This window comes from Microcoleus sp. Pol12B3, from assembly GCF_036701355.1.
In the GTDB taxonomy this organism is placed as follows: domain Bacteria; phylum Cyanobacteriota; class Cyanobacteriia; order Cyanobacteriales; family Microcoleaceae; genus Microcoleus.
In genome coordinates, this window is the sequence record NZ_JAUBQS010000023.1 from 1 (window position 1) to 57,671 (window position 57,671).

Annotated in this window: 31 protein-coding genes and 1 tRNA gene (1 of these 32 running past the window's edge); 14 read left to right on the forward strand and 18 right to left on the reverse strand. The window is 46.1% G+C overall.

What is annotated here, in order from left to right; all coding sequences use genetic code 11:
- The 5 genes from QUA53_RS13705 to QUA53_RS13725 form a co-directional block, all read right to left on the reverse strand.
- Positions 1–7,993 (reverse strand): FG-GAP-like repeat-containing protein (locus QUA53_RS13705; protein WP_333097728.1); only part of this gene is annotated, 7,993 nt, incomplete at its 3' end.
- A gap of 507 nt (positions 7,994–8,500) precedes the next feature.
- Complete coding sequence (locus QUA53_RS13710; RefSeq protein WP_333248909.1) at positions 8,501–16,711, reverse strand: DUF4347 domain-containing protein; 8,211 nt, start codon at positions 16,709–16,711, stop codon at positions 8,501–8,503.
- Between the two features lie 402 nt (positions 16,712–17,113).
- On the reverse strand, positions 17,114–17,992 hold the full coding sequence (locus tag QUA53_RS13715) for an inositol monophosphatase family protein (RefSeq protein WP_333097731.1): 879 nt from the start codon (positions 17,990–17,992) through the stop codon (positions 17,114–17,116).
- Between the two features lie 98 nt (positions 17,993–18,090).
- Complete coding sequence (locus QUA53_RS13720; RefSeq protein WP_333097733.1) at positions 18,091–19,215, reverse strand: cupin-like domain-containing protein; 1,125 nt, start codon at positions 19,213–19,215, stop codon at positions 18,091–18,093.
- 232 nt (positions 19,216–19,447) lie between these two features.
- Positions 19,448–20,305: a PfkB family carbohydrate kinase gene (locus QUA53_RS13725; protein ID WP_333097735.1), complete on the reverse strand. Its 858-nt coding sequence runs from the start codon at positions 20,303–20,305 to the stop codon at positions 19,448–19,450.
- A 49-nt stretch (positions 20,306–20,354) separates the two neighbouring features.
- Here QUA53_RS13725 and rsmI point away from each other — a divergent pair, with 49 nt between their 5' ends.
- Both rsmI and QUA53_RS13735 read left to right on the forward strand, forming a co-directional pair.
- Entirely contained in the window at positions 20,355–21,236 is an 882-nt protein-coding gene (gene rsmI / locus QUA53_RS13730) for a 16S rRNA (cytidine(1402)-2'-O)-methyltransferase (RefSeq protein ID WP_333097737.1), read from the forward strand.
- A gap of 74 nt (positions 21,237–21,310) precedes the next feature.
- A complete protein-coding gene (locus QUA53_RS13735) occupies positions 21,311–22,528 on the forward strand; it encodes a glycosyltransferase (RefSeq protein ID WP_333097739.1) in 1,218 nt (405 codons plus the stop codon).
- A 158-nt stretch (positions 22,529–22,686) separates the two neighbouring features.
- Here the strand turns inward: QUA53_RS13735 and QUA53_RS13740 are convergent, their stop codons facing one another.
- A complete protein-coding gene (locus tag QUA53_RS13740) occupies positions 22,687–23,697 on the reverse strand; it encodes a DNA cytosine methyltransferase (protein WP_333222635.1) in 1,011 nt (336 codons plus the stop codon).
- A 142-nt stretch (positions 23,698–23,839) separates the two neighbouring features.
- Here QUA53_RS13740 and QUA53_RS13745 point away from each other — a divergent pair, with 142 nt between their 5' ends.
- Entirely contained in the window at positions 23,840–25,102 is a 1,263-nt protein-coding gene (locus tag QUA53_RS13745; RefSeq protein WP_333097742.1) for a folylpolyglutamate synthase/dihydrofolate synthase family protein, read from the forward strand.
- Between the two features lie 5 nt (positions 25,103–25,107).
- Here the strand turns inward: QUA53_RS13745 and QUA53_RS13750 are convergent, their stop codons facing one another.
- Positions 25,108–25,683, reverse strand: a complete 576-nt coding sequence (locus tag QUA53_RS13750) for a Uma2 family endonuclease (RefSeq protein ID WP_333097744.1) — start codon at positions 25,681–25,683, stop codon at positions 25,108–25,110.
- Between the two features lie 389 nt (positions 25,684–26,072).
- Positions 26,073–27,356, reverse strand: a complete 1,284-nt coding sequence (locus tag QUA53_RS13755; RefSeq protein WP_333097745.1) for a sugar ABC transporter substrate-binding protein — start codon at positions 27,354–27,356, stop codon at positions 26,073–26,075.
- A 452-nt stretch (positions 27,357–27,808) separates the two neighbouring features.
- Here QUA53_RS13755 and pilM point away from each other — a divergent pair, with 452 nt between their 5' ends.
- The 8 genes from pilM to QUA53_RS13795 all read left to right on the forward strand — a co-directional run bounded on the left by pilM (position 27,809) and on the right by QUA53_RS13795 (position 43,952).
- Complete coding sequence (gene pilM, locus QUA53_RS13760) at positions 27,809–28,903, forward strand: type IV pilus assembly protein PilM (protein WP_333067299.1); 1,095 nt, start codon at positions 27,809–27,811, stop codon at positions 28,901–28,903.
- Positions 28,904–29,302: 399 nt separating this feature from the next.
- The gene (locus QUA53_RS13765) at positions 29,303–30,205 is read left to right on the forward strand and encodes a PilN domain-containing protein (protein WP_333097747.1); all 903 of its coding nucleotides are present in this window, start codon (positions 29,303–29,305) and stop codon (positions 30,203–30,205) included.
- Positions 30,202–31,002 carry a pilus assembly protein PilO gene (locus QUA53_RS13770; protein WP_333097749.1) on the forward strand — a complete coding sequence of 267 codons (801 nt, stop codon included), beginning with the start codon at positions 30,202–30,204 and terminating at the stop codon, positions 31,000–31,002. Before QUA53_RS13765 ends, QUA53_RS13770 begins: the two co-directional genes overlap by 4 nt.
- A gap of 480 nt (positions 31,003–31,482) precedes the next feature.
- Positions 31,483–33,870, forward strand: coding sequence for an AMIN domain-containing protein (locus QUA53_RS13775; RefSeq protein WP_333097751.1), 2,388 nt, complete (start codon positions 31,483–31,485; stop codon positions 33,868–33,870).
- An 838-nt stretch (positions 33,871–34,708) separates the two neighbouring features.
- A complete protein-coding gene (locus QUA53_RS13780; protein ID WP_278187376.1) occupies positions 34,709–35,017 on the forward strand; it encodes an HU family DNA-binding protein in 309 nt (102 codons plus the stop codon).
- Between the two features lie 15 nt (positions 35,018–35,032).
- Complete coding sequence (cobD, locus tag QUA53_RS13785; RefSeq protein WP_333097753.1) at positions 35,033–36,166, forward strand: threonine-phosphate decarboxylase CobD; 1,134 nt, start codon at positions 35,033–35,035, stop codon at positions 36,164–36,166.
- Positions 36,167–36,381: 215 nt separating this feature from the next.
- Positions 36,382–37,857 (forward strand): NAD(P)/FAD-dependent oxidoreductase, encoded by a 1,476-nt coding sequence (locus QUA53_RS13790; RefSeq protein WP_333097755.1) that lies wholly within the window; start codon positions 36,382–36,384, stop codon positions 37,855–37,857.
- Positions 37,858–38,477: 620 nt separating this feature from the next.
- The gene (locus tag QUA53_RS13795; RefSeq protein ID WP_333097757.1) at positions 38,478–43,952 is read left to right on the forward strand and encodes an AAA family ATPase; all 5,475 of its coding nucleotides are present in this window, start codon (positions 38,478–38,480) and stop codon (positions 43,950–43,952) included.
- A 507-nt stretch (positions 43,953–44,459) separates the two neighbouring features.
- On the opposite strand, the gene QUA53_RS13800 is transcribed toward QUA53_RS13795, so the two are convergent.
- The 3 genes from QUA53_RS13800 to QUA53_RS13810 all read right to left on the reverse strand — a co-directional run bounded on the left by QUA53_RS13800 (position 44,460) and on the right by QUA53_RS13810 (position 47,898).
- Positions 44,460–44,546 (reverse strand) — tRNA-Ser (locus QUA53_RS13800).
- A 60-nt stretch (positions 44,547–44,606) separates the two neighbouring features.
- Positions 44,607–47,207 carry a ComEC/Rec2 family competence protein gene (locus QUA53_RS13805; protein WP_333097759.1) on the reverse strand — a complete coding sequence of 867 codons (2,601 nt, stop codon included), beginning with the start codon at positions 47,205–47,207 and terminating at the stop codon, positions 44,607–44,609.
- 211 nt (positions 47,208–47,418) lie between these two features.
- Positions 47,419–47,898 (reverse strand): DUF4079 domain-containing protein, encoded by a 480-nt coding sequence (locus QUA53_RS13810; protein ID WP_333097760.1) that lies wholly within the window; start codon positions 47,896–47,898, stop codon positions 47,419–47,421.
- A 252-nt stretch (positions 47,899–48,150) separates the two neighbouring features.
- Here QUA53_RS13810 and QUA53_RS13815 point away from each other — a divergent pair, with 252 nt between their 5' ends.
- On the forward strand, positions 48,151–49,197 hold the full coding sequence (locus tag QUA53_RS13815) for an endonuclease/exonuclease/phosphatase family protein (RefSeq protein WP_333097762.1): 1,047 nt from the start codon (positions 48,151–48,153) through the stop codon (positions 49,195–49,197).
- A gap of 828 nt (positions 49,198–50,025) precedes the next feature.
- On the opposite strand, the gene QUA53_RS13820 is transcribed toward QUA53_RS13815, so the two are convergent.
- From QUA53_RS13820 to QUA53_RS13835, 4 genes are all read right to left on the reverse strand, one after another.
- Complete coding sequence (locus QUA53_RS13820; RefSeq protein WP_333078101.1) at positions 50,026–50,370, reverse strand: DUF1815 family protein; 345 nt, start codon at positions 50,368–50,370, stop codon at positions 50,026–50,028.
- Positions 50,371–50,686: 316 nt separating this feature from the next.
- Positions 50,687–51,418 carry a RadC family protein gene (gene radC / locus QUA53_RS13825; RefSeq protein ID WP_333044167.1) on the reverse strand — a complete coding sequence of 244 codons (732 nt, stop codon included), beginning with the start codon at positions 51,416–51,418 and terminating at the stop codon, positions 50,687–50,689.
- Between the two features lie 122 nt (positions 51,419–51,540).
- Positions 51,541–52,164 (reverse strand): excalibur calcium-binding domain-containing protein, encoded by a 624-nt coding sequence (locus tag QUA53_RS13830; RefSeq protein WP_333097764.1) that lies wholly within the window; start codon positions 52,162–52,164, stop codon positions 51,541–51,543.
- A 555-nt stretch (positions 52,165–52,719) separates the two neighbouring features.
- A complete protein-coding gene (locus tag QUA53_RS13835; RefSeq protein WP_333097765.1) occupies positions 52,720–52,962 on the reverse strand; it encodes a hypothetical protein in 243 nt (80 codons plus the stop codon).
- A 239-nt stretch (positions 52,963–53,201) separates the two neighbouring features.
- Here QUA53_RS13835 and QUA53_RS13840 point away from each other — a divergent pair, with 239 nt between their 5' ends.
- A complete protein-coding gene (locus QUA53_RS13840; RefSeq protein ID WP_333097767.1) occupies positions 53,202–54,218 on the forward strand; it encodes a succinate dehydrogenase/fumarate reductase iron-sulfur subunit in 1,017 nt (338 codons plus the stop codon).
- A 94-nt stretch (positions 54,219–54,312) separates the two neighbouring features.
- A complete protein-coding gene (locus QUA53_RS13845) occupies positions 54,313–54,501 on the forward strand; it encodes a chlorophyll a/b-binding protein (RefSeq protein WP_333051883.1) in 189 nt (62 codons plus the stop codon).
- Positions 54,502–54,739: 238 nt separating this feature from the next.
- Here the strand turns inward: QUA53_RS13845 and QUA53_RS13850 are convergent, their stop codons facing one another.
- The 3 genes from QUA53_RS13850 to QUA53_RS13860 form a co-directional block, all read right to left on the reverse strand.
- Positions 54,740–55,360, reverse strand: coding sequence for a pre-peptidase C-terminal domain-containing protein (locus tag QUA53_RS13850; protein WP_333097769.1), 621 nt, complete (start codon positions 55,358–55,360; stop codon positions 54,740–54,742).
- 204 nt (positions 55,361–55,564) lie between these two features.
- Positions 55,565–57,013, reverse strand: a complete 1,449-nt coding sequence (locus tag QUA53_RS13855; protein ID WP_333097771.1) for a trypsin-like peptidase domain-containing protein — start codon at positions 57,011–57,013, stop codon at positions 55,565–55,567.
- A 109-nt stretch (positions 57,014–57,122) separates the two neighbouring features.
- Positions 57,123–57,671: the 3' end of a redoxin domain-containing protein gene (locus tag QUA53_RS13860; protein WP_333097773.1), read on the reverse strand. Its footprint extends 576 nt past the window's final position; 549 of the gene's 1,125 nt are visible here — the last part of the coding sequence; its start codon lies beyond the right edge, outside the window; the stop codon is at positions 57,123–57,125.

Below are 57,671 nucleotides of genomic sequence, written 5' to 3' on the forward strand. Positions count from 1 at the left end.
TAGGGTCTAAGCTAGTCAGGTCAACATCAGCGGGGAGAGAAAGGGCGGCTTTAACTAAAGATTGGGCTGATTCTGGTTCAATTCCTTTGTCTATTAAGTCGGCGATTAAGGTGGTTAGGAGGGTGACTACACTAGAATCTGGTGGTGCGGTGACTGGTGTTTCTAGGGGTAAGCCGGTGGCGGTGTCAATGCCTCCTATGGCTACTAGATTACCTTCTGATGGGTCGATTTCTCCGTTTTTGTTGGTGTCGAATGTCTCGAAGGGGATATTGAGATTGAATTTACCGCCTGTATCGGTTGTGGTTGATGGTTCGTTGGTATCGAGGACGGCGTTTTTGTTGGCATCTAAGAACACAGTTGCACCGGAGATATAACCATCAATCACCCAGCGCCCATTTTTCGTTGTTACTGTGAAAGTCTGTTCGCTACGGCCACCGTAATTGTCTGTAGCTGTTAATTTCACCTTGAAGGGTTGCGAACCGCTTGGGGGAGTTCCGGTAAATGTGATGGTGTTTTCCGAGGAGTTGAATTGAAGCCCAAGCCAGCTAGTGTTTGAGCCACTGTATAAAGAACTGCCATCAGGTAGAGTTAACTGGTAATTAATCTGGTCGCCATCAGGATCAGTGTATACATTTTTGATAGGTTGGTTAAACTCAGTGGGCTTGGAACCCAGGTGAATTTGCTCTTCTGGCGGGCTGTTCTCAACCGTAAAACTCCCTCCGAAGGCAAAGGGGGAACCTGCCCAAGCATTATCAATTGCTTGCACCCCCCAGTTATATTCCCCGCGAGGTAAGTTTTTAAGTTGCCACTGGGTGTTTTGACTAACATTCCCCAACCCAACAATTTGTCGAGTGCCGTCCCACAGAGACATCGGGGAAAGAATATACTTACCGTCGGAAGTCTTAACTTGCAGGTTGTAGCTTAAACCATCAGCAGGAGTTTGAAGGTCAGTTGCTTTGTTCCATTTAAAAGTGACATTTCGACCAGCCGACTCAGCCTTCAGCCCTGGGGGTGCAGTGGGAGGAGTGTTTGCATTAGGGGTGTTGTTGCGGAAGACTTTGGTAAAGGAGTCACTGTTACTTGAACTACCTGCAAGCAGGATATCCAATTTGCCATCCTTGTCAAAGTCACCCCAAGCAGTTGTGGATGATGGGTTAGTAGCACCAGGCTTTGCGCCACTGTCGATTTGTGCCCCGCTGTCGGTAAAGCCATTGCCCGTGTTGCGATAGACTTTGGTGACGCTTGTTCCTGGACTTTGGAAATCTTGTTGCTTCCAACCAGTGAGCAGGATATCCAATTTGCCGTCATTGTCGTAGTCTCCCCAAGCAGCTTTAGCTTGACTCAAACCAGGTATCTGTGCACCTATGTCTTCAAAGCTGGCTGACCCATTGGTACTGGTTGTGTTGCGGTAGACTTTGGTGAAAAGCTGGCCTGAACCATTCGCGCCGTCGATCGCCCCCGTGAGCAAAATATCAAGTTTGCCGTCGTTGTCGTAGTCTCCCCAGGCCATATCATCAACTCTGGCGCCAAAGCGAGGGAATTCTGAACCTAAACCAGGCAATGATACGTTTGTGTCTTTAAAAACGCCATCGCCCAAGTTGCGGTAGAGTTTGGCTTTTTGCCTTGGCCACCCTGATTGAGTCTGTTGTGACTCCCTTACCCGGATCAGAACATCGAGTTTGCCATCATTGTCAAAATCTGCCCAAACCCCAGAACTGGTAGCACCAGCTATTTCGCTAGTAGAAAATAGTGGTTCGCCAGTATCGAGACGTGCTTTGCTGTCTTGAAAGCGGTCTTGATACATATTGTTGTTTGGAGCTGTGTTGCGGTAGAGCGTGGTGGCGAGTGGGTAATCGGGGTAATTACCTGTCGTATTTAGCAACAAATCGGGACGCCCGTCATTGTTGTAATCTGCCCAACTCGAGCTAAAAATTCGAGAGGGGAGAAGGTCACGTAGCACTATATTTTCTGGGTTATCGCCAAAGTTAAAGCCCGGATCACTGGCGTAGATTTTGTAGCTGGAAGTGTTGTCGCTCTTGGTATTGGTCAGCGAGGTATCCAGTCGCCCGTCATTGTTGTAATCTGCCCAGACTGAATTCTGACCTGGCAAGCCTCTTCCATAAAATTCCCTAAAGCCATATTCGCTCAACTTTTGGCCGTTGTTGTCGTAGGTTCCGGTGTTGTCGTAGATTTGGCTGTTTCCGAGGATATCTAGTTTGCCATCATTGTTGTAGTCTCCCCAGATGGCTGTGGGCTGAGCAGATATCGGAGCCTTCGTGTCGGTGAAAAGTCTGTCAGCATCAAAAATTTGCAAGGTGGTAGAGCTTTGAGTGCCAATATTGGCATTATCCGCACTAGCGATCCGAAACGCGATTTCTTCTGTTCCCTCACCTTGAGTATCCGGCAAAATGTTAATTGTGAAAGTTTGAGTAGCTTGGCCTGGGTTAAAGGTGACGGTGACTTGACCAGAGTCACTGGAGGCAAACTTCCAATCTGTTCCCTCAGTCGCTGAACCACCAGTAACAGGTTGTATGTCCACCTTGGAAATTTTGTTTAGAGCCTCCGCAGTCCCAGTGCGAGTGAGAGTAATTTGTTTCTGAACTCCTGTGGGACTTTCATTGACTTGGTAAGTAGCTTGGGAAAATTTTACCGTGGGAATACCAAGTAGCGGTCCGGTGTCGTTATCGGCGATCGCTACCGTCGCCATTAGAGCTGTGTTATATCTGGTATCAGAACTCGATACATAGTGAACAATATTAGCGCTGTGCGCGCCTTCCACAATCGTATCGTCAACCGCCTTCACTGTAACGTTTTGAGGGACATTCCAATTATCTGGAGTGAAAGTGAGAGGAGCGATCGCCGCTATCTGCTGATCTGTTGTGAATTTGATAGTTACCGGGGCGATCGGCTGCGACGTTAATTTGATGTCATAATTGCCATTCGCGCCACCTTCTGTAGCAGTTGTACTCGTAGGTGTAATGAGCACATATGCTGCGTCGTTATCGGCAATCTGTACTTTTACATCCTGAACAGCCGTCCCGCTATAGTTAGGGTCTGTACTGGTAAGGATGTGAGCGATCGTGCCAGTGTGTGCGCCTTCGGCTTTGCTATCGTCGGTAGCGGTGACAGTGACTGTTTGCGGGATATTCCAGTTAGTGCTGTTGAAATTAATCGCAGAAACTGGATTAATTTGACTGCCTGTATTGAAGCTGAGGCTAACAGGTGCGCTCGGTTGGCTGTTGAGCTGGACTGTATAACTGCCCGTTGCACCGCCTTCTATAGCACTTGTACTCGTAGGTGCAATGGTAACACCTGCTTTTTCGTTGTCGGTAATCGCTACATTTACATCCTGAACCGTCTGACCGTTATAGTTAGGGTCTGTGCTGGTAAGAGTGTGAGCGATCGTGCCAGTGTGTGCGCCTTCGGTTTTGAGATCGTCGGTAGCGGTGACAGTGACTGTTTCCCCTTTCTCCCAGTTAGTGCTGTTGAAAGTAATCTCAGAAATCGGATTAATTTGACTGCCTGTCTGGAAGCTGAGCTTAACATCTGCTTTCGGTTGAGTGTTGAGCTTGACTGTATAACTGCCCGTCGCACCGCCTTCTGTAGCAGTGGTACTCGTAGGTGAAATACTCACACCTGCTGTGTCGTTGTCGGTAATGCCTACATTTACATCCTGAACTGCCGTCCCGCTATAGTTAGGGTCTGAACTGATAACAGTGTGACCTATCTTGCCGCTGTGAGTACCTTCGGCTATGCTATCGTCGGTAGCGGTGACAGTGATTTTTGTCCCCCTATCCCAGGTACTGCTGTTGAAATTAATCTCAGAAATCGGATTAATTTGACTGCCTGTATCGAAGTTGAGCTTAACGTCTGCATTCGGTTGGCTGTTGAGCTTGACTGTATAACTGCCCGTCGCGCCGTCTTCTGTAGCAGTTGTACTCGTAGGTGTAATGATCACACTTGCTGTGTCGTTGTCGGTAATCGCTACATTTACATCCTGAATTGCCGTGCCACTATAATTAGGGTCTAAACTCATAACAGCGTGACCTATCTTGCCGCTGTGAGTACCTTCGGCTATGCGATCGTCCGTAGCGGTGACTGTGACTGTTCGGGGAGCATTCCAGGTACTGCTGTCGAAATTAATCGTAGAAATCGCCTTGATTTGACTGCCTGTATTGAAGATGAGGTTAACAGGTTCATTGGGTTCGCTGTTGAGCTTGACTGTATAACTGCCCGTCGCACCGCCTTCTGTAGCAGTTGTACTCGTAGGTGTAATGATCACATCTGCTGTGTCGTTGTCGGTAATCGCTACATTTACATCCTGAACTGCTGTGCTGCTATACTTAGTGTCCGCACTGTCAACACGGTGAGAAATCTTACCCGTGTGCGTGCCTTCGGCTTTGCTATCGTCGATAGCAGTGACTGTGACTTCGTGGGGAACATTCCAGTCACTGCTATCGAAATTAATCGTAGAAATCGCCTTGATTTGACTGCCTGTATCTAAGATGAGCTTAACAGGTGCATTCGGTTGGCTGTTGAGCTTGACTGTATAACTGCCCGTCGCACCGCCTTCTGTAGCAGTTGTGCTCGTAGGTGTAATGATCACACCTGCTGTGTCGTTGTCGGTAATAGTTACATTTACATCCTGAATTGCAATTGCCGTGCCGCTATACTTAGGGTCTGAACTGCTAACACGGTGAGCTATCTTACCGCTGTGCGGACCTTCGGCTTTGCTGTCGTCGGTAGCAGTGAAAGTGATTGTTACCCCTTTATCCCAGTTAGTGCTGTCCAAGATAACAGGCGCGATCGCATCTATTTCAATTCCAGTAAAGTTAATGGTAACAGGGAGCTTCGGCTCAGACGTTAACTTGATCGCATAACTGCCCGTCGCGCCTTCTGTAGCAGTTGTTTGCGTGGGACTAATAGAAATACCAGCCGTATCATCGTCTTTATTGGTAATGCTAACATCCGCTGCCTCTAGCTTATAATTCGGATCGGTGCTAACAGCAAGCGCTGTGATAATTTTGTAGTCAATATTGCCGTCAACAATGCTATCGTTAACCCCTTTTACTGTCACCGGCTGCGCTGTATTCCAGTTAGCCGGAGTGAAAGTTATGCTAGCAGGGGAAACAGTTCCCTCCGCAACATTGTCACTGGTCAAACCGATAGTCACATCAGCAGTTGGTTGAGTATTTAGAACCACAGTAAACTTAGCAGGAGTGCCATCTTCGCCAGTAGTTAATCCCGCCGTCGGATTCACTGTAATTCCCGGAGTTTCATTGTCACTGTTGGTGACGGTGACATCTTCAGGATCGACGTTATTGTAATTAACATCGGTGCTCACAGCAGCAGCCGTGACAATTTTGTAAGGTTGAGGGCCATCAGCTACTAAATCGTCAACACCACTCACTGTTATTGTTTGCGGTTGATTGTAGTTAGCAGGAGTGAAAGTTAAGCTATTAGTTGAAACTGTTCCTTCGGTTGGATTAGAACTGCTCAAACCGAGCTTAACATCAGCAGTGGGTTGAGAGTTGAGTTTGACAGTGAAGGTAGCAGTGCCACCGACTACTTCACTTGTAGTTAATGCTGTTGGGTTAATAGTAAAGCCAGCTTTGTCATCATTAGTAATAGTTGTGGTAGCGGTAGCAATGGTAATTGTCGGTGTTACGCCTGGGCTTGTGGGACTTGAAAGGGTGACGGCTATGGTTTCGTCGGGTTCAGCTAGGGTGTCGCCTAATACATCCAGAGTAATGGTTTTAGATGTTTCATCAGCGGCAAAATTAATTGTGCCGGTAGGGGTAGTTGCCCCTGAAGTGCCACCGATGTTGTTGTAATCGCTGACGTTTGTAGCTGTGCCGGCGATCGTATAATTGACGCTACTTGCCCCGCCTGTGTTGCCGCTGCGAGTGGCGGTGAAAGTCAGAGGTTTTGTGCCGCTATTGCCTTCAGGAAGGCTGGCAGTACCAGCGGCGATGGCATAAGAAACAGTACCGTTGGCTGCAATATTTAATGTTGTTTGTTTGGTTGTACCGGCAATGCCTCCGGTGATTGTGCCAAAGTTGAGGATTGCGGTTTCGGCGTTTTCCGGGAGATTGTCGGGTTTGATCGTGACTGCAACATTCTGGGTGAGAGTAGCAGTACCGGCGGGGAAAGTAATAGTAGTAGGCGAAAAGGTGTAGTCTGAATTTTCGGTGGCTGTGCTGCTGGGGTCGATGACAATTGGTACAACTACATTGTTTAAAGGAGTGCCACCGCTGAGAGTAACGGGAATTACTGTATCCGCAGATCCTTCAGTAGCGCTGTAAGTTGCAGCCCCGAAATTGACTGTATTTGGTTTGTTTAGGAAAACAGAAACGTTGTTTGAAGAAAAGTTTGTCACCGCTAAATCAGGCAAACCGTTCCCGTCTAAATCAGGCAAACCCTTCCCGTCTAACTCAGGTGAACCGTCCTCCTTCAAATGCTTCACAGCAACAGCAGTAGGAGTCGATCCCGCATCTAAATCAGCAGTCTGGGTAAATGTGCCGTCGCCATTCCCCAACAGAATTGAAACCTTGCCATTTTTCACGACAGCCAAGTCTTGCTTGGAGTCAACGTTGAGATCCGCAACGGTGACAAAACTGGGACTCGATCCCACTGGAATTTCCGTAGTAGTAAAGCCCCCACCACCATTTCCGAGGAGAATTGAGATGCTGTTAGACTCAAAGTTCGTCACAGCCAAGTCGGGGAAGTCGTCATTATTGTTAAACTTCCCCACAGCCAGAGAATATGGCCGCGACCCCACTGTAATATTATTGGCAGCGCCAAAACTCCCACTACCATCGTTCAGTAAAATTGAAACGCTGTTAGAACTATTTGGCATACTGCTCGTCACAGCCAAGTCTTGTTTGCCGTCGATATTAAAGTCAGCAACGGCAATAGATTCAGGATATTTTACTACCAAAAAGTTTTGAGGAGGTGCAAAAGTGCCATCAATATTCTGCAATAGAATTGAGACGACACCATTAGTATTGGGGGAACCCGTGGCGCGATAACTAGCTAAAGCTAAGTCTGCCCGGCCGTCACCATTAAAATCTGCCGCAGCAATGTATTTAGGGGAAATCCCCGATCCGAAAGATACATTGACGGGAGAACCCAAGCCACTGTTACTCCCAAAAAACATTGATAGAGAACCAGCGCCATTATCTACAACCAAGTCGTCATAGATATCTGTATTATTAAATTTAGCGACAGCGAGAGTATGTGCCCCAGATGGTAGTGGGAATCGAGTAACAGTGCCAAAGCTACCCGTGCGATCTCCTAACAGAATTGATGTGTCAGCAGCGCTGTAATTGTCGGCAGCGCCACTGTCCGCCACAGCTAAGTCCTCTTTTAGGTCGCCGTTAAAATCACCGACACCGACGAAGACAGGATTTGCCCCTGTACCAATATTTGTGGCCGCACCAAAACTATTCAAAACATACTCGTAACCTGCTAACACTTCGGGTCCAAATACCAGCGGCGTTTCTATTTTCCCGGTTCTCACTTCTAATTCCCAGTCGCCGCCTTTGGCTACGCTTCCCGTGAGGTTTTGGGAAGCCGCAACCGACGCCCCGGTTAACTCACTCAAGCGTTTGACAAATGCTTTTCCTGTCTCGCCTGCTGCTACACAGCACCCGTAGAGGAGGATATTAGGTCGATTTTTGCTGAGTGAGTCGGTTTGTGGCGAAAACCACTGCTGTAGAGAATTCCGATCGCACTCTATATCATCTAAACTAAAGCGAACGTCGCCGAGTTGCAAGCTGCCGGGAGCACCGTGAGAAACGATGTGAATGCTGTCAATATTGGTACGAAGAGCTAAAATTTGAGTAATTTGGTCGATCGCATCCCGGTTCCCATCCAAAACCACTACTTCCGTACCCGGTTTTACCCCAGCGATCAAACTTTGATAGTTTTCTACTTTCGGATCGATAAAGGCGATCACACTTGGTGAAACTTGATTATTTAAATTTGGCATACTGCACCTACTAATAGCTAAAAAAACACCATGATTTCCCTGTTTCGCGACTGGCCTCCGAAACTCTTTCTCAAGGTAGTAGTAACCATAACTGTTTTTTGAGAAAATCTCTATAAATTTTTCTTTATAAATCCCTATTTAATTAAAGTTTTGATAAAGTTGAGGAATTCTATTAAGTAATATTACGGGTGAGCGATCGCGAGGTGGCTTTTATAACACAAAAAGAATTCAATCGCAAGTGTAATGAGACTGAAATATTAAGAGCAGGATTTTTGATACATATGTGCGATCGGGTTGGGTCGTTCGTCGTTTCAACCCCTGGCGGACTTTCGGGCAAGGGTGGGGGTGGGTTTACGAGATTATGGGTTTTAGGCAATTATTTCTCGTAAAACCCGTCCCTACAAGTTATTCGTTAGAATATTTAAGAGCGATTCCCTACGGGATAGCTTCGCACGCGCAGACTTACTTCAAACTCTGATAGCATCAGTGCTTTAACCCACATCTTTCTTAAATCAATCCGAAATTAACGGCACTGATACTGCTAGCAGAAACACCACCCAGAGAAGCTAAAATCTCCCCTGTTTGTGCAAACTTGATTAAAGTTGCACCGCTATCTTGGACAATTGCCAATTGCGAGAAACTCAACCCATTACCCAATACTAATAAGTCCTTACCGACTTCAAAGTCATCGATTGTATCAATACCAGAATTGGTAGATAATAAGAAGCGATCGCTGCCTACGTCCCCTACTAAGGTATCATCGCCCAAATCGCCACTGAGGAAATCGTTACCCTCACCTCCTAGCAGAATATCATTGCCTTGACCGCCGTAGAGGGTATCGTCGGCTTTTTCACCAATTAGAATATCTTCACCTCGATTGCCAGAAATAAAGTCACTGCCGGCGCCTCCTGTCAAGATATCAAAACCCTTTCCGCCGTAGAGGGTATCGTCACCCGTACCGCCCTCGGTCAAATCGTTGCCTTGATTGCCATTAATCCAGTCATTCCCATCAAGACTAAAGAGCAAGTCATTTCCTTTTTTACCGCGCAATATATCATCGCTAGCACTGCCAGTAATGGTATCATTGCCATCTGTGCTTTCGGTAGTATTTCCCCCATCTTTAACGAATTCAATACCGCTTTCTGGGAAGGGTTCATCGGCTGTAGATGGTGGGCTAGAGTCATCAGTATCTAAAGTATTACGGACTGTTGGGTTGTTAGCTGTCGCCGACTGAATTTGGGTATTTAGAGATGCACCAGTATTTTCGGAAATCGCCGACTGAATCGTCTTATTTCCGGCTGCGACTTGCAGTAAATCTTGGGCTACTTCTCCTTGTGCGACTTTTTGTATGCGGGCGATTTCTGTCGCGGCATCTGATGGCGAGGAGTTGCTGGAGGCGATCGCCTTTATTCGCTGATTTCCCTCGGCAATAATTTGGGCAGCATCCGAAGCAATACTAGATAGTTGCGGTACTTGCAGTTGACTCGCCGCCGACTGAATAATCGCTTGCAATTGTGTGGAATTGCTTAAATCGAGAGTGCCAGATTTAATTTGATTGGCAACGGCGGAAATTACGCTAGAGGCAATCTCATTTTTCGCGGTAGTTGAAGCACCGCTAATTAAACCTGTGACTAAAACAATGGTATTTTGTACCTGAGCGTGTGTTGCATAAACACTTAATCCATTGGGATCGTTTTGAGTAATTTCCTGTAACGGGTCATAGCTAGTCAAGTCAATTTCTGACGACACTCCCAGTGCAGATTTTACCTGAATTTGCGCCTGATTTAAGTCAGTACCTTGCTCGATCAACTCGGTCAATAGGGTAGTCAAGGGAGTAACTACTGTAGCATCGGGTGTGGCAAATAGGGGCGTTTGCTGCGGCAAATCAGTAGAGGTATTGATGCCGTCTATCAGTACAATTTTGCCTTCTTCTGGTTCGAGGTCGCCACTATTATTTTTGTCGAACTTGTCAAGAGAGACATCTAAGTCAAAGCTGCCATCTGTGTTAGTAATTGAGAACGCTTCGTTGTCATCTTTGACTTCATTAAAGTTGGCATCGAAGAAGACTGTGGCCCCTGCCATGTAACCGTTAATACCGCTGCCATTTTTGCTAGAACTAGATCCCAGACTGAAATCAGCTAGTTTAAAAGTAGCAAAATTTTCATCGTAGACTGTTTTTTTAAATCTCCAAACTCCTACTTTAACTTTAGCACCTAAAGAAGCATTAATTTGACCGTTTATATCAAAGAGTTGCGAAGGTTTGCTGATGCGTTCAGAGATTTCAGAGGCTCTAATTTTCCCATCGCTTGTGCCGTTATTTTCTCCTTTGTCTACCAAATCAATACCTACATTTCCCTCAATTCCTCCTTTTAAATAACCAGAAGCAACTACCACATCTAGTCCAAATCCAGCAGCAATACTAGCTTTAAGTTTGAGTTCGTCAACATCTTGTCCTATGCCGTTAGCAGTTTCGCGATCGCTCACATAAAATCCATCCAAAACTTTAATAGCCGATCGCGAATCGAACCCAGCATTTTTCCACTGTTGAAGTCCGTAGGTATCGTATCCAAATCCTAGATCAGCAGATGCACTAAATTTTCCTTCTAAAAGTCCGCTGATTGGTCCCCAGATGGGAAAGGTTTTGTCGATGTTGAAGTCAAACCCTAGTTTGGGCATATCATAGGTAAAAAGGTTGACATCCGGTTTCCCTAATAGCAAATTAACTGCATTAATTGGCTTAGTTAATAGGGGTATGTCTAGACCTTCAATTCCTGTAAAATCATTCAAAAACTTCTTGACTTTGCCTCCTGTTTTTGAGTTTATTTGTTGGTTGGCGTTGGCAGGACGACTCTTAGAGACAAGCACAGCATTTTTAGTGGTAGAATTGGGATTTGTAGCATCAAACTTTCCTAGTCTATAAGAACCTAAGTCAAGGAATAATCCACTATTATTGGTTGAAATTTGGTTGGCTAACTGACTGAGATTGTCAATGTTTTTAAGGCCATCTAAGAAGCGAGTATCAATTTTTTTGCCTAACAATGTTCCTGCTATGTCTACAAGAGTAACTTTGCCATCTTTATTTTGGTCAAAAAACTTGCCAAGACCAATTTTAGACACTAATTTAGTATCAGCATTCAAGAAGTCAACAACTGGTTTGAAGGGCTTGACAATTTCTGAGATTTTGCCGACAATTGGTTTAGCAAAGTTACTGACAAATGTTCCCAAGTTAAGTTTGACATTATCGAAGTTTACCGTTGGAGTTTGCGGCCCGGTTAATTCACCGTTAGCGTAGTTGACGATCGGCCAATTAACTCCGATGTCGAAGTCAAAGGATGGGATAGCCGGATTGCCGTTAATGCTAGTTTTGGCTTGCAGACCGAGATTAGCACTACTATTTAAGGTAGGGTTCAATAAGTCTGACAACTGATAGTTGCTAGTAAGTTCTGGGAAAGTTAGGCGATCGCCGTCATTTGCACCTCCCAAATTATCTAAATCTTTTAATTTGACGGCAAATTTTGCTTCAGCTTTGGTAGGACTGTCCTTATCGTTGGCAAGGTCAATTTGGAAAAAGCCTAATTTACCTTTGGCATTGAAATTATTATCTAGACCAGCTTCTACATTTGCGTCCAGTTTGGTTTGAGTGGTGTCAACATAGAAACCAAAATCTTGATTGATGCCAAATCCTAATGATAAGTTACCCTCAAGTTTGGATTGTGCTTTGCCATTTACATCCAAACCTAGTGCTGGAATTCCTAAGTCTCCAGAAAGGTTAACATCTGGAAATTTATAGTTTTGGTCTAGGAAAATTTGTAGATTAATGTCGTCTGGAGTTCCTTTGCCAATGACTTTTAAACGAGGCACAGAGAAACCAAATACAGACTTGTTGGGAGGGAAATATTTGGTTAATTCTGCTTGCAGGTTGTTGGCAATTTGTTCAGAAAATTTTTGGGTAAATTGAGAAGTTAATTTTGCACCTAATGCTTCGGAATTGAAATTGCCATCTAGCGAATCTTGGACAAGAGAAGTGAGGGTTGAACTGAGAGTACGCTCGCTGACTAACTTCAACTCATTTATTGCAGTCTCTTTGAAGGTATTAAGGAAATTTAAAGCACTAGAATTGCCGGGAATTACGTCTTTCAATTTTCCTAAGATTGGAAGTTTAACTTCCATTAAATTTTGATTGAGACTGTCTTGAAGCTGAGTCAAACTTCTTTCCAACCCTTGTAATGTTTGCCCCCAGTTAAAAGAGACGTTATCGATATTAACTGTTGGCTTTTGCGGTGCAGTTAATTGACCGTTGGTATAATTAATCGCCTGCCAATTAGCGCCTAGGTCAAAACTTAAGGAAGGAAAAGCAGGATTGTTGTTAATGCTAGTTTTAGCTTGCAGACCGAGATTAGCATTAGCAGTTAAGGTAGAATTAAACAAGTCTGATAACTGATAGTTACCGCCAAGTTCTGAGAGAGTTAAGCGAGAGCCATCATTCGCACCTCCCAAATTATCCAAATCCTTCAAATTGACTGCTAATTTAGCCTCAGCTTTAGTGGGATTTTGAAGATTATTATTCAGGTCAAGTTGTAAAACGCCTAAATTAGCTTGTGCCTTAGAGTTGTCATCTATTCCGGCGTCAAAATTAGCTGTAAGCTTGGTTTTGTCGGTATCTATGAAGCAACCAAAATCTTTATGGACGCCCACAGCGATCGCCAAATCAAAATTTGCTGTTGATTTAGCTTTCCCATCCGTAGTCAAACCTAATCTCGGCACCCCTAAATTTTGGGCTAAATTAGCATCGGTTTGATATGCTTTACCCAGTGTAATTAGTAAAGTGCTTTCATCTTGAGTAGAATTGCGATAGACTTTGACGTTGAAATCAGATCCAAGTACATTGCCCAGAGTAGTTTCTAACTGATCGGTAGTTTGATTTACCCCATTTTTAACCGCATCGACTAGCTTATTTTTGAAGCTGTCAATAAAATTCGGGGCAATGTTCTTGAGGGAACCAACGATCGGTAGTTTAATTGTGTTTAGCTGGTCGTCAAGGATGTTTTCAAGTTTGTTCAATCCAGCTTCTAAACCGCACCAATTATTCTGTGTGTTGATGATACCAGCAGGCGGTGTCGGCGGTATCGGCGGTGTCGGCGGCTCAACTATGACTGGCGTTGGTGTCGGTGTCGGCGGTGTCGGCGGCTCAACTATGACTGGTGTTGGTGTCGGTGTCGGCGGCTCGACTATGACTGGCGTTGGTGTCGGCGGTGTCGGTGTCGGCGGCTCGACTATGACAGGCGTTGGTGTCGGTGTCGGCGGTGTCGGTGTCGGCGGCTCGACTATAACTGGCGTTGGTGTCGGTGTCGGCGGTGTCGGTGGCTCGACTATAACTGGCGTTGGTGTCGGTGTCGGCGGTGTCGGTGCAGTGTCGTTATCTGCGATCGCCACTGTCACCCCTGGAACCCCAATCCCATTATACTTAGCATCAGTGCTACTCACATTATAAGTAATATTGCCGCTGTGCGCCCCTTCCACAATTGTATCGTCAACAGCTTTCACCGTAACGGGTTGAACGACATTCCAATTATCTGCATTGAAAGTCAGAGGCGCGATCGCCTGAATCTGATTACCTGTTGTGAGATAGATCGTTACAGGCGCGATCGGCTGCGACGTTAATTGGATGCCATAACTGCCATTCGCCCCGCCTTCTGTAGCAATTGTTGCCGTGGGAGTAATAGAAATACCAGCGGTATCATTGTCCTTATTGGTAATGCTAACATCCGCTACATCTCGGTTGTTATAATTCCCATCTGTACTAACAGCAGCAGCCGTGAGTATTTGGTAGCCAATATCGCCGTCAACAATGCTATCATTAACCCCGGTTACTGTTATTGGTAGCGCTGTATTCCAGTTAGCCGGAGTGAAAGTTATGCTAGCAGGGGAAACAGTTCCTTCTGCAACATTGTCACTGCTCAAACCGATGGTAACGTCAGCAGTTGGCTGAGTATTCAGAACCACAGTAAAGTTAGCAGGAGTGCCATCTTCACCAGTAGTTAATCCCGCCGTCGGATTCACCGTAATTCCCGGAGTTTCATTGTCACTGTTGGTGACGGTGACATCTTCAGGATCGAGGTTATTGTAATTAACATCGGTACTCACAGCAGCAGCCGTGACAATGTTGTAAGGTAGAGGGCCATCAGCTACTAAATCGTCAACACCACTTATCGTTATTGTTTGCGGTTGATTGTAGTTAGCAGTAGTGAAAGTTAAGCTCTCCGTTGAAACTGTTCCTTCTGCAACATTGTCACTCCTCAAACCGATGGTAACGTCAGCAGTGGGTTGAGAATTGAGTTTGACTGTGAAGGTAGCAGTGCCACCAACTTCATTTGTAGTTAATGCTGTTGGGTTAATAGTAAAGCCAGCTTTGTCATCATTAGTAATAGTTGTGGTAGCACTAGCAGTGGTAATGGTTGGTGTTACGCCCGGACTGGTGGGATTGGACAGGGTGACGGCTATGGTTTCATCGGGTTCAACTAGGGTGTCGCCTAATACATCGAGAGTAATGGTTTTGGATGTTTCATCGGCGGCAAAATTAATTGTGCCAGTAGCAGCAGTTGCGCCTGAAGTGCCGCCGATGTTGTTGTAATCGCTGCTATTTGTAGCAGTTCCGGCGATCGCATAATTGACGCTACTTGCCCCGCCTGTGTTGCCGCTGCGAGTGGCGGTGAAAGTCAGAGGTTTTGTGCCGCTATTACCTTCGGCAATGCTTGCAGTATCGGCGGCAATGGCATAAGAAACAGTACCGTTTGCTGCAATAGTTAGTGTCGTTTGTTTGGTTGTACCTGCAATGCCATCGGTGATTGCGCCCAAGTTGAGGATGGCCGTTTCATCGTTTTCAGGGAGATTGTCAGGTTTGATCGCGACTGGAATATTTTGTTCTGTACTTGTTCCACTTGCGGGGAAAGTTAGGGAAGTCGGCGATAGGGTGTAGTCAGAATTTTGGGTAGCGCTGGTGTTGGGGTCGATCGCAATTGGTACAATTACATCACCAAACGGAGTGCCGCCGCTGATAGTGACGGGGATATTAACCACTGTATCTGCATCCCCTTCAGTTCCGCTGAAAGTAGCCGCACCGAAATTAATTGTGTTCGGTGAATTCAAGAGAACTGAAACATTATTAGAACCTCTGTTAGCAACTGCGATATCGAGTCTGTCGTCCGCATTGAAATTTGCGATCGCCAGAGAACTCGGATTTGTTCCGACGCTAAAGTTGGTCGCACTGCTAAAACCGCCAGTTCCATTTCCCGCCAAAATTGAAACGTTATTAGCACCGCTGTTGCTAACAGCTAAATCTAGTCTGCTGTCGCCATTAAAATCGCCAATTTTAATCGCACTTGGGTTTAAGCCAACATTAATATTGGTCGGAATGCCAAAACTGCCATTTCCTGTTCCCAATAAAATTGAAACGTTATTAGAACCGCTGTTGGCTACCGCGATATCGAGAAAATTGTCGCCGTTAAAATCTCCGAGTGCGATCGCACTCGGACTTTGACCGACATTAATATTAGTCGGATTGCCAAAACTACCTTGACCATTTGCCGATAAGATGGTAAGATTATTAGAATTTTGATTGGCGACGGCGAGATCGAAGAAATTGTCGCCGTTAAAATCTCCCGCAGCGATCGCACTGGGACTTGGCCCGACATTCACAGTAACAGGAGTGGGAAAATTGCCTTGTCCCGTTCCCAGGTAAATGGCAACATGGCCTTCAGGTGCATAAGCATGAGTAACGGCAAGGTCGGGTAAATCATCAGCATTAAAATTGCCGACAGCGATCGCACTAGGGTAATCGCTCGCACTCAAAAATCCCGGACTGTTAAAGTTGCCATTACCCGCTCCTAAAAAGATATAAATGCTGCTAAATTCGACACCTTGTGTGGAAGTTATCGCTAAGTCGGAAAAGTTATCGCCGTTAAAATTTCCAACTGCGATCGCGGTAGGACCCCATACCGAAGTCAAATCAGTTCCAGAGTTAAATCCTCCTTGACCGTTTCCCAGTAAAATAGAAACGCTATTCGAGCTGATGTTAGCAACAGCTAAATCTAAGATGCCATCGGTATTGAAATCGGCAGCAGCAACAAAAGATGGACTGCTTCCCGCATTAAAGTTACCACCAGAACTAAAGGTATTGAGGACGTGACTGTAAGCTGCGATCGCTTCTGGTCGAAATGCTAAAGATGTTGCTATTTTCCCTGATGTTACTTCTAGGAACCAGTCGCCGCCTTTTGCTGCACTTCCGGTGAGGTTTTCGGAAGCAGCAACCGACGCGCCGGTTAACTCACTCAGGCGTTTTATAAATGCTTTACCTGTCTCGCCTGCTGCTACGTTGCACCCATACAAAAGAATGTGAGGTCGATTGTTGGGGATTGAGTCGGTTCGTGGCGAAAACCACTGCTGTAGAGAATTCCGATCGCACTCTATATCATCTAAACTCAAGCTACCTTCGCCGAGTTGCAAGCTGCCTGGACTGCCGTGAGAAATGATGTGAATGCTGTCAATATTGGTACGAAGAGCTAAAATTTCAGTAATTTGGTCGATCGCATCTTTATGCCCATCCAAAACGACTACTTCCGTACCCGGCGTTACTGCGGCAATCAAACTTTGATAATCTTCAACTTGAGGGTCGATAAAGGCGATCGACCTTACAGAAACTTGATTATTTAAATTTGGCATAATCCACCTGACTGGGGCTTCAAAAAAATACAAAAATTCCGCCCTTTCGTGACTGGCGTCCGAAACTATCTATCAATTTTTATTTATACAGACACACCCTTTCTCCGTAAAAACCCGGTGAGTGTTCCTCTTTTGTCGTAACCCTAACAGTTTTTTTACATAAAATATGTAAATTTTTCTTAAAAAATAGTTGGTTAATTAAAATTTTGGTAAAGAGCTAGAAAATACTTAAGTATTATTACTGTAAAAAATGCGAGATTGATTTACCACAAATATTTGTGAAACGTAAGTGCAATTGTACAGAAATTTCAAACTCAGCAATTTTGATACATACTTTAGGGTGCGTCAGCAATTAGTTGTGCAGAAAATACGGTCTTTTAACACACCCTACTAAACTTTTGATTACCGCAAACCCCCATCTATCCCCGCTAAAATCTGCTCAGCTTGCCCGCACAAAGCAGCGTGACAGCAACCGTTACTCGCCAACAATCCCCCCCACTGACTCACATCTCCCCGGTTATATTGCAAAGTAGAACCGTCAAAACGAGTAAATCGGCCGCCCGCTTCTGTCAAAATCAATTCCGGCGCCGCCAAATCCCAATCTTTAGGCGCCGACTTTCCCGAAAGAGCAATATAAACATCAGCTTTTTGTTCCACAATTGTCGCAATTTTACAGCCGATACTACCGACAGCTAGTTGATTTTGACATGGCAGTTTTTGTAACAATTGATTAAAGCGATCGCCCCGGTGAGTGCGGCTAGTTACTATAGATAAATCTGCCACTATATTTCGCGCCGAAACCTGCAATTTGACCGCAGACCCGTCCCGATTTTCCATAAAAGCACCCGCATCGCGGATTGCGTAATAAATCTTTTGCTGTTGCGGCCAAGCCACCACTGCCAATATCGGTCTTCCCTCAAAGGCTAAAGCAATGTGAACTGCAAATTCACCTGTTCTGTCAATAAAATCTCGCGTTCCATCCAAAGGGTCAATAATCCAAACCCAACTTTGAGGTAAGGGAACTTGACCGTTGGTTTTCAAATAAGATTTGTAAGTTTCCTCGCTGAGATACCCAAATTCTGCATTCCCTAAAGCCGACTGCAATTCGTCGAGAATGTAAGAATTGACTGCGACATCGGCGGCGGTGACGGGGCCATCTTTTTTTTCTTGGATGTCGAGGTTAGGAGTGTTGGAATCCTGCCGATAATAGGATTGTAGGATATCTGATGCACTCCAGGCGATCGATCGGGCAATTTCGCTGATTTCTTCGAGATTTTTCATAAATTTCTTTTTTGTGAACCGCAGATGAAAGCCGATTAACGCAAATTTCTGTAGGGGCGGTGCCCCCGTGCCCGCCCCGGAAAACCATACATTAGCAATTACCAATTAATATGAGGATATTTCCATTCATAATAATTGGGAAATACAAAATTAGTAAATGAAACCGAAATACTAACCTCCAATGATTTTACATGATGCCACCAACCGACAGGAATAAAGATAGCTTCTCCAGGTTCCAAAATCACTTCAATAATTTTCGCATCTCTGTAAAGTGGGTATTTGTCATAATCGGGATTCTCGCCGTCAACTTTGCTGAAAACTCCGACGTGATTGTAAAGCAGAGGTGTTTGTTGCGGAGAAATCAATTTAATTAGTTTGCGACCAGACACTTGAGCTAAAATTAAATTAACTGGGTCATGGTGCAGCGGTGTAATCGTGCCTTTCGGACCGAACCAAAAGAAAACTCTGCCTTTTGTATCCGTGGGATTTAGATATTCTGGGAAAATTTCAATGTCGTCGAATAGGGGCTTAAATTCCTCTCTTTCCAGAGTTTTGTTGTTAGCAACCATGTAGTAGTCGTTGCTAGGTCCGCCCTTGACTACCATCTCTACATATTTGCGGAACAAAACAATTTTCTTGTGATTTTCTATCTTAATTTCGTAATTCGGGTCTGAGTTGCGGTTAGCTTGAATTTGTACCTCTGCATCGCCGTATTTTTGCTGCAAATATTCCGGCGTCCACAACTGCAACGCTTTCCAGTTGTGCATAATATTGGTAATAATTACTGGGGTATTTTTGGCGTAGTAATTTTCGAGAAAATACTCTCTAGAAAGGCTGCTTTTGCGTTCGATTGTGCCAAACTTGGAAGACAATGCAGCTAATTGATTGTTAATCCTGAGATGGGATTCTAATTTCTGCAATAACTGGACGTAATGGCTTCCTGCTTGAAAGTAGGGATGAGAGGAAATTTCCCTCACTTCTGCGGTGGCTGTTTCCGCATTTATGCCGGTATTTACTAGGGCTTGAATGATTTCTTCGTCGGGTTTATTTAATAATTTATTAGCCGCCACCCACTGTTTCATATTGTCGGGAATTTCTTGTTTGCTTGGAGTGAGTAGATTGGGCAAGTTTTGTGTCAGCCATTCTAGGTTAACTTGCTGTTGTTCTGTGAGGGTAATCCGCAAAGGGGGAAGGGTGATAGTTAGGGGTTGGGTGTCAGACATGATTCGGGTATGTTGTTTTGGGAGTGTTTTGTGTGACTTTAACTTGTCTTACTAATATAGCAATTTTGTTAACGAACCGCGAAGGCGCTAATGCCGCGAAGGAAGAGAAGAGGTAAGTTCACCAATTTTGTCGAACTTGCTGTCAGGATTTTAACTCAACAAGTGCTGCCAGTTCAATTTTTCTAGCTTTGAGCGGTTTTAACCGGATAGTTTGGTTAATTTTTATTTAAAATTAAGCCTTATTCATCCAAGCACGAGTTCCGAAACTTTTGCAGGAATGGGAAGCTATTTTAGCTGCTGCAGTGAGAGTATCGGTAAAGTTATTTTGCAATATGTAGTGACAGAAAGCCCCGTGAAAGATGTCGCCAGCGCCTAAAGTGTCTGCGGCTTGAAGTTGAGGTACTTCTATACTGCCATAACTGTCATTGCTGAGGTATAAAATTGATTTTTCGCCGCGAGTGATGGCAATATGGGAAATTCCTGCCGCTGACAGGTAAGCAAAGACTTGTTCTGAATTGTCGCAGTCTGGCGGATGAAAGTTATCCGAACATACGGCCCATTCTATAAAAGGCAATATTTCCTCTAATCCGGGTTTCCAACTGCCACCGTCGAGGACAAGGGGAATGTTTTTTGACTTTGCAAGTTGAGCAATTTGTTTGCTGGCTGCGATTTGATGCCCGTCTACCAGTACAATATTAACTGATGTTAAACTATCATGGTTAATTGTTTGACTGTCAACTTGCGATTTCGTAGCATTGATGGAAATTACCGATCGATCGCCCGTTGCTTCAGTTACAATAATCGAGGACACTGGCGGCGAGTGCGATCGCCCGGGTTCCAAATCGATTATCCTGATATTATACTCCGCTAAGTCTGCACGAATTAATTGGGCGATCGCGTGAGTGCCCAAAACACCAGCCCATACCGCCGCATTCCCCAAATAGCTAAAAGTGACCGCAGCATTGGCCGCGGGCCCGCCCGCAGCAATGGTACAATCAGAAGCAACAACTTTCTGATTTTCACCCGGAGGCTTCTCGGTCAAATAAACTAAATCTAAAGTTGCCAATCCCAAAAATAATCCCGTTTTCATATCGGCGTTAATCCGCGTTCATCTGCGGTTAAAAAATCCCACTCTTAAAATGCAAGCAAATCCCAATACAGGAACACTTTACATCGTAGGAACCCCGATCGGCAACCTCGAAGACATGACATTTCGCGCCATCCGAATTTTACAAACAGTAGACTTCATCGCCGCCGAAGATACCCGCCATACAGGCAAACTTTTGCACCATTTCCAAATCAAAACGCCCCAAATCAGCTATCACGAACACAACCAACACCAACGAGTGCCCGAACTCATCGACAAACTGCTTTTAGGCAAAGATATGGCCCTCGTCACCGATGCCGGAATGCCGGGAATTTCTGACCCCGGTTCCGAGTTAGTCAAAGCTTGCGCCGATGCTAATATTAACATTATTCCGATTCCCGGCCCGACCGCTTGCATTGTTGGTATAACTGCATCAGGATTACCCACAGAAAGATTTGTATTTGAAGGTTTCTTACCCGTGAAAGGTCAAGAACGCCAACAGAGTTTAGAAGCTTTGCAAATAGAATCCCGCACTATAATATTATACGAATCTCCCCACCGATTGCGGCAAACTTTACAAGATTTAGCAACTACTTTGGGAAGCGACAGACAGATTGTGCTGGCGAGAGAGTTAACTAAAATGCACGAAGAGTTTTGGCGTGGTAGTATGGAAAGTGCGATCGCACTTTACACCAATCGCGAACCCCAGGGAGAATTTACCCTCGTAATTGCCGGCATCCAAACAGCAGCCCCAATATTTTCCGAAGACGCCATCAAAGCAGAATTGCAAACATTAATTGCAGAAGGCATAAGTCGTTCCCAAGCCAGCCGCCAACTAGCGCAACAAACATCTCTCCCCCGCCGCCAAATCTACCAACTCGCCCTCACAATTGGCGACAATGAATCGCTAGAACAACCCTTAGATGACTTGTGAATATCTCTCTTCTCTTCTCCTCTGCGCCCTCTGCGGTTAAATAAAAAAAGCTAGATACTCACACTCAGAATTATATGGTACGCGGAAACTACGATCGACAAAAGCCATATTTACGCAACCCCCACATCAACAAACCAATCGCCGAAATTTATGCAGACTTAGACGCCTTTAGCTGGGAGATATTTGAAGACCAACCCCACCGCTTCGATACCGTCAGTTTCTACGTCTTGCTTCCCCCACTGTTTTACGAAGGGCGTTTCATCAAAGGAATTTATTTCAGCGAAGCAGTCGAACTCATCAACAAACTATTTCCCCAACTTTCCTCAGTATTTTTATCCTTCGCCTATTCGCCCGGAATCTCCTACTCCTGGGCCCCCATAGCTGACGCCTACTCCAGTTTATACAAAAACCCGCAGCGGGATAAATGGTTTCGCAAAACTTATCCCGATCGCGCCCACAAACCAATCATACCACTGCAAGACACCGACTTCATCAACGAATACTTAATTTCCCCGCGCAACGTCCCCGCCAAAGACATAGACTTGCTAGCCGTCTCCCGAATTTCCGAAGAAAAAAATTTGCCAATTATAGCCAAAGCCTTAAAAATTTACCGCCAAAAATATCCGCAAAAACCGATTAAATTAACTGTAGTCACCGGCCACGAATTTGATGCTAGCAACCTGAAAACTCTCGACCAGTACGCCTTAGAAGAATGGCAACAAGTCGAAGAAATTTTAACCAATCCCTCCGACTACATTAACTTAGTGCCGAGAGTTGACTACTACAGCGAAATCCCCACATATTATTCGCGAGCCCAAGCATTCGTCCTCGGTTCCCTCCTCGAAGGAAAAAACCGGGGAATTACCGAAGCCATGAGTTGCAACGTACCAGTAATTTGTTTTGAAGAATTCAACCAATACGCCAGAGGCAAATCGCCTGTTTTCCCCGAAGGTGCGGGTCTTTACGCCAAATTTGACCCAGAATCTCTCGCAGATACTATATATACAGTATTGGAAAATCAAACTGAATTTAAGCCGCGATATCAGTATTTAAAGCATTGCGGGCGCAAAAACTTTTTCAATACTTGTATAGACAGTTTTCCTTACTATCAGCACAACATTCCCGGCTACAAGCCGGGAGATGCTATTAACAATTTGTGGCTGGATTTAGCCGTTCAGCAAAATTATCAAGTTAGCTTAAACAGCTTTCTGTACGGAGGTTCTCCCCTATCTCATATTCGCGGGACAAATGCGATACAGCACAATCTCGGTCAGTTAACAAAATTTAAATGACAGATAATTGGGAATGATTAAACTGCAGAGGACACAGAGGCAGAGAAGAGAGAGATGAATACTTCTGAGGTCCAGGGATTTGAGATTAGTTTTCATAGGGAGAACTTTCGCTAAAAAAACCGCGGAATTCATTTCCTAGTGACTGGTAGATGGTGGGCTTAAGTTGAGACTAATGCCATATACCCTATGACAATATCCTTAAAAATCTTACTTGCCAAAACTCTAGCCAAATTAACAGGAACAGCATTGCCGACCATTTTGTATCCATCAGCAATATACTTGTACTTAAAAATAAACTCATCCGGGAAAGTCTGAACTCTCGCGCACTCTCGCACAGAAAGCCGACGGTAAGGCTGAGGCGAATTGGGGTCAAAAATGCGCTTGTCTTTGCCAACCAAAATCATTTTACTAGCTTGAGGATGGAGAGGCGCGTGTCTGCCGCTTGCCTGAATTGTAAACGAAGGTTCTGACCAACTTCTAACTCGATTGCGCGACATATAAAGGCTGGAAAACCCCAAATCCGCACATTCGTGATTTGGGACAGAATCGTGATAATTATCTAATTTACCATTAACTGATATAGGCGCGATCGCCTGCAAATCAAAAATCGCATCTTTCAGCGTCAAAACCTCGGTTCCAGGTTCGGGAAACTCAAAACCAAAACCCAGAGTTTCCCGATAGCCAACAACAATCACCCTTTGCCTATCTTGCGGAACCCCAAAATTTCTAGCATTCACCAACTTGTACGAAACCCGATACCCGATGTCCTCAAACTGCGATAATATATAAGTAAAAGCATCCTTGTTTCTGGGGGCCAAGATACCGCTAACATTCTCAGCTAAAAAAAACAAAGGCTGCTTGTCCCGCACAATTCTGATATACTCCCAGAAAAGTTGACCCCGACTGTCATCAATTCCGCGTTTCGCCCCGGCTTCACTCCAACTTTGACAAGGAGGCCCGCCGATTATCCCAATACAGTTGGGAATTTCATCAGATTTAATTTTTCTGATATCTCTGCGATCTAAAATAGTTTCAGGATGATTGTAATTATACGTATCCCAAATAGACTTATCATATTCATTCGCCCAAACCGGATTAAACCCAGCTAAGCGAAAACCCAAATCCAACCCCCCACAACCAGAAAACAGAGAAATAATATCAAAAGCCACCTTTTTTCGCCCGCAATAAATACAATAAATCAATTATAAACCTCTCTTTTCTTAGATATCTATTTCTTTCTTCTCTCACTCTGCACCCTCTGCGGTTAATAAAAAAATATAATTCACACACAAACAGAATTTATCATCCTCAATGAATGCAGAATCCATCCTCCAATCTTACCAACACTTCGGCATCCACCTCGGCCTAGAAAGAATCAAACAACTTCTAGAAAAACTAGATAACCCCCACCAAAAAGTACCCATTATCCACATTGCAGGCACCAATGGCAAAGGTTCCGTTTGCGCTTATCTCTCTTCCGTACTAACAGAAGCAGGCTATCGAGTCGGGCGCTACACATCCCCGCACCTAATCGATTGGACAGAAAGAATTTGCATCAACCAAAAACCGATTTCCCCAACAGCATTGCAACAGTGTCTAGAACGAGTTGTCGCCGCCACCGAAAACAACACCGAAACACCCACTCAATTTGAAATAATCACCGCCGCAGCTTGGCGGTATTTCGCCGAACAAAAAGCAGATATAGCAGTCATAGAAACTGGATTAGGAGGAAGATTAGACGCGACTAACGTTTGCGAAACACCTCTCGCTAGCGTCATTACTTCTATCAGTCTCGAACACTGGCAAATACTCGGCCCCACCGTCGCAGATATTGCTGGGGAAAAAGCGGGAATTCTTAAAGCAAAATGTCCGGCAGTTATCGGAGAATTGCCAGAATCAGCTAGAATAGTAGTAGAAAAACGCATTCAAGAATTAGACTGTCCGGCGACTTGGGTAAAACCAGCAGTAGATTTAGGACAAGGATTCGCAGAATATCAGTTAAATCAAAATGCGGTTAAAATAAAATATCAATTGCCGCTGCTGGGAAAAATTCAACTAATGAATTCAGCAATTGCGATCGCCACTTTGCAAACTCTCCAAAACCAAGGATGGCAAATATCCCCAACCGCCATCGAAAACGGTATCGCCAAAACCCAATGGCCCGGAAGACTCCAGCAGACAACTTGGAAAAACCGCAATATATTAATTGACGGCGCGCACAACCCCGCCGCAGCGATCGCACTGCGCGAATATGTCGATAATATTAACAGTTCCCAACCGATTAACTGGGTAATTGGGATTCTTGCGACTAAAGACTGCGATGATATTTTGAAAGCATTACTCAAAAAGGGCGATCGACTTTACCTAGTACCCGTACCCGATCACAACTCATCATCCCCCGCAGAACTAGCCACTCTAGCTCAAATTATCTGCCCCGAATTAACTCTCTGTCAAGCCTTCTCCGACTTAACAACAGCTTTAGATGCTGCTGTTACAGGTGACAACCTAACAATCCTTTGCGGTTCCCTTTATCTAATCGGCTATTTTCTGCAACAACAACAATCCCAAGCTTAAACGCATCAGCATTGTGTTTCTTCCTCAGTAAAGATAGGAGGCCACAATTCCGAAACTGGCAATTCCCAACCGGGAAAAAGTTCTGCTACTGTTAAGATATCGCCATTTCCTAAAACAGTCGGTTCACCTGTAGAGCGATAAATAGTTACTGTTTCTTCATCAGGATCTATCAGAATTCCGACGATCGCACCCAATTCTATAAACTTCAAAACCTTGGTTTCTATAAGCTTAATGCGATCGCTCTGAGATTTAATCTCAACCACCAAATCGGGGACAAGTTCTCCAAAATAACGCGGACTTTGGCGCAAGCGGGCGGCGCGCACAAAAGAAACATCCGGTGCTTTGACATTCGTATCCGGCATGATGAAACCGCCTGCAGAGTCAAAGACTCTCCCCAAGCGACGGGGATAAACCCAGTTACCTAGTAAGCGAATCAAAATACTGCTGATTTCACTGGATACGATGTCTGATGGCCCCACAATTGAAAGTCTCCCGTCTTCTAGTTCAATTTTGTAATCTAAACCCGCTTCGGAAAACAGGGTTTGAACTTGGTTTAAATCTTTGAGTGTCATCGCTGGCATAAGAATTTTATCCTATTTCGATCTGAGCTTTGATTTTAACACAAGTCAAATTTATGAATATTTGAGGAATTCAGGCTATATTCCTACAAATCAGCAATCAATCTGAATGGAGAAAGGCGATCGCACAGGATAAATAAAGTCGGTTTCTGGGATGAGCGATCGTTCTTATCAACAAACATTTATCTCTAAAATAGTTGCGATTGACTTATCCAGAGTTCTCCTCCGACTCCGCCGGGTGAAGAGAGGGTAATTTCATCATTCGGTAATAACTTAAAAGCTTATAGATTTTTATATATGACGACACACATTCCGATTATTTAATAATACGTCAAGTGGCAGAAAAACGCAAGGGGCAAGAGCAAATAAAATCCCGCCCCTGCAATTCAAAACTACCTTTGGTCCCAAGCCTTAGCCGCATCAGCCACAGCCTGTTCTACCGATTTCTCATCCAACATTGCCGCCTGCAAATTGTCATAAATCGCCTTTTGCAACTTTTTAACATCCTTGAGAGGCGGAATTAATAGCTCGGCGGAACTCAACCCAGAAGCACTAACAATCCGAGCTCGATCGGCAGCCGGAGCATCAGTCGGAACGCTCTTAAAATAATCGTCCTTTAAAGCCTCAACCGTAGAAGGCAAAACATTAGCAGCCTTAGCAAAAGCCAACTGATTTTGAGAATTAGTCACGTACAAAGCAAACTTGACAGCATCATCAGGGCGCTTGCTGTCGCGGGGTACAACCAAATTCATCACCGCCACAGTCTTCTTCCCTGTTTCCCCCGTAATTTGAGGCGCAGCAGCCGAAACAGCACCAATACTCGGAGCATTCTCAGAAATCGCCTTCAAAAACTGAGGCCCAGAAGCCAACAAAGAAGTTTCTCCAGCTTGATAAAGCTCGATCGCCCTGCGATGTCCCTGCACCAAAACATCCTGCGGCAAAAGTCCACCCTTGTACAAATCCACCCAATACTGAAAAACAGCTTTGCCCTTAGCAGTATTAAAAGCCGCCTTGCCTTTAGCGTCAATCAAAGGCACACCCATCTGCACGAAAGATTGCAAAACCTCGGCCGAATCTTCCGGCACAAAAGTCACAAAAAAAGCAAACTTACCAGTCTTTTCCTTCACCTGCTTCGCCACCTGTGCCAACTCGGCATAGGTAGCGGGAGGCTTAGCAATTCCCGCCTTCTTCAACAACTCCGTATTGTAAATTGTCACCCCAGTCGTGAGATACCAAGGAATGCCAAAACTCTTGCCGTCGAGTACGCCAGCTTTCCAGATATTTGGCAGATAGGTCGATCGAACTTGCTGCGGAATCCGAGAATCCAAATCCAGCCAAGCATTGCGTCCCGCCAAAAGCGAAGCAAAATCGGGATTTAGGTTCACCACATCCGGCGCTGTTTTCGCCGAAACAGCCCCCAAAATCTTGCTTTCCATCGCCGACCAAGGAACGTCCACCCAACGCACCTTCACCCCCGGATTTTCCGCTTCAAAACCGGCAATCGTCTTGTTGAAATACTCAGTAAACTGAGGTTGAAGCTGCATAGTCCAGAACTCGATTTCCTGCGTATTATTTGCCTGGGAATTAACAGCCGGCTTGCCACAACTCACCACCGCAGCCAGCAGCAGCCCTACCAGTCCAAAAACAGCAAACAGTTGCCAAGATTTACGTTTCATAGAATAAAATTTGAGAGTTATGGGAACCGTTAGATAACAAAGCGTGAAACGAAGCTATCCCTTTCCCCGCAGGGTTTCCCGTTCCCCGTAGGGGTTCCCGTAGGGTAGGGTAGGGAATCGCCCGAATCAAGCGCGATCGAGTCAGTAACAGAGTTTTGTACCTGGGCCCAGGAGCGAGATAATCTGTTTTTGTGCAGAATCAGCAGGTTTTCGGCCGATCGAGCTGGAATTTATTGACATTCGCAGCAGAATAGCTATTGTCAAGTAAATTGGATAGCATAAAATCGGAACTAGCGATCGCGCAACACAGACGGAGCTGCGTAGCTACGGCGGGATACCGAGATTACAGCACTCTTTCGGCAGTTGGAAACCAACCCTCCAACACCGGACTCGCTGAATCAGGCTGGCCAACAACAAAAGAAAAAAATAGCAATTACCGGCGACCCAATCACATGGTTAACTTTTTCAAAGGTCTACTTTCCCAACGCCAGCCAGGAATCGGGATTGAAATAGCCCCAGACCGCATCAACATCATTCAGCTCGAAAAGAAAGCTCAGGCATTAAAATTAGGCATCCTAGCCTCAATAGAAGTTCCAGAAGACATAGTACAAGAAGGACAAATAGTCGATCCGCCGGGAATGGCAGAACTAATACGTACCGTCCTCGCCGACAACAAAATCAAAGCCAAGCGAGTAGCCACAGCCATTCCCGGTCGCGAAGCCGTCATCCGCCTCATCCCAGTTCCTGCAGAACTCAACGAAGAAGAACTGCGGGATTACATGAACGCAGAAGCAGGACTGTACTTGCCGTTTCCCAGAGAAGACGCGGACGTAGACTATCAAAAAATAGGCCTATTTGTAGATGACGATGGAGTAGAAAAAGTACAAGTCGTGTTAGTAGCAACCCGCAGAGAAGTTACCGACACATACATCGAAACCTTCAAAGAAGCCGGACTGATTATAGACGTACTAGAAGTAACCAGTTTTGCTCTAATCCGCACCCTCAAAGAACAACTGCAACAATTTTCCTCCCAAGAAGCAGCAGTTCTCACCGCCATAGAATTTGACAGCACCGAGTTAGCTATAGTAGTGGACGGTATACCTCAGTTCAACCGTACCATCCCGATCGGCACCTACCAAATCCAGACCGCCCTCAACCAAGCCATGAACCTGCCGCCAACCAGAGACACCAGCGAACTGCAAGGCATGACCCTGCCCGTCACAGATACAATGGGCGCATCGGGAGACGCCAATCCGGGAACAAATGCGATGATAAAAGTATTGGGAGAACTAGCAGACGAACTGCGCCGCTCAGTAGACTTTTACCTCAACCAGAGCGAAGAACTAGAGGTAGCGCAACTGCTGCTAGCAGGCCCTGGAGCTGCGATCGGCAAACTAGACGAATTTTTTATGCAAAGATTAAGCTTGCCCGCATCTCAAGTCGATCCCATCGAAACCCTAGGACTCGAAATCAGCCAAGAAATTACCCCTGAACAGCGAGCAGGTTTAGGAGTCGCGCTAGGTTTAGGACTAAGGGAGGTTATGTGACCTAACAGTTTTAGATGAGAGAAAAACCCATTTGAGAATTTTAGGTAAAAATCCCTTCCAAAAGAAGAAGGTAGAAAGTAGAAGGTAAAATATTGGAGGTAGAAGGTAGAAGGTAAAAGGTAGAATATATCTGAAGTAGAAGCAGCCCCTTCTTTCAGTAGAAGGCAAAAAGTTGTTTCTTTCTTCCCTAAATAAATCCTTCACTTGTACCAGCAATCTTGGGTTCTGTCTAAAATCTCAAGTTTCAAATTTAAATCTATAGCAACAGCCAAGACTGTTAGGACATTCTTAATTGCTCAAACATAAGCGGTAAATCAGTTTTTCCTTCTTCCTTGTGTCTTTTACCTTCTACCTTGTGCCTTCTGCCTTCTTCCTTCTGCTATAAAATCGAGTGAAGCCATGTACAGCCTAGATATTAATTTTCTCAACGACCGTCCGGACTACAAACCAGTTGCAACCAAAAGCCCAGCTAAAAAAAGTTCCGGTGGAGCCAAAGACCAACTGCCCATATATGGGGCGGTGCTGTTTGCCTTCGGGGTCAACGCCGCCGTCCTGGGCGCCTGGTGGTGGGCGACTAACGAAAATAACAAGTTGGCCCAACAACAAGCAACCATCGACCAAGAACTGGTAACGTTAAACACTCAAGCCAGCACCATCAAAGCCATCAACGCCGAAACCGACCAAGTTACCGCCGAATACAAAGCATTAGCCGGAGTATTCGACCAAATTAAACCTTGGTCAGCGATGCTGCAAGACCTCAGCGCCCGCACTCCGGCGGGAGTGCAAATTGGCAAAATCGAGCAAATCGACCCCAGTCCCTCCCCCGTTGCAGCAGCACCCCCACCCCCTGCAGCCACCCCCGCAGCCAGCCCGTCCCCAGGAGCGAGTCCGTCTCCAGCCAGCCCTACCCCGGCTGCAGCTCCCCCTCCCGTCGTCCCGCAGCAGGCAGCAAAAGTACAAATTTCAGGGATAGCCAGTACCTTTGCTCAAGTTAACGACTTTATGCTGCTAGTCCAGCGCTCTCCTTTCTTCCTTAACACCGATACCAAACTGATAGCGGCCACCTTAAAAAACAACCCCGTACAATTACAAGTACGCAACCAAAACGCAGCACCACCAGAACTTCCCAAACTGCGACCGGTAGTGGAATATAAAATTGAAACGACGCTCAGCCCGACCGGAGCCTCCGAGTTGCTCCCCGAGCTCCGCAGCAAGCAAGCAGACGGGCTAGCAATACGGATAGAAACACTTCAAGAAAAAGGAGTGCTAGAACCACAAAAACCAGAGGTGAAAAAACAATGACAGCAAATCAGTTTATTCCCAGCGGCGCACAAGCAGAAGAGACAGGGGCTCAGGAAATATTCGGCATTAAGCTGACACCCCAAGTCCAAGCAATCGGCATCGCGGTTCTCGGCCTCCTACTCGCTGGCGGCCTCGGCTACCAGTTCGTACTTCCGGAATTCCAAAAAAGCGGCGAATTCCAGCAAAAACTTAGCGAAAGCAAGCAAACGCAACTGCAATTGAAAACTCAAATTCAAAAAAAGGCAGAAGCAGAAGCCAAGCAAGAAGAAGCAAAACAGCGTCGGGCAAACGTGACGGCAATGTTTGCCAGCGACGCCAGCGCCAACACGCTTTTGCTTGACATGACGCAACTGGTTAATAGAATCAATGCCGGCGTGCAAGGAGATGACCTCAAGGCTAAAATTACCAAATTTGAGCCGGATATGCCCCCAGCGGCAGCAACCGCCGCGCCGGGAGCTCCAGACCCTGATATTCTCGCCGATACTTCCTTCGGGCCCTCCCTGGCTGGCAAGCTCAGACGCAAAAAATTTAAGGTAGAGTTTGAAGGCACTTTCGCTCAAACCCGCAATTTTATGCGTAACTTGGAGTTGATGCAGTCGCTGTTGGTAGTGAGGAATTTGAAATCTGAATTGCTAGCATCAAATCAGCCCATTGAAGTTGACTTTTTGAAAGGAAAAATAGTCCCTGTGGAGCAGCCGCCAACTAAAATTAAAACTGCTTTTGACTTGCACGCACTGCTGCCGTTAAAGCAAGAAGAAAAAGCGCCAACTCCGGCTCCAAGTCCTGCTGCTAAGTAGCGGTAGTTGGGCGGATAGATATTAGCTATTGTTCCCAACTCGCTCTTTCACAAGAAGGCAGAAGGCAGAAGGTTGAAATTGGATGATTGAAGGTAGAAGTCAAAAAATATGAATGCCATTAAATAGTTCTTTTTATATGGCAATCAACAATTTGCTCTAAAACCTAATTTCTTCTAATACCAGTTTCAAAAAGTAATGGAACTGTATAGCAATTTTTGCAGGAGTCGTAATTTTTTTACCCCACCCCAACCCTCCCCTTACAAAGGGGAGGGAGTAAGAAATACACAAATGATGCGAGGATTGCTGTAGGATAGCTTCTAACCCCTATGTCATCTGTTATTCCCAATCGAAAATCTAAAATCGAAAAGGGCATAACTTCTTCGTTTAAAAAGGCTCGAAGCGAGAATATTTTAGTGAGTTTAGCAGCTAGCGACAAAAGACTGCGAACAAAAAATAACAAAGTGTAGTGGAGGAGAGAACGTGAAACAGCATCTACGGTTAAGTGGAGGACTCTTATGCAGCGTTGCAGGAGTTGCGATCGCCCAAGCCCCCGTCTGGGCAGCGCCCACTCAAGTCACAGGAGTGCAAGTAAGTCAAGGCAATAATGGCGTAAATATTGTGCTGGCGACAGAAAAGGGCGATCGCCCGCAAGTTTTCGCCATCAATAACGGCAATACTTACCAAGCCACAATTGTTAACACCCAGCTTCGCTTGCCACAAGGCAACAGCTTCCGTCAAGATAACCCCGCTCCAGGGATTTCTTCCGTAGAAATCAGCCAGGTAGAGGCTAACAGCATCCGCGTTGTGGTAGCCGGCACCAACGGAGTTCCCAACGGACAAATTGTGCCGGGACAAGGCCAAAGCATCGTCCTCAGTGTAGCCGGAGAGGGCGGTACAGCACAGTCTGCCCAAACTGTACCCCCGCCGCCTCCGGGACTGCCACTGAGCCAAACAGCTCCCCGGCAGGCTCCCCAAGTCCGCACGTCGCAAAACCCAGGCGTGCTGCTGCCAAATCCCGAAGTTACTGTTACCAGAAACGATCGCCCGCCCCTCCCCAGCGAAATTCAATCCCAGACAAATCAGGCGGCGCCTTTCCAGCCACGGGCAGTTGCGCCGCCCTTGGGAGATATCGCGGTGTCCAACATAGCCCCCGGCGCGGGAAATATTGAACTGAGTTCGGGAGAACGCATCCCCCGCTTGGTGCTGCGGGATGCCCCAGTCCGGGACGTTTTGGCTCTGCTGGCCCGCGCTGCTGGATTGAACATTGCTTTTACAGGTGGCGGTGCCCCCGCTCAACCGGGCCAGCCCGCAGTGCCTGGTCAGCCGGGAGCCTCCGGCTCAGATGAAGGGCCCAAGATTTCTTTGGACATCGAAAACGAGTCGGTGCAAGATGTCTTTAATTACGTGCTGCGGCTCAGCGGGCTGCAAGCTAACCGTCAGGGGCGGACGATTTTTGTAGGGACTAGCTTGCCGATCGACTCGCGCAATATTATCATTCGGACTCTCCGGCTCAATCAAGTTCGCTCTACGGATGCAGCTAACTTTTTGAGCGCTCAAGGTGCGGAAACTCAACTGCCGATTACTCGGGTGACGATTCAAAGCGTGGGCCAGGGAAATGCGGCGCGGGATGTGGAAATTAGGGAACCGGACATTAAGGCGATCGGCGCTAGGGAAGGCACCGGGCCGCTCTTACTGAGGGGACTGTCGGTGCTGGCGGATTCTCGGCTCAATTCCATCACTTTAGTGGGAGACCCGCGCAAAGTTGACATGGCTGTGGCTTTCTTGACACAGCTAGATTTGCGCCGCCGTCAAGTTGCAGTCAACGTCAAGGTGATCGATATCAACTTGTTGGGAAACAACAACACCAGCAGCAGTTTCTCTTTCGGGATTAATAACAATTTCTTCGTCAATGACAATGGGGCGGCAAGTCTCAATTTTGGCGGCATCAATCCGCCCAATACAACGCAGCTCGATCAGAGCTTGACCGGTCGGCCGATCATCGGCAACCCTTTAGGAGAGCTGGAGCCTTTCTACGATGCGAACGGGCGGCGTATCGTGCCATTTACAGGTCAAGGTCTCGAAGGTCCCGCCAAAGGTGTGTTCCTCCAGCCGACAGCCCCAGTTACTAATGACCCCACGCGAGTGGGAATTACGGATTACGAGCCAGGCTCGACGACAGGCTCCGGAACTGCAGAGTTCGCCCTGTTCCCGGCGTTCCAGTATCCAAGGAGGTTCCTGTCTGCGTTGCGGGCAACTATTCAGAGCCAGAATGCCAAAATCCTGACCGATCCAACTTTGGTGGTTCAAGAAGGAGAAACGGCGAATGTGAATATTACTGATGAGGTGATCAGTAACATCACGTCCGACACCCAGACTACCGGAAATACAACTACCACAACGGTGACGGCTGTCAAAGACAGGGCGGGTTTGCAGTTGGGGGTGGCGATCGACCGGATTGACGACAACGGCTTTGTGTCTCTGCGGGTGAATCCGATTATCAGGACACCGGGCACCACTCAAAACCTAAGCACGGGCCCGAACACCAATACTATCAGGCTGCTGGGCGAGCGATCGTTGCAATCGGGGCTAATTCGCCTGCGGGACGGTCAGACTTTGATTGTTTCGGGGATTATCCGCGACGAAGAACGGATTACAGCGAACAAGATTCCGATTTTGGGAGATTTGCCGATTATCGGTTCGCTGTTCAGGAGTACCAATAAGGCTAACCAGCGAGCGGAGTTGATTGTATTGCTGACACCGCAGATTTTGGATGATAGCGATCGATCGAACTTTGGCTACCAAAACAACATCAGTCCCGACGCCCGCCAACTGTTGCAGCGCAGCCAGCCCGTCCAGCCGAGACAGTAGGAACGAAGGAAAAATGCCTTGCTGTCAACTTTCCACCCTCTTTCCCCTGAACTCGACAGTCCGACAGGGGTTTCAACCCCTGCTTCAAAGCTAAAGTCCTCTTGCATAGGACTAAAGAACTCATTAGTCCTATGCAAGAGGAGTATAAATCAATACTCCGGACAGTTTTTGAGACAGAGGCTGAAACCCTCATTCTACCGTTAGCATTAGATCTCGCTGAGAAGGCTGAAACCCTCATTCTACCGTTAGTGCTTGAAAACTGTCCGGACTATTGATAAATCACTCTTTCAGTCGTCTAAAGACGACTTCTGCTATGAGACAGGGACTTCAGCCCCTGGCGGGTTTAGAGAGAATGAAACAGCCCTGCCCCGCTGGCGAAAGAAAGAGGGGAAAGAAAGAAGAAAGAAGGAAAAAACTTTTCCTTTAGCCCTTGACAAATTACATTTTATTCCTTCTATTTCTTATTTCTTTAGGCTTTCAAATCCACCGAGGCGACAAATCTTCTCTCCAAGGTGGTATTTTTTTACCTAAATTTTGGGATTAATTAAAAAAAATTAGCAAGTTCCATATAAATTAAAGGTTCCACCGATCCATAACGGTCGGCAAGACTTTAGAATAATGCAGTGAAAATTAGATGCTGTGGGGTTTTCAGCACTTAGAAACAAAAATTCCTTTTCTGACCAATTACCCTAGGGTAATTAGTATTCAGCAGGAGTTGTGATTCGAGGAAGCGGACGGGAGCAATAGGGAACCACCCAAACCTCCCAATCCACACCTCAATCCAGTTGATCGCTCACGGCTAATAGTTGAACTAACTCTGTTTAACGTAATTTTGCAAATCCAGAAGGAGTTCGCAATGAACAAAGGTGAATTGGTTGATGCAGTCGCGGAAAAGGCTAGCGTGACGAAAAAACAGGCAGATGCTGTTTTGAGTGCCGCCCTTGAAGCAATCATGGAAGCTGTCTCCGATGGCGACAAGGTGACGCTGGTCGGTTTTGGCTCGTTTGAGTCGCGGGAACGCAAGGCCCGCGAGGGTCGCAATCCCAAAACTGGCGACAAGATGGAAATCCCGGCAACCAGAGTTCCTGCATTTTCCGCAGGGAAGTTGTTTAAGGACAGAGTTGCACCCCCGAAAAACGCGGAATAGCTGGCGAACTGAGTCTTGATTAGACCTGTACACGGTGGGAATTTAGCTTGGGCAGCCGCACTGGCAGGCTGCCCTGCCTCTGCTATTCTGGATTTTTCTGCCAGTATCAGTCCTTTGGGCCCTCCTGAGTCGGCCCTGGATGCGATTCAATCACACTTGAGCAGTCTTACGGCTTACCCAGACCCGGATTATGGAGAGCTCAGGACTGCTTTGGGTGAGGCTTTGAATGTTGACCCGGATTGGATTTTGCCGGGGAATGGTTCGGCGGAATTGTTGACTTGGGCGGCTTGGGATTTGTCGAAGCTTCCGGCGACTTATTTGGTGACTCCGGCTTTTGGCGATTACTGGCGGGCTCTTTCGGCTTTCGGGGCGAAGGTGCTCAAATGTCCTTTGGATCTCCAATTGTTGGATGCGGAGCCTGTTCGCCGCTTAGTAACGGATGATTTGTCGGTTTCTAACCGTTCCCTTGTCTCCCCTTCTTTCCGTCTCCCGGTTCCTCTTGCTCTCGATGCCGAGAGAGGTTTGCTTCTGAACAACCCGCACAATCCTACGGGTTTACTGTTTGGGAGAGAGGCGATTTTGCCTTATGTGAAGCAGTTAGGTATGGTGGTGGTGGATGAGGCCTTTATGGACTTTCTACCGCCTTCTGAGCAGGAAACTTTGATCGATGCTGTTGAGGAGTTTCCGAATTTGGTGATTTTACGATCGCTCACTAAATTCTATTCTCTGCCGGGACTGCGCTTGGGCTGTGCGATCGCCCATCCCGATATTCTGCGCCGCTGGCAGCAGCAGCGCGATCCTTGGCCTGTGAATGCTTTGGCTGCTGCTGCTGCTGCTGCTGTGGTTCGAGATGCTGCTTTTGAGCGGCAAACTTGGGATTGGCTTCCTGTTGCTCGCTTTGAGCTATTTGAGGCTTTGGCTAATTTACCGGGTTTGCAACCTTTTCCAGGCGCGGCTAATTTCTTGTTGGTTGAGTCGTCTATGTCGGTTTCTTCTATTCAAAAAAGTCTGTTGGAACGACACCGGATTTTGATTCGGGATTGTTTGAGTTTTCCTGAGTTGGGCGATCGTTTTTTTCGGGTGGCTGTGCGCTCCAGGACGGACAATCTGCAGCTGATTGCTGGACTTAGGGATGTGATTAGTCGTTAACTAGGAAATTCATTTCACGCCAGCATCAAAGATTTGGCGTGAGATGAATGCCAGTGAGTTTAAGACTGCACATCTTTGATACAGCCGGTCAACCGCAGATACAAGGGAGATGAACGCAGATAAATGCAGATAATTTCAAGAATTAAGAGCTAAGGAAAGCAATTCAAGTCTGCTGACTACTGACTATTGACTACTGACTACTGACTTCTTTATTTATGCTTGACTATGATTTAGTGATTATTGGTGGAACTCCGGCCGGACGTTATGCTGCTTTGACTGCAACTAATTTCCCGGCTCGCGTTGCTTTGGTGGAACCGCTAAGTAATTCCCAAGATTTGCCGACTGGGGGGAAAGAGTCGATCGACCTTGGTTTGAGATACAGCCAAACTTTGAGGGAGGCTGCTCGTTTTGCCCAGCAGATCGGCCGCCAGCAGTTGGGGGTTCGCTGGGAAGTCGCTAATTCCTCTATGCCGATCAAATTAGGGTTTGACGGCGTTCTCAAGTGGGCCGAGGGTGTTGTTTCTAATTTGTCAGAAATTGATGATCTCGGCGTTTTGGCTGCTCGCGGTGTCGATGTTATTTTTGGCAGCGGCGAGTTTGTGGCGAAACCGGATTTGGCTTTCGTTGTCGGCGGGCGAAAATTGCGATCGCTTTGTTATTTGCTAGCTTGTCCAACTCTGCCGGCGATTCCCAATATAGAAGGACTTTCGTCTGCTGGCTTTTTTACTTCGGAAACTGTCGGGGAATTAGCAAAACTTCCACAGTTGCCTAAAAGTTTGGCTGTAATCGGCGCAGATCCCAGCGGTGTCGAAGTGGCTCAAACTTTTGCTCGATTAGGGGTTACTGTTACGCTTGTGGTGAAGGGTTCGCACATTTTGACGAAAGAAGACCGAGAGGCTGCTGGCTTGGTTCAAGCTGCAATGGAAGCTGAGGGAGTGCGAATTCTGACTGCTACTGAGGTGACTCAAGCGAGGGTGATTGATGGTAAGAAGTGGATTCAAGCTGGGCCAAGGGCGATCGAAGCTGAGGAGATTTTTCTGGCCACGGGCCGCCAGCATCATTTTGCATGGTTAAATCTCGAAGCCGCTGGGGTTAAATTCAGCGATCGGGGGGTGATTTTAAATGAAAAGCTGCAAACAACTAATCGCCGCATTTACGCGATCGGCGATCTTGCTGGGGGTTATCCGTTCCCTCACATCGCTAATTGCGAAGCTGCGGTTGCTGTGAAAAATGCTTTGTTTTTGCCGATGTTTCAAATAGATTATCGCGGGATTCCTTGGGCGATTTTTTCTGACCCGCAATTGGCGAGGGTTGGCTTGACTGAAGCGCAAGCAAGGCGCCGTTTTGGAGACGATCTCATTATTTGTCGCGAATATTTCAAGAATGTTGAAAAAGCTCAAATGTCCGGGGATACAACTGGTTTTTGTAAGATTGTCGGGCGTCGCAACGGGGAGATTTTGGGAGCGAGTATTGTGGGACCGCAAGCTGCTGAGTTGATTCACGCGATCGCTTTGGCTGTGCGTCACGGAATGAAGGTGGAGGCGATCGCCGAACTTCCTTATATTTGGTCGAGTTTTTCGGCAATTAACGGTCAAACTGCTGCTGTTTGGGAGTCGCAGCGCTTGGGCAGCAATACTTTTATGCAGAATTTGTGGGAGAATTTGTTTCACTGGCGCAGGTATTGGAAGTGAAACAATCAAAGGGGTAATTGGTAATTCGTAATTGTAAGTATGTGAGTGGCAAAATATAATTGACTTGGGCTAGTTCCATAGTCTACTTATCAACTTTGGCATTTAATGCCTGGTTCACTTATTAGAGTGGGGCAGCTTGTTCTGGCCTCTCGACCAATAATTCGGCTGGCGATCCCATGAATCTTCATTTGTCCCAAATCTGACACACAAACTCAATTTTCTATGCTTCCAACTTTAAATTACGCTCCGACAGAATTGTATTAATGACATTAAATTATCACCTAAACTATACATTAAAACTTAATAGGCGATCGCATACAAGCATCGGTGTCAAAAATACTCTTAAGTACCTGATTAGTCTCTTTAATTCCTCTTCTATAAACTGCTGTCGTTCAATCAGCCTTAGCCTCCTTCATTTTCTACTGAGTCTTAACTCAAGTATAAACAGTTATTGCATAAACAATTCAAGTATTGTTTTAAACTCGTGCTTTCATAAGTTGAACCACAAAGTATATTAAGAAAAATGTAATACAATGAATAGCACAGCAGATAGAGCGACAATAGTAGATATCAACTCTCAGAAACTTCAGGCTTTATAGAAGTAGTAGGAATACGTAGGTATGACTAGCATCACAAATCTTTTTCTAGGATATCACATAAACGAGCAAATATACGCAGGTAATCGAACTGTAGTTTATCGTGGCATTCGCTCGGAAAATGGGCAGCCAGTCGCGATCAAACTGCTGCGAAATGACTTTCCCCGGTTCAACGAACTGGTTCATTTTCGCAACCAGTACATCATTGCTAAAAACTTAGATATCCCTGGCAGTGTTAAGGCATACAGCCTGGAGACTTACCATAACCACTATGCTCTGGTGATGGAAGACTTTGGCGGAATTTCCTTAAGTAACTACCTTGCTAGTCTCGCATCCGATAGCAACGAACCTCTAGAAGGCTTGCCCGTTAACGAGTTTCTTCCCATTGCCATTCAAATTGCCAACGCCCTGGACGGACTTTATCGCCACCACGTCATCCATAAAGACCTCAAGCCCGCCAACATTCTGATTAACCCCACCAGCAAAGAAGTGAAGCTGATTGACTTCAGCATCGCTTCCCTACTTCCTCGCGAAACCCAAGAAATTCAAAATCCTAACGTCCTCGAAGGCACTTTACCCTACATATCTCCAGAACAAACTGGCCGGATGAACAGGGGTATTGACTACCGCACAGATTTCTACTCTGTAGGAGTAACATTCTACGAATTACTAACAGGAAAGTTACCATTTCAAACAGACGATCCAATGGATTTGGTACACTGCCACCTCGCCAAACAACCTATCCCAGCCTCAACGACCAACCAGAGTGTTCCATTGGTGCTGTCTGAGATTGTCAGCAAACTGATGGCGAAGAATGCTGAAGCTCGGTATCAAAGCGCGATCGGACTCAAGTTTGATTTGGAAACTTGTTTGTCCCAGTGGCAAGAGACAGGGGCGCTGACTAACTTTAAAATAGGGGAGCGAGATGTGTGCGATCGCTTCTCTATCCCCGAAAAATTATACGGTAGAGAAAGGGAAGTATTCTCCCTGCTAGCGGCCTTTGAGCGGGTCAGTGGGGGAAGTACCGAAATGATGCTGGTTGCCGGTTTCTCCGGCATTGGCAAAACCGCTGTTGTCAACGAAGTTCACAAACCAATTGTGAGACAGCGAGGCTACTTTATTAAAGGCAAATTTGACCAATTTCAACGCACCCTTCCCTTTTCAGCATTTGTCCAAGCTTTTCGCGATTTAATGGGACAATTGCTGTCAGAAACAGATATTAAAATTGAAGAATGGAAGGTGAAGATTTTGGCAGCTTTGGGCGATAGCGCTGGGGCGATCGTTGAAGTCATTCCCGAACTCGAACGTATTATCGGCTCACAACCGCCAGCCCCAGAACTTTCTGGCAGTGCCGGTCAAAATCGCTTCAATTTGTTATTGGAAAAGTTTATTCAATTATTCACAACAAAAGAACATCCTTTAGTTATTTTCTTGGACGATTTGCAATGGGCAGACTCAGCATCGTTAAAATTAATGCAACTGCTGATGAGTGCTGCTGATAACTGCTATCTCTTATTAATGGGAGCTTATCGAGATAACGAAGTGTTTCCAGCACATCCCTTGATGCTGACCTTAGCAGATATTCAAAAAACTGAAGCAAAGGTGAATGCGATTACCTTAGCTCCGCTCGATCGAGCCGACGTGAATAGTTTAGTAGCCGATACTCTAGCTTGTTCTACAGCGTTGGCTCTGCCTTTGACAGAACTCGTTTATCAGAAAACCCAAGGCAATCCATTTTTCAGCACACAATTCCTCAAATCATTGCATGAAGATGGGCTCATTAAATTTAATTTTGAAGAGCGGTATTGGCAGTGCGATATTGCCCGAGTGCGAACCTTGGCACTAACAGATGATGTAGTAGAATTTATGGCACTTCAGTTGCGAAAGTTGCCAACCCAGACACAGGAAGTTTTAAAGTTAGCTGCTTGTATTGGCAATCTGTTCGATTTAGGGACTTTAGCAATTGTTGATGAAAATTCGCCCCTAGAAACCGCAACAGCTTTATGGAAGGCACTAGAAGACGGGCTAATTTTACCCATTACCGAAGTTTATAAGTTTTATCAAGTAGAGGGGAATAGCGCATCGGTAATCGGTAATGGGAAGGAATCTGACCAATTATCATTTACCCACGACCAATTACCCAAATATAAGTTTTTACACGATCGCGTCCAGCAAGCAGCCTATTCTCTCATTCCTGAAGACCAAAAGCGCTCTACTCACTTAAAAATAGGTCAACTGCTGTTAAAGAATACGCCAGAAGCCGATCGAGAAGAAAGAATTTTTGATATTGTCAATCACTTAAATGTGGGATTTGAGCTAATTACCCCGGAGGCAGAACGGGAGAAATTAGCACGATTGAATCTAGTTGCTGGAAAGAAAGCCAAAGCGGCTACTGCCTATCGTGCTGCGGTTGACTATTTCAAGATTGGCAGGGAATTACTGACAGCAAATAGTTGGCATAATCAGTATGAAGTAACATTAGCGCTGCATACCGAAGCAGCAGAAACAGCTTATCTAAGCGGTGACTTTGAGCGGATGGAAGAATTGGCATCAGTTGTGGAAAGCTGCGCCAAAATGCTACTGGACAAAGTGAAGGTATATGAAGTACAGATGCAAGCTTACATGGCGCAAAATAAGTTACAGGAAGCGCTGAATACGGGACTACAAGTTTTAAAACAGTTGGGGGTAGAGTTTCCCTGCGAGCCAAATCCGTCTGATATTGGGCAGGCATTAGGGGAAACCGCCTCAATTTTGAGCGGAACGCGGATTGAGGACTTAATTGAGCTGCCTCAAATGAGCGATCTTTATAAACTAGCAGCTATGAGACTTTTATCAAGTATCTTTGCTCCTGCATACATTGCTGCTCCTGCACTGTTGCCTTTGACTGTGTGCAAACAAGTACAATTATCCGTCCAATATGGGAATGCTTTTGTTTCTCCCTTTGCTTACGCCAATTATGGTTTTCTTCTTTGTGGAGTTGTGGAAGATATTGATTCAGGTTATCAGTTCGGTCAATTGGCTTTAAGTCTAGTGTCAAAGTTAAATTCTCAAGAAATCAAAACAAAGACAGCCTTCATAGTAAATTTATTTATCCGACATTGCAAAGAGCATCTCAGGGAAACCTTAGAGCCTTTGGTGTCAGCTTACTCTAGCGGAATGGAGGCAGGAGATTTAGAATATGCCGGCTATAATTTATTACAGTCTTCCTGTTCAGCTTACTATAGTGGCAAAGAACTGAATCTCCTTGAAATAGAGATAGCAAGAAACAGAGATGCTATTCATAAAATCAAGCAAGAAACAGCGCTTAATTATATAGAAATTTATTGGCAGGCCATCTTGAATTTGCTGGGAAAAAGTGATAATTCCTCCCTTCTAAAGGGTGAAGCCTGTGACGAGCAGATGAAGCTGCCATTTTACCAGCAAGCGAACGATAAAGTAGGAGTTGCATACATATATTTAAACAAACTTTTACTTTGTTATTTGTTTGAAAAATACTCAGAAGCGATTGATAATATCGCTATAGCAGAGAACTATTTAAATGCAGTAATAGGAATGCCCGTTGTTCCTGTTTTCCATTTCTACGATTCTTTGGTGCGGTTGGCGGTGTATTCTGACACTCCACAGTCAGAACAACATGAACTTCTTGACCGAGTACAAGCTAATCAAGAAAAAATGCAAAAATGGGCATATCATGCCCCCATGAATCATCTGCATAAATTCTATATAGTAGAGGCAGAACGGCATCGGGTTTTAAACCAAAAAATAGAAGCGATCGAGATGTACGACAAGGCTATTGCCCTCGCCAAAGAGAACAAATACATCAACGAGGAAGCTCTAGCTCACGAACTCGCTGCTAAATTCTATTTAGAATGGGGTAAAGAAAAACTGGCAAAACCCTATTTAATTGATGCTTACTATGCTTACGCTCGTTGGGGAGCAAAAGCAAAGATTGACCATCTAGAACAGCGCTATCCTCAATTGCTTGCTGTGATCCTGCAACAGGAGCGAACTAGCCAGAATCCGAGCGAAACAATTCACACATCCACCCATAGTGAATCATCCGTATCTAACACGAATAGAACAATTATCGGTAGCACCAGCAGTTGGGGCTTAGTAGATTTGCCGACAGTTATCAAAGCTTCTCAAGCTCTATCTAGCGAAATTAAACTCGATCAATTGCTCACTACCCTCATGCAAGTTGTGGTGAAGAATGCCGGAGCACAAAGCGGAGCCTTAATTTTGAATGAAGAGGGAAACTGGAGGCTCAACGTCCACTGCACAAACCGTCAAGACTGCCTTCTGCAATCAATTCCGGTTGAGGAGAGCGAAGTAATTCCTCTGAGCCTGCTCAACTACGTCAAACGTACAAAAGAAACCCTGATTTTTGATGATGCTAGCAATCAACCAAGATTTGCATCTGACCCCTACATAATCCAACACCAACCTCAGAGCCTGCTTTGCACTCCAATCAGCGAGCGAGGGAAAATGATGGGGATTTTGTATTTGGAAAATAATTTAGCAACAGGGGTATTCACGGGCGATCGCGTCGCCATCCTAAACATCCTTTGCTCCCAAGCTGCAATTTCCTTACAGAACGCCCGACTGTATCAACAATCTCAGGAATATGCCCAAAAACTAGAGCAGTCTATTGAGGATCTCAAACAGATGCAACTGCAATTGGTGCAAGGTGAGAAAATGTCTGCTCTCGGCAATTTAGTCGCAGGGGTAGCCCACGAAATTAACAATCCCGTAGGCTTTATCGCCGGCAACTTGCAACCCGCTCAAGAATACGTCGGGGATTTATTCAATTTGATCGATCTCTATCAAGAAACATTTCCCAATCCAGGAGGGGAAATTGAAACAGAAATTGAGGATATGGACTTGGAGTATTTGCGAGAAGATTTGCCCAAGTTAATTGGCTCAATGAAGGATGGAGTCGATCGCATCCGCAATATCAGTACGAGTTTGAGAACGTTTTCCAGGGCAGACAGCGATCGACCAGTTTCTTTCAATATTCACGACGGACTCGAAAGCACTCTCCTGATTCTCAAGCATCGTTTAAAAGCGAGCGAGTTTCGCCCTGCCATTGAAGTTGTGAAAGAGTATGGTGATTTGCCGCTCGTGAAATGCCTTCCCGGCCAGTTGAACCAGGTATTTATGAACGTACTGGCGAATGCCATTGACGCTCTGGAGGAGTCAAATAAGGGACGCATTTTTCAGGAAATTAAAGCCCTCCCCAATCAAATCACGGTTCAAACTGCTCTGAGCGAAGACAACAATCAGGTTTTAATTCGCATTAAGGATAATGGAGTGGGGATGTCGAATGAAGTCAAGGAAAACATCTTTAACCACTTATTCACAACCAAGTCTGTGGGTCAAGGAACCGGATTAGGATTGTCTATAGCCCACCACATTGTTGTGGAAAAACATGGAGGTAAATTAGTTGTGAATTCCTCATTGGGGCAGGGTTCGGAGTTTGTGATTTCTGTTCCAGTATGAGCAGTTCGTGCTAGGCTTTTACCGCATAGAGTACCGCCCCCCAACTCGGAACCTCGTTATTACAAGAAAGAGGACACGGGGAACAACGGGAAACAGGCTCTCTTGCTCTCAGGCTAGGAACTAGCGACTACAAACTAGGGAAACAAAAAATCTAGGCTCATTCCCCCATACTCCGTCCGCACCTTATTAGTTAGTGATGGAGGCAGCGGTTTACAACCGCCTGCTTTACAAAAACTCTTCTCTGTTTTTGTTCTCGGTTCCGAGTTAAGAATTCCCTTGAGATTCTACGCATCTACCTTACCGAAACGAAACCGGCTATCATGCTACTGAGATTGTGGAGTTTAATTTCATAGCTGAAAACTCTATTTGAATTAACTCATTTTTGATTGAACGATCGCTAACATCATAATGTGCGCAGCGCGGGTCCTAGGTTGAAGTTTGGGTTAGATAAGCAACGCGCACCCTACATTAATAAGGTGCGCGCTTGCCACTTGAGGCTTAGATGTACGGAGAGGGTGGGATTTGAACCCACGTTAGAGTTACCCCTAAAGTAGATTTCGAGTCTACCGCATTCAACCGCTCTGCCACCTCTCCAATAGATTTGAGATGTGAGCTAAAAGTATTTTACCGCACAGTGCGCCACATTGTAAATCTTTATAAAAAAGAAGTTTGATTTTCTTCAGATTCCAGAGTGGTCTTAAATCCCCCTGCGGGAGTCCACTGGAGGGCTCCGTCGCGCCCTGTCCAGAATATCTGAGTTTTGCTTTGGCGCAGTTGGGCTGCGGTTTCTGGGTCGATTTCGTCAGCAGATGCGATCGCCACTTGCGGCCCAACTGCGCCCAATAACTCAGCCGTCAGTGCTTTTCCTGACCACCACAGCACTTGAGCCGGCTTCAAGGTTCCCGTTGCTGCCAATTTTTTTTGCGCTTCCGGTGTCATTTCACCGACGAGCAACCAAGTTCGATTTCCCACCAAAAATTCTACCACCGGAATCTCCGCATTCACCAACTGCAACCGGGTCGAACCCATATCAACTGTAGTGCTAGTTTCTAAAGGAATATAAACGCCTTGGCGTGATTGCACAGCCGTCATAAATTCGTGATTGCTGCCACGGTGAATTTGTTTCGGATCGTTATTATCATAAAATGTTTTAAGTGGCAAGCGTTCTAGTAATTTTCCCCAACCACCGCTCAAACCTAAATGACCGTGAGTGGCGATCGCAAAATTCACAGAATTAACTCCTTGCTGCTGCAAAAAAGGCAACACTGTAAACCTTACGTTATTTTCATCACCGCTATTAATTAGCGCCACTTTTCCCCTATCTTGAATTACTAAAACAGGTTCCCCAGATGTCGCCAGCAAAGTAACTTGAAATAAAGATGCTTGAACGTGCCAAGCTGGCAAAACTATGATACTTATTCCCGCCACCAGCGCTAGCGGTAAAATCCAAGCAGATGAAAAACTCGGCAGCGCAATAACTCTGCTTTTCCCCTTCTTCCCTTTCCCTTTTTCCTGGTTTTTCCCTCTGACTGCTTCCGGCTTCCGTCTTTTTTCTTCCTTCCTCCTTCTATCCGTTACAGAATCAGTTGCCGAACTTCCCCCGATCCAAACCCAGCAAATTAAACTGTAAAGCGCTATTAGCTGAAACACCGATACTTGACCGACAGCTACAGAATTACCCGGTAATTGCGAGAAATATTGGGCGATCGCAATTAACCCCTTTGCCGGATAATCGAGCAGTTGCGCTAAAACACTGCCAGCGGGGGGAAAAATCAATCCAGCTAAAGCGCTAACCATCCCCCCAATACTCAAAATCCACAGCAAAGGAGCCGCAATAATATTAACTAAAATGCTGTAAGGTGATACCACACTAAAAACATAAAGTAACAGCGGTAGCACCCAAACTGAAGCGGCGACCGGAACCACAACAATCGAAGCGATCGCGGGAGGCATCCAGTCCAACTTAGCCATCAGCGGGGGCGTTGTCACGATTAACCCCAAAGTCGCCAAAAAACTCAGTTGAAAACCTAAATCCCAAATCCACAAAGGGTTAACCAGCAGTAAAATGGTAGCAGCGATTAACAGCAATCCCAGCGGCTTAACTTGGCGGCTCAGCACCAAAGCAAATAATGTTCCAAATCCCATCAAAGCAGCGCGACATACTGAAGCTTCAAAGCCAGTTAATGCCACTAGCAAAAATAAAGCACCGACGCCAAAACTAAATTGTAATTGTTTGGAAAAACGCCTGGTTAAACCCAGAACTAAAGCCAAAACCATTGAAACTTGAGTGCCAGAAGCTGCGATCGCGTGGGCTAATCCAGCCTGCACAAAATAGTCGCGGATATTGTAAGGTAAATCTACTGCTTGTTTGCCGAGGGCGATCGCACTGATTAAAGGCCCTTCGGGAACATTTAACTGCGATAGTTGCGATCGCACTATCCGCTGCCGCATCGCTTGAATTTTCGATGGCTGCATCCCGCTTGGCTCCAAGAAAGCAGCCGTTTGGCTGTTAACTCGATTTACATCCGCGATCGCATTTTCTCTCCTCCAGTCAATTTGACGGCCTTTGAGCCCTACAAAAGCTCCTTCTCTGGCTAAATATGCTTGAAAATCAAAAGCCCCTGGATTAGACGGCGGCTGCGGTTTGTACAAGGAACCCACAACTGCGATCGTATTGTCGGCGTACAAACCCGTTGCTTGCAGGAGGGGCACTGTAACGTAGAGTTTGCCGGATACTGGGCGGTTTACGACTGCTCCTCCCTCGCCGCCGTTGATTTCGCTAACTAAATCTGTTTCTAGCCAAAATTGCGATCTACCCGATCGAGTCAATCGAGGCGTACTGACAACTCTACCGCGAACTGTCACTGCCACTTCTTGAGTGTTTCCGCCAGCCGGAATCAGTTTGCTAATGTCATCTATTGCCGGTTGGGGCGATCGAACTGCAAAATAAATGCTAGCTAGAAATGCAACCAAACCCGCCACTGCCCACACCCATTTCGCTCTCGGCAGCATCTCCAACAAACTCAACTCTTCCCTAGCATCTAAGGGTGCTTCAAGAGCATTTTCTTTTTGTCTGCTGCGTCTTTTATTGGTGACTTTGACAGAATTTTTAGTAAATTTTCGCAACAATTTTGGCAGGGCGATGGCCACGGCTATTCCCAAAGCAAGTATCCCGTATCTACCCCAAGAAACCGCTGTAGAAATCAATCCCAAAATGTAGGCAAGACAGAAAATGGCACCCGTTGCTTGATTCATTAATTAGTAATTTAGAGGGGGAATATTTCAGGGAAACCTATGCGGGACGTATGCACTCCTTACCCAAAAAACCGGGTTTTTAAACCTAGATAAAAAGCTAAACGCTGTGTATTTAGATAAAAAACTCAGTATCTCGCTACCCCTGCGTAAGTTATGGGAAAATTTCTTTCCTTACATTCTTTCCCTTCCCCTTCCCCTTCCTCTTCCTCTTCTAAATAGACAGCCCCAATTTTAAACCGAAAGCCGCGTGCAGCACCATAAGTGCAAGGGCCGTCGTGCCTAAATAAGCGTGAACCGCGCGCAGTGCCAGCTTGTTGCCCCCAAAACCCGTCAGCGAAATCAAGCTGCCAACAGCCAGCAAAACCAGCACTGCCGAACCCGTCCAAAAATGCGGACTTTCCATGACTGGTTGGTGCTGCATCACCAGCGACAGCAAACCGCCTGTATAGCCCAAAGCTAGAAACAGAAACATCCACGGTGCAAGCTTGCGGTGATCCGAGCGACTTTTGAGTGCGACATCTTTATCGGCAGCCAAACGTCCCTGCCATCCCGTATACCCGACAAAACTGCCCATCGCCACCACCACTATCCCCATCATTACAGGGTGTCCCCAATGGGTAATTGGTTCGGGAATTCCCAGACTGCTAAATTGACTGGCGATGGGTTCTAGTAGTTCGCTGAGATTTATCATTTGCTTGAGATTCCTAACTTCGCGATCGCTAATTTTGATTTAACCAACAACTTACGCTAAATAGCAATATATCGATCGCGATTTTCAATCACTGTTTCCAGCCAGAAGTCTGTATAAAATAAAAGAGCCGGACACAGGAGAAGTGTATTCCCTAGCCTCAGCCGGGGAGCGGCTATTTCAGTTAATTTGAGCTGAGCAGTATCCAGTTTTTTGTCCCCACACCCGTAAGAGGATGCTATTGCAGACGGCGCTATGATTAAGCCTTACCGATTTTTGCAGCTAACTGCTCAACTGCTCGCCTACGCTTACTCCGCACTGATTGTCAGCTATCTGATTCTGAGACTGATCTTTTGGGACAGGCTGTGGCCGATTGCCTTGATGGGGGATTTTGTTCCTTGGATTTTCTTGCCAATCTTCCTGCTGCCAATTCTAGGGTTTTTTATCATAAAGAAACGCTGGTTCGCGATTGTTTCCTCTGTGGCTGGCATCTGTTTGCTGGGTTGGCTACACGTCACCTACTTTTCTCCCCAGCCGACGAACATCACTGACTCCCAGCCAACCCTCAAGATTTTTTCTCTCAACCTCGGCTGGCATCACGAATCCCCACAAGCTTTGGTCAACCTAATTGAAGAAGAAAAACCAGACCTCATTTGTTTGCAAGAAATTAAGGAGGATTACGCCAAAGAAGTATTCTCTAAGTTGGCCGCATTATACCCGCACCACCTGGGGCGCGGATACCATGTGATTCTCAGCAGATATCCCATTCGATCTTTTCAAAAGTTAAAGCTAGCCGGTGGGAACGAACCACAGGAACGAGCTATTATCGCAATGAACCAGCAAGATGTAGTTCTTTATAACATTTCAACCACCCCACCGTGGTTTCGCCAGCATAAAATTTTGCCTTTCCTCAAAATCCCAGTTTACGAGTACGGCGACCGACCGGCACAAATTCAAGATTTAGTGCGGCGACTCCAGAAAGAAACGCTGCCGACTATTGCTGCCGGGGACTTTAATCTGACTGACCATTCTCAAGACTACTATTATTTGAGAGCGGTTATGCAAGATGCTTTCCGAACAGCAGGACTGGGTTTTGGCTTTACTTTTCCTCACGGGTGGGATCTGAGTTTACTGGTTAAACAGTTAAACTGGAAATTAACTTTTCCCCTGGTGAGGCTTGACTATGTTTGGTATTCTCAGCACTGGGGGGCGAAATCAGCCAAGGTTTTACCGCCAATTGGTTCAGAGCATCTGCCCATGTGGGCTGAACTGCGGATGCGACCGAAATTGGGACGAGTCTAGGGGGTACACAACTCTTTTGTGGGGCGACTACAAGGGCATTGGTGTCAATTTAAGCTCCGGGCGAAGATCGTGATACTGTTGGCGAATCCGTGAAGGGTGACTCCTCACATTTGCTCCCATCACACCCCTCTTAGATCGTGTTCGGATAATTGCCCGCAATTAATTTTTCTATCCTTCTTCCTCTTTCTTCTTCCTTTTTGGGGTACTTGGCGTACTTGGCGTTTTGGCGGTTCATTATTAAACCCCCAAAGAAACAAAATATTGATGCGCCAACAGTCTCATGGAATTCGCGACTATACAAACAGGGAATTTTAGACAAATGAAGATGTTTTCAACAAAGCACAGACTAATTGCTCGAATTAAGCCTTACCGACTTTGCAGTTGACTTCTGAATCGCCCGTATGCCATAGCCCTCGGTCTGCGCTTCACCCAATCTTCACAACCTCATCCTCACTGTGGATGTTAAATTCTACCTCCCTGCTTAAAGTTAATTTCAATTCCTTGACTTTTGAATGCCAAAGTGAGAAATTAACATCGCAGCCGACGAGCAGTCGCACTTCTAAATTTTGCTAATGGCTCTCAAGGGAGAATCAACTGCTGAAAAAAAACTAGAGGTTCCAAGTTTGACACTTTTTGCATAAAGTATGCCGTCTGCCCGATGAGAGTTCGATCGACTGAGCGTCTCCAGGCACCCTGAAAGCACCCTTGTCTGTTGAGCAGCCATCGCTGTGCAAGACGTGAACCCTCTTCAACGAACTCGCTGGGGAGTCGGTTGTAGCAGACAAGCACCGACTTTCTTGCGTCGCCTTCCTCGGAACCGTGCAATCGCTAAACTCGCTGCGCCGTCGTTAAAGTAGCTTCCGAAGGTTGGATTTGATACTTTACGAGATTTGCCAGTTCTTGTAACTGATTAATCGCTTCTGCACCTTCTAGTTTCATGAGTTCGCGGTCGTCCCGCATCTCAGTCCAAGTGATACCGTAATCTGACACTAAAAATCGAATCAGATGGTTGTCCGTCAAACTGACCATAAATGAGGCACTGTTCATCTGACCCCCGCAAGTGTAGCAGGATGCCAGATAACCCCGATGCTCTAGCACGATAGCTAAAGCTTGGAGGTTCATTACCAAATCTTGAACGAATTTACGGTGTTGTTCTGCAAGTCTCAGAAACACAGTTCTCCTCCTATCACCACACCGTGTATTTTACATCCCATTTAATAATTTCTTAATAAGTGGGTATTTAGGTGCTGGTTCAGTATACGTTTAGTATGCTCAAAAAAAATCGGATTAGCGACCTCTTCAGCCTACCTATACTAGATTAACCGAGTTGTGGTCGAAACTAAGTATCAGCAGCGACATTCAGCCAAAACAGGCTCTGGCGGGGGACTCCATCTGGAAAATTTGCCTGCTGTCAGAGCTGATTGGGCCGTCGGAGAGCCAAAGATACAAATAACTAATGATAGTAATCAAATTAGTTAAGTATAAAAATTCAATCGCCCTGGGGATACTCGTCCCAAAGCGTCGTCGTCTGCCGCAAGCTCCGAAAATCCCCATTCCCCAAAATCAAGTGATCGAGCAGCGGAATCGACAAGAACTGCGCTCCCGCCAGCAACTGTCGCGTCAAAGCAATATCCTCCGGGCTTGGCTCCACAATCCCGGAGGGGTGATTGTGCGAGATAATCGCCCGCGTCGCCCCTTGGCGGATCACCTCCCGAAATATATCCCGTGGGTGAGCCAAAGTTTCCGTGGCTGTGCCGATCGTAATTACCTGAGTTCCCAGCAGCCGATTTTTCACATCCAGCAGCACCACAGCAAAGCGTTCCTGAGACTGCCACATCAAATCCTGACTCAGGGCATCCGCCGCCGCTTGCGGAGAGTCAACCACAGCCATTTCCGGCGGCCGCGACTGAAATACCCGCTTCCCCAACTCCACTGCAGCCAAAATCGAAGTCGCCTTAGCAGGGCCAATCCCGTGAATCTGCGTCAACTCCTGAACGCTAATAGTGCGTAGCACAGCCACAGGATCGCGGGAATGCAAACTCAACTGATTTAAAATATACTGTCCGAGCCCGACGGCGGAAAGTTTGCCGGGTCCCTGACCAGTACCCAGGAGAATTGCAATCAATTCTGCAGTCGCCAAACTTTTCGGGCCACCCGCCATCAACCGTTCCCGTGGCCGTTCACTCGTTGGCAAATCGACAATTCTCAAGCTGTAAGTCATAGCTGCACCCGCACCGCAAGCTCAACAATTAGATGATTTTAGCCGATCGATTTGCGTTCTTCAATTCGTACAATCACCCAAAAAAGCCTTCATCATTAACCGAGGCTGTTGGCAGATTAAATCTAACGCAGTGTTTCGCAAGCGATCGAGTCTCGATCTCGATCGAGCTTAAACGGATCGCCCGGATATGCCTCTAAAACTCGCTGGGCTTCGGCTTGAGTCGCAAAGTCAGAACAGTTGCAATCCGAGTTAACGCAACTCGGAAAATCGGCACTTTTAACCTTTGGTTTAGAAGACTCATAAATAACTTTCTTGGTATCTTCCTTTGGCTGCTGTGTATCAAGAGCAATCTCTGCGGTTCGCTCAACAGATTTGGCTGAAGATGGCAATTTGCGATCGGGCCCTGGTTTTGCAAGTGCAGGTACCTTCGCAGAAATTGCAGGTTTCGGTGTTTGTGCCGGCGTTTTGACAGTCTCCGACTTGCGTGTCTGCACAGCCAAAAGCAGTGACGGCTTAGCGGTTTTAGATGATACTAGCGGAGCGCTTGGGGCCGGAAGTGCCACCGAAACTCCCTGAGACTGAGGGGGTGCAGTGACGCCAACAAGTACAAACGAAGCTGCCATCAACCCGCCGTACATCGCGATCGATCGCTTGCGGGTTGGTGCGCCAACCCATGTCGGATTAACAATACCCAGAAAGAAAGCAGGGATCGACAATAAAAAGCTTAAGACGAAAAAATTAAACATAGCGATTTTTAGCAGTAAAAAAGAGAAGTCATCCAGGACGCCGAAACCGGGTTTCTTTTACCAAAATCCGAGGTGAAGCAAGAAGGATATCTGTTTAAACAACCTGAGTTCTTTAATCCCTGTGCGTCAGTCCTGAGAAGTTAACTTGCTTATTTATCTGCCGGCTAACTCACAAATCCCTATGATTTACGAAGCAAACTAGAACGTTGGACACCAGACCCTGGTGCAACCGGGTTTCTAAGTAAGTCCTGGACGCACTCAAAGACCAAAACCCCGGTTTAGGCGTCAATATTTATCTAAAAAGCGACGATTTCTGGAATAAACCGAGTTTTTGCGTAAGTCCTGTTAGGGTATTTCTACTTATTAAAGCCACAATTTTTTCCTACAGTTTGCGATCGCACTCCGACGCCTATAAACCGGAGTTTTTAATTGCAGTAAATGAGTAGAACCAAGTATTTTTCTTAAAAAACTACGTTTCTGGCCCCAACTAGCCGTAAGTCCTGGTAAAATTTCTTGTAATGCTGCCAAAAAAGTGAAATGCATACCCAGCTATCTTCAGCGCAAAGGTGCGCTTACCATAAATTCTGGCCATTCAGTTGAGGCCAGCAGCCCGGATGAAACTGGTTGTGGCGTCTTAGGTGCTGTAACCCCAAGCAAAACGAACGAAACTGCCATCAAGCCGCCGTACAAGGCAGCCGATCGCTTGCGAGTTGCCAGTCCCACCCATTGAGGATTTAGCAGACCCAGACAAAAAGCCGGTGTGGAAAACATAAAAGTTAATACAAACAAGCTGGACATCACGCACCTCCGACTAGCGAATTGCAGTAATTAATTACTTTTATCTCCAATTAATAGCTCACAAATCCGCTTAAAAAAGTGGTAATTTAGGATTTATAACTTGAGAATTATTCATGTTTATCAAACAATAATAATTTTTTTTTAAATCTCTTACTTAAGGTAGTGGTTAAAAAAATAATAGCTTTCTAAAAAGGTCAAAAATTTAGCTTAAAATAGAAAATAAATTCCTTAATCAAAATATGAAAGTCCGCTTTAATGTAGTGCGCCAAAATCAAAACGAGGCTCCCCGGGTTCACACTTACACCCTAGATGTGGAAGAGAGCAATACCATCCTCGACTGCCTCAACAGTATTAAATGGGAACACGACGGCACTTTAGCTTTTCGCAAAAATTGCCGCAATACAATTTGCGGCAGTTGTTCTATACGAATTAACGGTCGCTCAGCATTAGCTTGCAAAGAAAACGTAGCCAGCGAACTCGCAAGACTGCAAAAAATAGCAGATTCCTGCTCAGCAGAAATGCCTACCGATTTCATCCCAGAAATCACCGTCGCCCCAATGGGAAATATGCCGGTTATTAAAGATTTGGTTGTTGATATGACCAGTTTTTGGCACAACCTAGAAGCAGTTGAACCCTATGTCAGCACCGCCTCGCGATCAATTCCAGAACGCGAATTTCTGCAAACTCCAGAAGAGCGATCGAAACTCGACCAAACTGGCAACTGCATCCTCTGCGGTGCGTGCTATTCTGAGTGCAACGCCCGCGAAGTCAACCCGGCATTTGTCGGCCCCCACGCCCTCGCCAAAGCTTACCGCACGATCGCCGACTCCCGCGACAGCGAAACCGAAAATCGGCTCGAAAAATATAACGAAGGCACCGCAGGGGTCTGGGGATGCACCCGCTGTTACTACTGCAACTCGGTTTGTCCGATGGAAGTCGCGCCGATGGATCAAATTGGTAAGATTAAACAAGAGATTCTCGATCGCAAAGACGACCAAGCCAGTCGATCAATTCGTCACCGCAAAGTCTTAATCGAGCTCGTCAAAGAAGGTGGCTGGATAGATGAGCGCAAATTTGGCATCGAAGTAGTAGGAAATTACTTCCGCGACGTTAAAGGTTTGCTGAGTCTGGGCCCGTTGGGTTTGAGAATGATCGCTCGCGGCAAGTTCCCGCTGTTTTTTGAGCCTTCTGAAGGTACCGAAACCGTGCGAAATCTGATTGAATCGGTTCAAAGTTTAGAAAAGTCAGCAGATTAGGCATGGGGTGTCATTTTCCTGGTAAATTACAAGTTGTGCGATCGTAAAGCTTCTGAAAAGTCATCACTCAAAACTCGAAACTTAAAACTTTTAAATGACTGCCAAAACTCCTCCATCCCCAAAACCGACAACCCCAAATACCCCAAAACCAGAACCAGCCTTTGGGTGGAATGCCTATGCAGAACAAATCAACGGCAGATTTGCGATGGTGGGATTCGTGGGGCTTTTGCTTCTAGAATTCTTCACCCGCCAGGATTTTTTTACCTGGCTGGGGCTGCGTTAAATTAGTCTCAATCAATCAAGAATGGAAGTTGAAAATTTATCGCTCTTTCAGCTTCTATTCTACTTTTAAGAGTTATTTAAAATACAATTTATCAAATTATAAATGCAAAATTATGACTTTTTTAGTTTCAGATAACACATGAAGGTACCAAAGTCGATCGCACTACAAGTAAGTGCGATCGTTCTAGAATTATAGGGACACGGCAATGCCGTGCCCTGACTCCGAAGTTTCGTTTAAACTAATTTCCAGTTGTTTCGCGGACAGTCAAACTGTACTTGCCTCTACCTTTTGGAGGCGGATCGTAAGCATTGACAATAACCCGGTAGCGACCGTTCGCAGACAAGGTAACAGTAAGCTCTGAATTGGAATTTTGCTGCGTGGCATCATCATTTTCTGCAAGTAGCTCGCCCTGGGAGTTGAAAATAGCGAGATAAGTATCAAACTCGGTACTTTCTACCGTAACAACCACTTTCTGACCCTGAGTGCCTTCAAAGGTATACTCGTCGTACAAACTGCTGTCCGAAGGCAGTACAGAAGACTTAGCAGGGCTGAGTTCTCCGTTTTGCTCTAAAATAACCTTAGATGAACCCGCATCAGGACTCGGCGGAGGTTCTACAGTTGGGCTCTGAGTTGGCGAACTCTGTGGTGATGGTGACGGGCTGGGGCTTGCTTGCGCTAAAACAGCCTTGTCAGTCGGCTTCGCGTTAGGTAAATTTTGAGGAATTTCTCCTGAAATGACGGTGGAAATACTGTTAGCAACTCCACCTGAATTTGAAACTGGCAGGGAGAGAGTCGGCTTACCAGAAAAAGTAGCTACCAGAGCAATTGGCGCGATCGCCCAAAATCTAACTTGACGCATGAATTACCTCGATTTGCAACGAAGAAGGAAGTTCGGCAACGGATGAGTGTAACGGATTTAACGGATGGAAGAAGGAAGTTCGGCAACGAGCAATGTACGGGATTTAATCGATGGAAGGAAGTAGGAAGAAAAATAATTCGACCAATTCCCAATTACCAATTCCCAATTACCAATTCCCGATTACCAATTACCAATTACCCATTTTCACCGGACAGTTAGAGTGTAACGACCCCGGCCCGAAGCATCGTAAGCATTGACAATTACGCGGTAGCGACCCGTAGCGGGCAAAGTAACGCTTAGAAACGCATTTTTAGTCGAATCGCTCGCATCGTCATTTTCTGCCACTAATCGGCTATTAGGGCCAAAGATAGCCACATAGGGATCAAAATCTGTGCTTTCGAGGGAAATGGTTACAGACTGACCCGATCGACCTTCAAAAGTATACTCGCGATACAGACTGTTGTCAGACGGCAATACTGGACCGCCTGCGACTAAAGCGCCTTCTTCTTGCAAAATCGCCCGAGAAGGCGCGGTAGGAGCACTCGCTTTTAGTTCTAACGTATAAGCCCCTGACTGCCTAGCTTCGTAGGAATTTGCCACTAACGTGTAAGTCCCGTCTGCAGGCAGCCTGACTGTAATTCTGGCGTCTTTACTGCCTGCCCCGTCATCGTCTTGCGCGATTTCGCGCTGGTTGGGTCCGAGCAAAATTAAATAAGGGTCAATTTCTTGACTTTTCATTTCTATTGTGATTTGCTGGCCCGCTTTTCCCTCAAAGGAGTAGAGGTCAAAAAAGCTGTTGTCTGCGGGCAGCACGCTAGACTGGTTGGTGAGTTTGCCGCTGAGGGCGGGCCCGTTTAACGCAACTTTTTGAGGTGATTTGTTGCCAAAGGGCGATCGGGTTTGAGCCACGCGGGGAGCTCGCCCTTCTCGTACCGCTGTCAGGAAAGCGGGTACTTTGTCTGCTGAAATTGCAAAACCGATACCGATATTACCTCCGCCCCGACCGCGAGTAAAAATAGAAGTATTGACGCCGATTAATTCTCCTGAACTGTTGAGCAGTGGGCCTCCTGAATTGCCGGGATTGATGGCGGCGTCGGTTTGAATTAAGCCCCGCTGCTGGTCGATGCGACTGACGATTCCGACTGTAAAAGTACCTTGAAATTGACCGAAGGGATTGCCGATCGCAAATGCTTGTTGCCCGACTTTCACCGAACCGGGACGGGCTAAAGGAATGGTGGGCAAATTATTTTGACCGCGAATTTTAACCACGGCTAAGTCTAGACCTTCTTCACCAAAGCCGACGACATCGGCCACAAGTTTTCTGCCGTCTGACAAAATGATATTGACCGTACCGCCTGCGGCAACAACGTGGGCGTTCGTTAACACCATGCCGTCGGGGCTGATAATTGTGCCGCTGCCGTTAGATTTATCTGTATCGACGGTAACAACCGCCGGACTAGCCTTTTCGTAGACCCGAATATTGGTTTGTTCTTCGACATTTTGGGCGATCGCACCTTGGGAATGCACCGAGTTAAATTCCGTTACATCTGTTGATTGCCGCACAGGGGATGTCGTAACAACCGCAGCAGTGCTGGCTGTTACCCCAACCGTTAAAATTCCCGATACTGCTAAACTTAGAAGTTTGAAATTCATGGCTATCGATTATTATTTAGCGATCGGTAGCTAGCAATTAGGTTTGGTCGCTAACCGCTAACTACCTTCTGTAATTATTTTAGGACTTGCACCACGGTAGTGACTTTCCTTACGCCGGTTCTCCAATTGGGAAATCTGAATCAGCAGCTAAATACTTAAAATTAGCTTGTCGCACCGCAGCGTCCTCATTGCCGTAGAAAAAAGACAGCAAAGCAAAACGCTGGCCGCTAATCACTGGGGTCGCTTCATGCAGCAAAGAACACGAAAAAATAATCGCCGTGCCAGAATCGCCTTTATAACCGTGCGGCGCGTACTCTGGAAACCTTAAAAATCCCCCCGTGTACTCTCCCACATTCAAGTTTAGCGTCATCGCAAACCTGCGGTGCAGCGTAGCTTTGCTAGTGTTGTCGCGGTGCGGCCGAAAATAACCGCCGCTGTCAGCATCGTAACAACCTATCAAATACCGTTCAAACCTAGTAATTGTAAACTGAAAAGCTTTCTCTACTTCCGGCCGCACCCGGCGTAGAATAATCGCATTCAATTGTCGCTGGAAATCCTCATCTTGAATAAAGAAATCTCGGCGCTTCTTAAAAGTGTCGTCGTGCAAGCCAACTGTTTTCCCGTCTATTTGCCTCATAAATCCCGAGGGACTGCCACC

What these genes read in the sequence shown, in the direction of transcription:
- QUA53_RS13710 (WP_333248909.1), bottom strand. Translation starts at nt 16,711, where the DNA reads ATGCCAAATTTAAATAATCAAGTTTCTGTAAGGTCGATCGCCTTTATC.
- QUA53_RS13715 (WP_333097731.1), bottom strand. Translation starts at nt 17,992, where the DNA reads ATGAAAAATCTCGAAGAAATCAGCGAAATTGCCCGATCGATCGCCTGG.
- QUA53_RS13720 (WP_333097733.1), bottom strand. Translation starts at nt 19,215, where the DNA reads ATGTCTGACACCCAACCCCTAACTATCACCCTTCCCCCTTTGCGGATT.
- QUA53_RS13725 (WP_333097735.1), bottom strand. Translation starts at nt 20,305, where the DNA reads ATGAAAACGGGATTATTTTTGGGATTGGCAACTTTAGATTTAGTTTAT.
- rsmI (WP_333097737.1), top strand. Translation starts at nt 20,355, where the DNA reads ATGCAAGCAAATCCCAATACAGGAACACTTTACATCGTAGGAACCCCG.
- QUA53_RS13735 (WP_333097739.1), top strand. Translation starts at nt 21,311, where the DNA reads ATGGTACGCGGAAACTACGATCGACAAAAGCCATATTTACGCAACCCC.
- QUA53_RS13745 (WP_333097742.1), top strand. Translation starts at nt 23,840, where the DNA reads ATGAATGCAGAATCCATCCTCCAATCTTACCAACACTTCGGCATCCAC.
- QUA53_RS13750 (WP_333097744.1), bottom strand. Translation starts at nt 25,683, where the DNA reads ATGCCAGCGATGACACTCAAAGATTTAAACCAAGTTCAAACCCTGTTT.
- QUA53_RS13755 (WP_333097745.1), bottom strand. Translation starts at nt 27,356, where the DNA reads ATGAAACGTAAATCTTGGCAACTGTTTGCTGTTTTTGGACTGGTAGGG.
- pilM (WP_333067299.1), top strand. Translation starts at nt 27,809, where the DNA reads ATGGTTAACTTTTTCAAAGGTCTACTTTCCCAACGCCAGCCAGGAATC.
- QUA53_RS13765 (WP_333097747.1), top strand. Translation starts at nt 29,303, where the DNA reads ATGTACAGCCTAGATATTAATTTTCTCAACGACCGTCCGGACTACAAA.
- QUA53_RS13770 (WP_333097749.1), top strand. Translation starts at nt 30,202, where the DNA reads ATGACAGCAAATCAGTTTATTCCCAGCGGCGCACAAGCAGAAGAGACA.
- QUA53_RS13790 (WP_333097755.1), top strand. Translation starts at nt 36,382, where the DNA reads ATGCTTGACTATGATTTAGTGATTATTGGTGGAACTCCGGCCGGACGT.
- QUA53_RS13795 (WP_333097757.1), top strand. Translation starts at nt 38,478, where the DNA reads ATGACTAGCATCACAAATCTTTTTCTAGGATATCACATAAACGAGCAA.
- QUA53_RS13805 (WP_333097759.1), bottom strand. Translation starts at nt 47,207, where the DNA reads ATGAATCAAGCAACGGGTGCCATTTTCTGTCTTGCCTACATTTTGGGA.
- QUA53_RS13810 (WP_333097760.1), bottom strand. Translation starts at nt 47,898, where the DNA reads ATGATAAATCTCAGCGAACTACTAGAACCCATCGCCAGTCAATTTAGC.
- QUA53_RS13815 (WP_333097762.1), top strand. Translation starts at nt 48,151, where the DNA reads ATGATTAAGCCTTACCGATTTTTGCAGCTAACTGCTCAACTGCTCGCC.
- radC (WP_333044167.1), bottom strand. Translation starts at nt 51,418, where the DNA reads ATGACTTACAGCTTGAGAATTGTCGATTTGCCAACGAGTGAACGGCCA.
- QUA53_RS13830 (WP_333097764.1), bottom strand. Translation starts at nt 52,164, where the DNA reads ATGTTTAATTTTTTCGTCTTAAGCTTTTTATTGTCGATCCCTGCTTTC.
- QUA53_RS13835 (WP_333097765.1), bottom strand. Translation starts at nt 52,962, where the DNA reads ATGTCCAGCTTGTTTGTATTAACTTTTATGTTTTCCACACCGGCTTTT.
- QUA53_RS13840 (WP_333097767.1), top strand. Translation starts at nt 53,202, where the DNA reads ATGAAAGTCCGCTTTAATGTAGTGCGCCAAAATCAAAACGAGGCTCCC.
- QUA53_RS13845 (WP_333051883.1), top strand. Translation starts at nt 54,313, where the DNA reads ATGACTGCCAAAACTCCTCCATCCCCAAAACCGACAACCCCAAATACC.
- QUA53_RS13850 (WP_333097769.1), bottom strand. Translation starts at nt 55,360, where the DNA reads ATGCGTCAAGTTAGATTTTGGGCGATCGCGCCAATTGCTCTGGTAGCT.
- QUA53_RS13855 (WP_333097771.1), bottom strand. Translation starts at nt 57,013, where the DNA reads ATGAATTTCAAACTTCTAAGTTTAGCAGTATCGGGAATTTTAACGGTT.